Here is a 57671-nt window from a genome sequence, read left to right as displayed (position 1 = left end):
AACGGACATGGCCGGCTCGAGCACCTCCCCCAGGGTGATGGCGATCGAGTTCGTTACCGTCATCGCACAGCTGGCGCGCTCGGGCAGGTCCAGGCCGGATGCCTCGATCAGTACGGCGCGTGCCGTGGCCGGGCGAGCGGCCACGGCGTTCACGTACGTGTTCACCACGGTCGTCATCCGGGAGGCGCGGTCGGGTGCCCGCAGGGCGCCCACCTCCTCGACGACCAGCTGCCGCAGATTCTCCAACGCCAGTTGTCGTGCGGCGGCAAACGCATCGTAGGTGCGTGAGAATTTCTCGTGGAAGTCGTCTGGAGTAACTCCCGCACGCCGCGACACCTCATCGACAGTCGCTGCGGCGAATCCCCGCTCGGACACCGTGGCCACCATCGCACCCAGAATGCGGCCACGCGAATCATCTTGATCCACATCAGTTCTTGTCGAAGGTACGAACAACCACTCGTCGGGATCTGCCGCGGCGAGACGGATGGGTAGTGCCCCTGGGGAGGGCGCAAACTCGATGCCTGCGCGACCGATGATGGCACTGCGCACGGCAGGATCGGTTTCCATCGCGTCGACCACCGCAAGTATCCGCAGGTAATCTTCTTCCTCGCCACGCGCCACAACCTGCCTCGCCACGCGTGATACCAGAGTGCGTGACGGCCGGGTCTCCGGACGGGAGCGCGGCTCGGTGTTCACAGTGGCATGCACGAGCATCCTGGCGCTGTTTTCGCGGGTGAGCGGCCGCAGGAGTTCTTGCAGCCGGCGGGCCGCCGCCCACGCGCCGGGTACGTCGTCGAGGACGTCGCCCAGTCCGGCCAGCCATTCGTCGATGGGCACAGGTGCGCCCTGAGCCTGGGTGACCAGGTTGAATTGTTTCGCAGTGTCGAGGTATCCGGCCAAGGCAGCGAGGAATTGGCCCACCCCGCTGGTCGACGGGACCAGCACCGGAACGCCTTGTTCGATTGCCTCGGTAGCGACTCCACCGAATCCCTCTGCGCGGGAGGGCATTACGACCACTGTCGCGGCCCGTATGTCGGCTCGGATCTCCCCTCGATCGGATGTGTGCGGTTTGACCTCGATCGCATCCGGGTCACCTACGATCTGCGCCAGCCGGGCCTTGGTGCCAGCGAGGTCCTGGTCGTAACCTCTGACCACCAACCGCACGTCACGGCCCTGCGCGCGCAACTGCCGCACAACCTGGGCCATTTCCGCATCACCCTTCAACCGGTCCGACAGACGGCCGAACATCAGAATCCGCACCGGACTCCCGGGCGAGGGCTGCGATGGTTGCTCAGCCATGTCCAGGACCGGCCGCAGTTCGTGCACCGAACCATGCTCCGCCATGGCGGCTTGCGACATTGCGTCCGCAGCCAATGCCGGGCCCAAGCCCGTCACAAGATGCGCACGCCGTGCCAAGTAGATGCCGGCCGCGAGTCGGCCGCGACCGCGCGCCTGCTCGCCTTGCACAGTTGCCCACAGCATCGGCAACAGATGATAAATAGCCACGAGTTTAGCGGTGGGATAGAGCTTCTCGGCATTCAGCGCGGCCTCTATGCCGTTGGCTTCGGAATGCACGACAACCATGTCGACCGATTTGGGCAAGCTTTCGAGATACTCGGCATTCCGATACCGCGTCCGCTCGGAAGGAGCGTAAACCTGCACACCTGGGACACGGAAACCGGGAGCGACCTTGTCCGGCAGAACAGTTACGTCGTGCCCGGCCGCCGCCAGCCCTTCACACAGCGCCAGGTTCACCGTGCTCATACCCGTCCGCCCCTGCCCCCAAAGGCCACAGCACACCAGAATTCGCTGCCTGGTGAGGTCGAGCCGGATCGAATGCCGGACATGTCCCTCCGGCGTGGGCTCGGCGGTATCGAGATCGATGCGGCCGTCCACATCGGAAAGTCCGCGACGCAACTCGTCGGCAGTCACACCCGGATCGGGATTGGTGGAGTCGGGTCGGTCGTAATCCAATCGGGCCAGCAAACGATGTCGGCCATCGGTGTCTCCGGACGAAGTGACAACGAAGACGGCATCTTCTCCGGCAACGGGCCGAGCGAGTTCAGCAAGACGCGCTGCCGCGTCGACGATGTCCTTGTGCGCCGGTTTCGAGTCCTCTTCGGGCAGCCGAGCCGCGACGGCAGCCGCCAGCGCGGCGGGATTCGAGACGTCAACGTTCGAAACAGCCAACTGCCAGCGGAATCCGCCGTACTCCTCGCGCATCTCGGACGCGTGCAACCGAGCATCGTGATGAGCATCGGCAGGCCCATAGGCGGGGTCGGTCGCCAATCGATCGGCGATCTCCCGCGCCTTCGCCGCGTGATCGCGCCGCATGTCCCGGTTGTCGCTCAGACCCCCGTCCGGTGAACGGTATCCGGTGTCGGGGTGCGCGAAGACCGCGCGCTCGCGCAGGTGATCGATGAGAGCCTGGCGATCGGAATTCCCGTTGTCCCCGGCACGCACCCCGGACCGGACCCACCCGAGAACGGACTCGGGCGTAGTCAGCGACTGCAGAACATCGCCCGATGCGCCCGGCTCGGTCGGTGGCCTGCTCCCGATGCGATCATCGGATTGTGTCCGCCGTTGGTGATCAGCTGCGGCGGCCGGCCCGACCAGGAAGACTCGTCGGCTGACGTCATAGCCGTTGAATGTCGTATTCGCCATGTCGACCTCTATCGGAGTCAGGTACCTGCTCACGTCGGCCAGGTACCCGAACAGGGCGGGGCGATTGGTCGCTGCTCTGCCGGCAATCTCATCGATGACGATCGCGAGGTGACGTCCCCGGGCCGCGGCCAGGCCCCGCGCCCAGTCGGTGAATGTGCGGTAGAAGTCTCCGACCGAGACATGGTTGATGAAGCTCTCCTGCGGATTGAGACCGCGTATGAGGAGCACCGGAATCCCGGATCTACTGGTGGTTTCGATGAGGAGGCCGGCTCCTGCCAATCTGGCATGATCCGGATCATCCGGGTTCTGGACCATGATTGCGGCTGTCATATTCGGCATCGCCTCGGCAACCGAATGATAATTTCCAGCCCAGCAGGCACTGGCGATATGTCCGGACAGCTCGAGCAACGGTCCCCGCGTGGGAATGAACTGTAACCTGGTGGAATCATTCGCCACACCCACGCCCTGAGTACGAAATATCGCCTCCTCCAGCGCGATAGCACTCGTCATCCGCCGGAAAGCGCGCGCCCCCTTCCGATCTGAGAAATAATGCGAGAATACTTCTTGATTCGTGATGTGGTCCACAAATTCACGGACCAGGACAACCTCTTCGAGAGAAGGGTTTTCCACACCGATGTCCCGCAATCGGTTTATCCATTCCGGATGCTTTTGCATTGCCCAGGCGAAACAGACGGTCCGCAGGTGATCGTGCAACTCTTTCACCCCGGACAGCAATTCGAAATTGTTCTCGAAATCCTTGAGCGAACGCAGTGCCGGAAACTGGTTCACCGGCGCCGAATCCGACGCCACGAGGGTCCTCAGCTCCCGCGCGAGAGCTGCCACCTTCCGGCGTGCTACCGCATTCACCGGAGACCCATCGGAGAGCCTGCCCGAAGCAAGGGAGCGCTCCAAGGAAGCGACGTGTTCGACGATGCCGCGCCCCAACTCGCCAAGCAGCTGGGTGATCGGACGCCGCACTCTCGTCATCGCCGAATGCGCGTCGCGCAAATTGCTCGCCAGCCGCGCGAATCGGTTCAACAGGTCTTCGGTCCACTGCGGATCGGACCTCGTCCGCAGTTTGGCGACCTCGACCACACCGCTCGGCCGGTAGACATCCGGCATCGCCGCGATATGACCATCGGCGTTCGCACGCTGGTTGTAATCGAGCAATTGGCGCAACGAGGCGATGTCACCGGCTCCCCACTCGGATTCCGAATAGCGGGTGACACCCATCAGGATACTGGCGACAAAGTTCGACGATTGCACTTTCGTCAGGCTTTGGTGCGACAAATCGCCACTGTTCACCTCGGACAACAGGGCACGCACGACGACCTTCAGCTCGGGAAGGACCGCAGCACCGGCCCCCCGAAGACCGAGCAGGTCACGCTCTCCATCTTGCCGACCGTCAGCCATGATGGCGCGGAGACTCCGAGCCAATTCCGGTGTCACTTCACGGACCAATTCCAGCGCGGCTCCAATTATCGGGGGCCGCCGTTTCGGAGCTAGCGCGGCCACCGCTCTGAAATAAACCCCGAAGGCAGAACGGCTCGCACGTTCGATATAGACATCCTCTACTTCCTGCAACTGTCGTTCGGTGAAGACAACTGCCCCGAAAACATCTTTCGTTATCTCGTCGATTCGCCCCGATCGCAGATACTCAGAGGCCAATTTGTTTCGAATCGATTCGGGAGAGTAGTCTTCGAGCGCAGCCAGAAAATTCCATGCTCTATAGTCGGTCAGCGCCACGGATGATTGACGAGCGACATCGTTCAGCGCGCTGTTGAAATCGAGGTGGACGGCCGAAGTATCGGATTCTGAAATCGGCATTGCATATTGGCGGATCTTCGCCGCCAGAGAGTGTTCCAAAACGCCCGCCGGAATCTCCGCAACGCGGGACAATTCTCGGCCGACCCTGTTGAAATCTTCTACTATCGGGCACTTCAGGATTCCGCGAGCAAACGAGTAGAGGTGGCGATCGGTACGAGAAATTTTCCGCACAGCATCACGAATCTCGCTCCGCGCCAGAAATTCCACCAGGGCACCGGCCCCAGCCGGAGTCCACCCAGGGATGTGCATGATGCCGATCAGGACCTCGTAGGCCATCGAACTCGAGATCACGCCCATGAGGTCGGGATGGGTGGCGAGAGCAATGCATATCTGTTGCCTGCGCGCACGGTCGTCGAGCCGATCAGAGGCCCCGATCGCGGCGAACGCCTCGACGGACATCTCGAACTCTTCTGACCACTTGGCGAGTTGATCCAAGAACGTGGCGATCTTGGCGTGTTCGCGTGCCGGGCGTGCGGAGAACCGTTGGACCAGGGTCTCGACTGCGTCCGTACTCGACATCAGACGGGATGTGGACTGCGCGATCTCCTCGGCGGTGCCGATCGGCGAGAACATTCCGCCATACACGTCCGACACGTAGTCGACGGTGTCCGCGGACGATGGATGAAGCCGGCCTTCGACCTTCTCGACCGAGAGCTCATTGGCCGTCAGCCACCTGGCATCCATGATTCGCCCCGCGCCGATCGCGGCAGCGAAACGCACCGGAGTATCGACCACCACGAGGCCTGAGTCGTCCAATCTCGCCGCACTCGCGCCGCGTACATTCAGCGCGACCGTCTCCGCCACATCGGGCGGCCGCCACCGATTCGACGGATTATCGGCACCGGTGGAATCGGCGACCACCAGGAACCGCGCCACACCCGTCACATCGACATGCCGCACCAGCACCCTGACATCCGGCGCGAGGTCGCGCGGCACATTCCAGCCCCCGAGCCCGTCGATATCCGTGATGGCCGCGCCATCCGGAAAGCCCGCCTCCAGGGAACCTGGCGGTGAGCCGAGGAGGCCCGCCAGTTCGTTGTCCAATTGTCCAGCGAGTCTGGCGATTTCGGCCTGGTGATACCGAGCTCGGTCATCGCCGGCAACAGTCGTGGCCAGCGCGTCCTCCTGGGCAGCCAGCTCTGTGGTCAGCGACTCGAGCCGCCGGCTGGGCATCGGCCGATCGGCGTACGCACCCTCGAACTCCTGGTCCTCCTCGGCGTCGACGATGCCCAAGTTCCACGTTTCAGCCGATACCCGACCTGCCAACTCGTCGAAACATGCGAGACGCCAGGCAAGCCGCAGGAGCCTGTCGGCGTCGTCGCGCACGTCCCGATCACCACCGACATCGACCGCACCGTTCAGCACCGCCGGTCGGATTGCCCTCGACCACCGTTCTCCGGCAACCACACCCAGCCGGGTCGCCAGATCGCGATAATGCTTTCCGATCCGATCCCGGTAGCGCCGGTATACCGTCCCCGCCTCGACGGGCCTGGCGCCGATCATGTCGCGCCGCGACCCGGGTGCCGGGTTCTCCGGCGGCCTGCTGCCGATGCGGTCATCGAGACCTGCTTGTTGCTCCTGCTCGGCCGCGTCAGCGGGCCCGACAAGATAAGCCGTTTGGCTGACGTTGTACCCGTTGAATGTCGTATCCGCCGCCCTGACCTGGATCGGTGTCAGGCTGGGGCGCGCCTGTTCCAGGTACTGGAACAGGGCGGGGCGATTGGTTGCCGCACCGCCGACGTAGTCATCGATGACGATCGCGAGTCGACGTCCGCGGGCCGCGGCCACGCCGTGCGCCCAGTCGGTGAATTTCTGGTAGAAGTCATCGGCAGAGACATGGTTGATATACGTTTCCACCGGGTTGAGGCCGCGTACGAGAAGCAGGGGCGCACCGGATGGGCTGGTCGTTTCGATGAGGAGGGCAGCGCCCACCAATCTGGCACGGTCCGAGTCGTCGGGATTTCGTACCATGATGACGGCGGTCATGTTCGGCATCGTCTCGGCAAGCGATGGATAGCTACCGGCCCAACAGACACTGGCAATATGCCCGGAGAGTTCGAGCAGAGGCCCCCGTGTCGGAATGAACCGCAGCGGAGTCGTTTCGCGTGCGACACCCACACCCTGAGCACGCGAGATCGCCTCCTCCAGCGCGATGGCACTGGTCATGCGCCGGAAGGTCCGGGCGCCCTTCCGGTCCGAGAAGTAGTGTGAGAACACCTCCTGATTGGTGATGTGATCCACGAACTCCCTGACGAGGGAGATCTCCTCGAGAGTGGGGGCGCCCGTACCGATGTTCTGCAATCGCTCCTTCCATTCCGGATGTTGCTGCATCGCCCAGGCGAAACAGATCGTCCGCAGGTGGTCGTGTAGCTCTCCGATCGCGGCCAATCGCTGGAAGTTCTTCTCGAAATCTTTGAGTGAACGCAGTGCGGGAAACGGATTCGCACTGCCGGGTTCCGATGCGACGAGCTTGCGCAGTTCCTGCACGCGCTCCCCCATCTTCCGGCGCGCCACCTCGTTCATCGGATCGCCATTGGCGAGCGTGCCCGAAGCGAGAGAGCGCTCCAAGGTGGCCATGTGCTCGACGATGCCTTGTCCGAGCTCACCGAGCAGGTGAGTGATCGGCCTGCGCACACCCGCGATCGCCGAGTGCGCGGCACGCAAATTCCCTGCCAGCCGTGCGAAGCGGGTCAGCAGGTCCTCGGTCCACTTCGATCCGGACCTCGACCGCAGCCTGCGGATCTCGATCACACCGCTCGGTCGATATGCCTCGGGCATCGCCGGAATTCGGCCGTCGGTTTCCGCCTGATCGTAATAACGCAGCAGCCTACGCAGAGAGCCGATGCCGCGCGGACCCCACGTGGACAACGAGTAGTGAGTGACGCCCATCAGCACACTGGCGAGGACATCCGACTTTCGTATTTTCACCAGCGTGTCGTGGGACAGATGTCCACTGTGTACCTCATCCACCATGGCGCGCACGACAGCCTTCAACTCGGGGAGTGCTGCCGCGCCGGTGTTCTGCAGGCCCAGCACAGCTCGCTCTTGTCCCCGGCCGTGCTCACCATCACCCATGAGGGCGCGTACATTCTGGGCGAACTCCGCGGTCACATCTGTCATCAGTTCCAAGGCTGCGCGGATCGTCGGCGGCCGATGGCTGGGAGACAATCCAGCCACCAGTTGAACATATCTGACAAAGGCGAAACCGCTCGTGCGGTCGATGTAGAGGTCTTCCACGTCCCGCAACTCTTGCCCGGTGAACGCCACACCGAACACATCCGTCGCGAACTCTCCAATGCGTCCCGACCGCAGGTACGCCTGAGCCAAGAACTTCCGTATCGCATCGGGAGAGTGGTCGTCGAGCGCGGCCAAGTATTTCCAGACCCGATATTTTGCGGCCATCGTCATACTGCGCATGTCCCCGGCAGGCGGAACACCGAATTCTGAACTCTTGCCTACATACTGGCTGATTATTTCCAGAAGAATTCGATCCAGAACACGAGCCGGTATTTCGGAAATGCGACGCAGCTCCCGGCCGAACCGATCGAGATCAACTACTGCCGGTTGCCCCAAACTTTCGCTGATGTACGGAGCGAAATCTCTGTTGTTCGCGTAGACCTTCTGCAGAGCTTCACGGATCTCGGCCCTCGCCAAGAATCCCACCCTCGCACCGATACCAGCGATGCTCCAACCATCAGTGTGCACGGTATCGAGCAGGGTGTCATACCCCGTCGGCGTCGAAATTGCTTGCAGGAGATCAGGATGGGTGGAAAGAGCCATGCACAGCTTGTGTCTGTGCTGGAGGTCGAACAGCTCTCCGTCTCCTACGGTGCCGGATGCTTCGACCATCTTCATCGCCTCGACCCACTCGACGAGCTGATCGAAGAACGCGACAATATCGTCATGCTCGGTCGCCGGCCGTCCGGCCACCTGGCGGAGCAGGCGTTCGCTGACATCCGTGCTCAGTGACAGGCGCGACGCTGATCGCGCAATCACCCCGGCGACGTCGGTCGGCGGCGGCACCTCCTCGTATGGGCCCCACTCGGATTCGAAGACATTCGCGAACGCCAGGTGCACCCGACCCTCGTCGGCTTCGAAATCGAGTTCATCGGTGGTCAGCCACCGCGCGTCGATGATCCGGCCCGCACCGATGCCCGCGGCGAAACGCGTGGACGCCTCCATCACCGCAACACCGGCGTCGGTGAAGGTCACCGCCCCCTTCGCCCGCACATTCAACGCCACAGCCTCAGCTGCGTCCGGCGACCGCCATTCACTCGGCCGACCATTCTCACCGGGAGGTTCCTTGACGACCAGGAATCGCGGCACACCCGTCGCGTCGACATGCCTGACCAACACCGCGGTGTCCGAAGGTTGGGCGCGCAGCGTGCTCGCCGCATCGAGTCCTTCGATATCGGCCACGGAAACTCCGTGTGGAAACTCCGCTCCCAGCAACCCCGGTGGCGGGCCGAAGAGCTGGGCCAGTTCGTTGTCCAGTTGTCTTGTGAGCGTCGCGATTTCGGCTTCGTGGGGCCGAACTCGGCCGGCGAGGCCCGCGGCGCCGATCGCGGTCGGCGCCGCGAGGTACCCGGTCAGCTCCGCGGTCAGCGATTCCAGGCGATGCGCCGCTGTTCCGGGGGTCGGGGCGACGTTACCGGTTGCGGACAGACGCCGCGCATCGGCCCACCTGCGACCCGACAACTCGTCGAGACAGTTCAGACGCCAAGCGAGCCGCACGAGCCGGTCGGTATCGGCCGCCACTTCCCGATCGCCGCCCAGATCGATCGCGTGGTCCAGCACCGTCGGCAACTCCGGCCGCAGCGTCGTCGAAAGCGGTTCCCCCGCAACCGCGCTCAGCTGCTCTGCCAGGTCGCGGTACTCCTGCCCGAGCTGGCGGCGGTAACGCCGGTACACCAAGTCCGCGCGCGCGGGCCTCGCGCCGATCGGGTCGAACCGAGGCCCAGCTGCCGCATTGTCCGGCGGCCTGCTGCCGATGACGCCGTCCCGCCCGCTGCCGGGCTGATCTGCCGGAGTGCTGGACCCTGAATCTGATTGAACAGCAGGAAGATCAACCACAAGCTCCGGGGTGATCTCGGGCGGACTCCCAGTCGTGACGAAGTGATGGATCACCCATTGCGGACTGCCGATGACGGGACCATTGATCTCCACATCGGCGAAGCCGACGGCGATCGCCTCCACCGGGTCGAGCGTGGACTTCGTCTCGTCAGTGAAGGCAGCCCGCAGAAGGCGCTGAAACCATTCCACGTCCGATTCGTCGATCAGGCCATGACTTCGCAAGTCCGCCCATGCGTCTTGAAGTACGATCTTGATCTCTCGACTGAAACGCATGTCGTCGGCGTGGTCGATCGCATGTGCAAATTCGTGGATGACGTCGTCGCGGTAGGGCCTCCCACTGCTCGGGTGAATACCGACCGCGCGGTTTCTCGCATCCGTCTCGACAGCCTGCCCCCGATCGGACACCCGGGACATACCCAGTGTCATCCACTCAGTTCGGCGGAAGCCGGGGGTATACACGGTGACGGCATCGTCCGACGGTAGGAATTCGATGCCCAGTTCACGAATATTGGTCAGGTGCGCGACCAGATTGGGCGCGTACCGATGTCGGGTGAGCAGGTCGTCGAGCGTCTCGAGAATCTCCCGCACCGCGTCGACGGGCACATCGGGATGATCGAAACCGGTGATGACAATGTACGGATGAGCGAGAGCGAATTCCTCCGCCAACCGGGCCTTGGCCTGTGCGTCGGCACTCACTCCGGTGAAGTGCGCCGCTTCCTCCGGCGTGTGCACCGCATGCCGCTCTGCTCGGACCAGCTCGTTCAATACCTGCCGGTGCACAGCGATCAGCATGTCCTCCTGCATCGGGGCGAAGCCCGCCAACCGGTCCGAGAGCGCGGCCACCCGTTCCCGCATCGAGGTGATGACCGACCGGCGGATCGGGTGGTCCTGCCACACCGTGCGACCCTCGATGAGCCGAATGAACTTCGCGGCGAAGGGACTCGGCCCGTAGTCCTTCTTCTCGGATTCGATCGCTCCCCGCCCGCCTGCCACCTCCCCGTCCTCGCCGATGCTCCAATTCCGGGTGCTGCGCCTGGTCCCGGTGACGGCGTCCAGCAGTCCGAGCAGCTCGCCCGATTCCGAATCCAGATGACTACGATCCAGCGGGCCGAGCACCGCGCGCGCTGCCACGCTCGCCGGGTCATCGACCAAACCCTGGTCGTATAGCCGTGACATGCCTTGTGGCAGAACAGTATTCGCTCTCCGACCAGGCATGATCTCCCGATACAGCACTGTTCGGTCGTCGGCATCCGGATGCGTGCCGGCGACTGTCGCGCCCATGGCACCGCCGATCACCGATATCGCCCATTGCCGCGCCGCATCGTCGGCGTTGTCGTAGGTCTCCCGGTGGCTCCGGTAGCCGTTGCCGAAGGTGACCCGTTCGACCGTGACCCCCGGTGCTCCCGGCAACCGTTCCCGTTGGACCACACCGGTGTTCATCGCCTCGCGCACAACCGTCGGGAACTGAGTCTCGCGCGGGTCGTGCGGGGCGCTCCCGATCAGACCTTCCGGGCCGGACGACGGGGGCGGCGAATCCTCGCCGATATCCGCGAATGCCGCCTCGGCCGCCTTCAGCGCGGCATCGAAATCACTGCCTGTGGCGACCTCGTCGGCCGAGCCCGGGCCCTGATCGGGCGGGGCTTTCTGTTCACCAGCGGGTTCAGTACCGGGAGGCTCACCGCGGATCTCGAACCACACGGTCTTGCCGTCGGGGTGCTGAACGACGCCGTAGTCGGTGGCGAGCGCTTTCAACAGGAAGCCGCCCCGCCCCGACTCGGCATCATCATCGGCGTTGCGCCACTTGGGGAGTGTGCGACTGTAGTCACGAATTCCCACCCGGAGGACCGGTGCGCCAGGGCTGTCGGTCACTGTCGCAATGATGAACCCGGACGTGTGGGCATGCCGCGGAATATTGCCCGCCAACTCCGACACCAGCAGCACAGCGTCTTCGATCCGACTGGGATCGGGCCATCCCACCTCGCCCGGGCCTGCCCAGTTCTCCATGATCCTGCGCACCAACCGCCTGGTCCGCCAGCTGTCCGAACCGTCCGGGGCACTGACGGGGACCAGGTAGCCACTGACGTCGGGCCGCGTTTCCGGAGCCGCCCGTGTGATCGCGCCGTGGATCTGCAACTGGACGAACCGCGACAGCACACCGATCATGGCCGAGCGCGTCGCGCCGAGATCGACGAGCATGGCCTCGAGATCCGCCGGGTCCAGCCCCCGAACCGCCTCGACCACGGTCGCGTCCAGCCCCTGCCGCAGTGCGGAAGCGACGAAACCCGATGCCACTCCGGCAACATGGTCGAGCACCGCCAGCATGTCGCGCTCCCGGCGAGAGTGGTTCCGCACCGAATCGTCGGCGGGGATGGACGATGCCTGCCCCCACAACTGCGTCGTCAACGCGGCACGGAACCCTTCGGGCGCCGCCCGGTGCGCAGTGCCCGGGCCGGACCCGTCCGCGTCCTCCGGATCATGTGGTCTGCGACCGATCAGCCCATCCGGATCGGAATCGGACGCACGCAGTTCGTTCGACGATGCGGTCGGTTGCGCGGAAGGGGCGTCGGTGACAGGCTCGACCGGACCGCCCGGCGGCAGGCTCCGATGTAGTTCGAACCAGGTGGATTTACCCGAGCCGTCATCGAACGAGGTCGTGCCGAATTCGTCGGCGACTATCGCCATCATCGACAGGCCACGACCACGCTCAGCGAATTCATCCGGCATATCACCGATTTCAGGAACGAAGGCACTGTCGTCCCGGACCTCGAAACGAAGCCTGCGCTCCGCCTCGACGTCGGTCTGCGTGATGACGACCTCGACCCTGCCATCCGTGTCGGCGAGCGCGTTCGCCATGAGCTCCGACATGAGGAGAATCGCGACAGAGACATCATCGGGGTCCAGCCAGCCGAAGGATACGTTCAGCAACTCCTCGAGACGATGACGCTCCGCGGCGAGTTCCTCGGTGCGGTCCTGCTCCCCCGCCCTGCCCGACACCCCCACCGCCGCACCAGCACCCCGCACTTCGTACTGCTCACGCACTCCCGGTGACGGCGCATCCCCCACACCCTCCGACGGTCTGCTCCCGATGCTGCCATCCTCGAGCAGATCTCCCGTCAGGTCGATGCCTCGCGTTTCCGCCGCGTCCACTGCCTCCGCTCGGCCGCTGGTGCGCAATTTGAGTCCGATACGAATCAGGTACGCGCTCACAGTTGCGGGTGCGATCCCCAGCGCAGCCGCGATCTGCTTGTTCGTCCGCCCCTGCTTGACAAGGCTGAGAACCTGGGCCTCGGTCTCGGACAACGAATCGTCGCGCCGGAGCACACCGGATCCGGAATTCGCGGTGGCGGGCGGAAGCGAGAAGCCGCTGGTCCCCAGCGCCTTACCGACCATGCCCGCCCGATCGCGAATGCCGAGCTTGGCGCCGATCCGGTTCAGATGGCCCTTCACCTGTTCCAGAGACAGCCCGAGAGCAACTCCAATTTCTTTGTTGCTCATGCCTTCCGCGACCGACCCGAGCACTTCGCGTTCCGCATCCAACCACTCGACGCCCGGGGTGACCTCGGCTGCGGGAATGAGGCCGGCGTGGATTGCCCGTGCCACCATCCCGGCGCGATCACTGATGCCGAGTTTGCCGCCGATGCGGGCGAGATGGGCCTTCACCGTGAGCGGCGACAAGCCGAGTTCCGCCGCGGCGGTCTTGTTCGACTTGCCCGCGGCGACCTTTGCCAGGACCGACACTTCTCGTGCAGTCAGTACGAGGTTCCACCGCGTTACGAGCGACACCGAAATCTCGTCGTCCGACAGCAAGCCCAGTTCTCTTGCCGCCGTCAGGATTCCGATCCGGCCCTGGGCTCCGAGTTTGTCGCGGATCTGCGCCAGATGGAATTTGACTCGGGTCGGCGGCTGCTCCAGATGACTTGCGATGGTGTCGTTCGACAATCCGGCGGCAACCATCCGGATCAGTCGGAGCTCGCGATTGCTCAGGCCGTGGTCCAGCGCTCGAGAGACCGCCTCGTCGGCTTCGCCGGTTGCCGGTCCGAGGTCGTCCTGGACTAGTGCCTGGACGGACCGGACAAACGCCGTGAAGGCACCGCGCTGTAGTTCCGTGTGGTCTTGTAGCGGTGCCGTGACCGCGTCGCGGATGGTCCGGCGCTGTGCGGCGGTCAGGCCGGACCACGCCTTGATGGCGAGCTGCGCAACGCCGAGGATCCATGTTCCGGCCTTCTCTGCGGCGACCGGCCATCGCTGGTTCTCCGCGATGCGAAAGACCACCGTGTTGATGTGCTGAGCCACGATCTGCATCCGAGCGGCTTCCCGACCGGCTGGGTGTGCTGTGCCCGGCGCCAGCAAATCGAGCACGCGTCGGAATGTCTGCTCGCCGTACCGTTCACGCAGTTCTCGGAATGCTTCCGCATCACCGAGCCGCGCTCGATCCACCATTGTCGATATCTGTGGGGGGTCGGTGATTCCAAGGCCGGAATTTCCGCTCTCGGACGAGGCATCGATAACAGGCGGGCCCGGTGACGGCGGATTGACCGCGGCCACCAAGGCTGGGTCGTACTTCGCGAAGTTGCCGTCGCGGTCGAACTCGATGGTTTCGAACCGTCGCTTGTCCTCGGGCACCTTGTCGATGAACTTCTTCTGCTTGTCACGCCAATCGCCGAATCCGACGGCCTTGTTCAGCAATGTGCGGCGGTCGCGGAGATCCTTGGGGCGGTACTCGCCGGTGGTGTCTCCGTTTCCGGACGCGGCCAGGTCGACCACCACCAGGTTCGGGTTCTCGATGGACGCACTGTCGTTGACCAGCAACACCATATGGTCGTCGGCATCGCCGCTCGCCTCGGCCGAGCCGTCTTTCCATTTGTAGACCAGGACGGTGATCCCGCCCGGCCGGGACTTCAACGATTCGGCCACCTGATCCAGCGATCCGGCATCCTCGAGCCCGGAGCCGAACGCCCGGCGAACCACATCGCGGTCGTGGCCCTGCAATGTGGTGGCGGGCATCTGGAAGCTGCGTGCGTTGTCGGGGCACAACACTCGCATGCCGGTCACGGCATTGTTGACGCAACTGTTGGGGCTGCGGCGATGCATCTGCACGACCAGGTCGAGCAGGGATGCGGTGGCCAGATACTGTGCGGCGGCGGCCAGGACATCCTCGGCGGGATTCCGGGCATCGACATCCACCGGCGCGGAATCGGCTGCAGCCGAGCCGAAATCGTCCCCAGTGGCGAGTTGTTGGGGCGTCGTGGTGGCCAGGTGGTCATCGACTGCCTCGCCGAGGATGTCGCGGGCCATGGCGGGGGTGATCGCGGAGGGCGGGTAGCCCAGCATTCTCGCCAGGTTGTCTCTCGCATCGGTCAGTGCGGGGTCGAGGGATCGCATACCTTCGGCGCCATCGAGACCGGCGAGCGGCACACCCAGTCCGGCGGCGAGCCGGTTCCGCAGGGGCGTCAGGTAGTCCAGCGCGTCCTTGTGGGCGAACAGTGCTTGTTGCACTGCCCTCGCGGGCGCTGTCGTCTCGACATGCTGCAAGACCGCCTCCGCCGCGACGGCCGGGACCCCGCTCTGCTTCAGCAGCTCTCGTAACGGGTCGATGGCACCGTCGTGTTCGATCGCCGCGAGGTGGCTCGCGAGCGCCGGGACCGGGATGCCCAGCAGTCCGGCCAGGCGTGTGGTCCGGTCCGCCGGCCCGTCCGGGCGGTTGAGGTCGCTGCGATAGTGGCCGGTATCGGCCTCGGCGAGGTTCAATGCGGTCTGGGCGGGATTCCCGTCGACAAGGGCGTGGTGGCGAATGAAGTCCGCGACGGAGTGCCGCAACACACGCTGTTGCAGTCCGGGAGTCAGCTCACGGATACCGCGTTCTGCCGCGACCAGTGCCTCGTGGTTCGCGGGAGTGGGATCGGCGGTGTGGGTGGCGGCTGCCTGTTCGTACTGCACCACCGCCTCGCGCACTCCGCGCAGGTGCATGGCACTGCGAATCAGCGCGTCCTGCGTGGACATCACCACTTGCGCGCTGCCGCGATCGCCGTTGCGGGCGGTGCGGTTCTTGGCCTGCTCGTGGATGTAGGACTGTTCCGAGGCCTCGGTCATCCAGACGTGCATGCCCCCCTTGGCCAGCACCGCCTCCGACACCGAGATATCGACGCCGCGCTGGCCCTGCCGGTTGATCACGAGGATCTTGCCCTGCTCACCGGCCTCGTCGAATACCTTCTGCAACTGGGCTTCCCAGTCGGCACCCCACCCGATGATCCGCTTGGCGTCGACCGCTTCGATGGCCTCCCTCGGCACGCCCGCGCGCACCAGCGCCTCCACCTGCCGGGCGACCAGATCGTTGCGGTGACACTGGATCTGCTGGAATCGGCCCTCACCATCGGCCCGCATCTCGTACGCGTATTCGGCGACCGTGGTCAGTTTGGCGTGGGTGCTGCCGACCACATCGGGTTCGCCTTCCACCAGCCGATGAACCGACGACCGCCCGACCTCGTGCGTCTCCCCGAGCCCGTAGACCTTGCTCAGCACGGGATTCAGGTCCACGAGGGTGCCCGAAGCAATCGCCACCTCGTCGAAGAAGTCTCCTCCGGCGCGATAGATCTTGGCGGCGTCGATGCGTTTGGCCGACTCGGCATCCGCGCGGACCACGATCCGATGCTGATCGGTGCTCTCCCCGCGAGCCTCGGACGCGCGGATCTCCTTCGCCTCGATGGCTTGAGCCAGACTTGCCTTGCCCGGCTCCGCGCTCCATCGTGATTCGCTGGAGGTCTTCTTGTTGCGCTGGAGACCGTGTTCGGCCTGATCGACGATCACGATCTTGCCCGTATCCATCTCGTAGTGGACGCTCTCACGGACCAGGAATTCGGCCTGGGCGGCCATCTCGAGCCGTGATGCCCCCATCCCTTCCAGCCATTTCCTGCCACCGGGCAGCGCCTCGACCTTCGCCCGCCCCTCGGGTGTCAGCTCGGGTTGCCCGTCATACCAGAACATGAACTCCGGGGCGCCGTCGCGATGGACACCGATTTCCTCGGCAATCCGCGCGAGACCGAAATCCTCGTGGGACAGCTTGCCGTTCACCAGCGCATCGGCCAGGAAGTCGTGCGCGCCGAACACCTCGTCCGCGGTCGCTCGCGGCGCAGCGTGTTCCACCCCTTCCGAACGGAGGAATTGCCGCTCCCCACGGTCGATGATGCCGTCGCCCTCGTCGACCAGCACTGTTCGCGGCGGCTTCACACCGGCATTGCACAAATGCCCGACCGTCTCGCCGGTCGCCACCACGATCGCCGCACGCCCCTCGGCGATCGGCCCGAACCCCGTCTGCTGACCGGCCCGGAACACATCGATTCCGAAGTTGGCCAGAAGCTTTCGATATTTGACAGCTTCGCGGTTGGCGAGCCCGTCGGTGGTGGTGACCAGCAGAACCGATTCGTTGTGCACTGCCCGCTGGATGGCCGCGGCCATGAACACCAGCGACTTGCCCTCGCCCGGCTTCATTTCCACCGGGCGCTCGGCCAGCGCGTACACCGCCTCCGCCTGCTCGACCCGCAGCATCATCCCATCCGGCACGGCAGCACTGATAGTGCCGCGCCGGATGACCTCCATACCGGCGATCATCGACAGCTGCTGATCCGGGTCGTGCAGACCGGCCATCACCACCTCGTCCGAAAGGTTGTGCAGGCGCAGGCTTTCCGGAATGTGCGCACCGGAACTCGCGTGGAAATCGATCAGCAGATCGACCGCTTTGTCGCGGTTGCTGGGTGGCGGGGCAGGCGGATCGCCGGTTCCGTCGGCCGGACCGTCGTGGTCGGCGGCCGGAGCCCCGTCCCCCTGGTTCTCCTGCGCGGACGGCGAATGTTCGCCCGGGGCAACCGTTTCGGGTCCATCACCGGAGACCTCGGCACCGCGATGGCCTACGAGCCCCTCTTGACCGGATTCACCGACCTTCGTCCCGGCGCCCGAATCGGCGGGAGGATGGGCATCGGACGGCGGCACCTGACCGGCCTTCTCGGGCACCTCCACGACAGCGCGTGGCGGACTGCTCGCCGAAATCTTCGGCGGCCGCGAGGTTTCGCCGACGGCCTCGACCGATCGCGGCGCGGCCGGTTTGCCCGCAGCGACCGTTTTTCCGTGTTGCGAGTGCTCGACCCGGGCCGCCGCCTCCCGCGTTGCCGGCCGGACCGCATCCCCGGATGTCGCCTGCCGGGCCGCGACCTCGGATACGGGTGGGCGACGGCCGGCCTTCTCGCTCACCGAGATCATGGACTCGGCCGGCCGCGGCGCCTGCACCGCCCCGGCAGCGGTGGTCTTCCCGTTCGCCGCGTCACCGGTGGACATCGCGCTGCGTTCGCCGCCGGTGTCCGCGGCCTTCGTCTTCCCGGCCCACGCGTCCTTCGCGGCCTCCCATGCGCGCCTGGCTTCCGGCGATATCTCGAGCGGCGGACGAACCCGCAGATCGGGCGCAGCGAAGGCCCCGCCGCCATCGACCGCCGAGTGGGCACCGCCGCGGGAATGCACGCCCCCGGCGAAAGCGCCGTTGATCAGCGGCGCCAGCACCTGGTCGTAATGCTGCGGCCAACCGGCCACCATCGACGCCGCACCCAGACCCGAGATCGCACCGGCGGTGCCGTGCACCAAACCCATGGCCAAGCGACTGCTCGCGATCCGGGGGAACACCATCGGCGCGAAGCGGCCGGCGAGCATGCCGCCCGCCGCACCACCTACGCCCGCCAGGGCCGCGACTTCGATCGACTTCAGATCGACACCAGTCGGATTCGAGCCGTCCGATCCGATGATGTCGGCGGTGCGATCACCAGTGGCGACCTGCAGCGCCTGCACACCCGCGTCCACCCCCACGGGCAGCGCGGCCGCCTTGCCCACCATGGTGAGGAGTTGCAGGGGCCCCGCCGCACTCAGCCGGGCCGCGGCCTTCGCCGCGCCCGCCTGCACCGCTCTTTCCAGGCCCGCCCGCATCGCCGTCACTTCGGCCCGCCCCTCGACGAGCATGCCGTCCACGGTCGGCGCCGCCGCGGCCGTGCCGGCCGGGCCCGCCGCCGAGGAGCTGCTCACCACACCGAAGATCCGCCACGCCAGGTGGATACCGAACGTGAACATCACGCACAGCCATTTCTCCGCGTCGTTGGCGGCCGCCTGGGCCTGATCGGCCAGCGTGCCCACGTCGCCACTGAGCCTGGCCGCGCCCTTTCCGTAGGAACGCAACGCCTCGCGCAGCTGGTCGGCCAGCTCACCGACCGAATCTTCTTGTGCCAGTAAGGTTTCGATCTCGTTCGAATGACCGTCCAGCTCACTGCCACGTGCCCGGAGCTCAGCGGCCATCCGGCGCATCGCGGAGATGTCCGCGCGCGGGAGTTCTCCGCCGAACACCACCATCTCGATCGGGCGCCGCAGCATTTCGGGCAGATTCTCGAAGGTGTTGCGCAACTCCACCACGGGGCTGAACATCGAACCGTCCACCGGCGCCCCCTACACCGGTCGAGAGGCAGCGGCGACCAGCACGGCATGTAGCAGTCTCGCCTGGATGCCCGCGTCGGCGCCGTGCTCCACGACCTCGGCGAACGCGATACCGAGCGCCTCGCTCACATCGAATTCACCAGGGGCGGAGGTAGTTCCGGTCAGTGCGGCACGCCAGTCCCGGTAGCCGCTCACCACCTCGCCGAGAGTGCGGGCCGGGTGTGGCTGCGGGCGCAGGTATTCGGCGATCAGGACGCGCTGCGCCTGTTTGCTCGCGACGCCACCACCGGCGGCATCGAGTGCCCGGCCGAATTCCCGGAGCGTCGCCGGATGGATGCCGGGCTGCGCCGGTTCGCCGTCGGATTCGGCGGTGGGTGTGGTTGCCTCCGGTTCCTGGGCGGCGCGCCGGTCGAGCGTCATCGAGCGAGTGGGGCCCTGGACTCCGCGCGGTGCACAACTCCACCGCACCGTGCCCGGTGCACCGTCGAACTCCGCCACCTCGACCACATCCAGAGCGACCATCGGATAGTCGGTGAGCACCCGGTCCACCGCGGCGACGAAGTCCCGCACGGCCGGTAGCCGCAGGCCGGGGGTGTCGAACCCCGCCACCTGCACACCGTGGCGTTCGGCCAATCTTCTTGCCAGCCAGTCGATCATGGGATCGGAAGCGGCCCGTTCGCGGGAGCCGCGGCGATCACCTGCACGCGCCTTGTCACCGCGCGACTGGTTCGGTCGTGGCGGGGAACCGTTGCGAGGGTTCGCCGCCGGCTTTCCGGGTGAGCCGGGCCTGCCGGGTGAGCCGGGTGTTCGGGGCGACGGGTCGGTCCACGGAGTGCCGCGCCGTCCCGCCGGTGCCGCTGTCCGACTGCCGGATGACGTGTCCGTAGCTCTGGGCGCGTCGCGTCGGTCGGCCGGAGGTGTCACCGAGGGCGACGGGGGCGCTGCGGCGGTGCGGCGACCGGAGTCACCGGGAATGCGTCCGTCCCGGTCGGATCGATCGGACTCCGGACGGGACCGATTCCACGGCGACCGCGACTGGGTGCCGTCCGCGGGCGCGGCGCGCCCGGTAAAACCATCCGGCGACTGCGCTCCCCCCGCTGCGGGCTGTTCGGTGCGCTGCGGGCCGGCGGTGGGCTGACCCGGACTTTCTGGGACCGGAGATTCCCGCGCCGGGGAGATCGACGCGGGATCGGATCGGGCCGCCGGGCCGGCGTCGGCGGGTGACACCGGACCGGTCGCGCCGTCCCGCTGCTGGCCGGCCGGGTCCGCGTTTCCCGAATCCCGGTCCTCGGGCGCGGTCAGCCGATTGGCATTGGCGGCGTCGCGCGCGTCGAATTCATCTGCGACACCGACGATTCCGTCAGCCGTACTGCGCAGTCCTTTCTGCATCGCCCGCACGTTGGCCAGCATGTGATCGGCATGCGGTGTGAACTGCTCGGCGAACTCACGGCCCATATGGTCGTCGCCCCAGCTGCCTTCGGCCTGCCGCAGGCAATACTCCAGTCCCGCGTAGGTCTGCCCCACCCGGTCGGCGAGATCCGCCAGCCGTGCGCCCCGCTCGCGCAGACCGTCCAGGTCCAATCGAATTTCGTCGCTCATATCCCGCGTCAGCCCCGGCCGCCGACCCGCAGGCGGAACCGTAGCTCGAAATCGGTGACGAAAACCGACAACGGCACCGACGAGCTCGAGCGCTCCACGACACCGTCGTCGGCGACATAGAAAACCGCACGGTCCAGGGCTATTTCGCTGTCCGGCACCGGCGACCGAACCATCCAGCCCACGCTGACCCGCTCGGCCCGCAAGGTCGACAACGGGTACTCCGCGGTGTCGTACCCTCGTCCCCGGATGTGCTCGCGGACCAGGTTCAGTGCCTCCGCCTCGCCGATCCCCGGCACGTCACCGGCGATCAGATCCGCGAGCACGAATTGGAACCATGCGCCGTCGACGTCCACTTCGGCGTCGTCACCGACGACCTGCACGATCGCCTCGCGCGTGACCGCGGCGGCCTGCGCGGCCGACACCAGCAGTTCGGCGACATCCGGCGATGGCCCGTCCAAGACCCGTGCGACCACTTGCGACGCGGTTTCGGCCGTCCACACCGCCGGTAGCGCCGCCGCACACTCCGACATCGGAGCGGATTCGCCCCGATACCACTGCCCCGCCTCCCACCAGTAGCAGAACGACAGCATGCCGGTCATCACCCGCGGGTTGAGCACCGGGTCGACCACCCAGTCCGGCGCTCCCGCAAACAGTTTCGGCATCATGGCGTCTCCGTTGTACGCGGCGTCGAGCACCGGCGCATCCCAGACCCCACCCGACAGCACCGCCCGATCCCCGGGCAGCAGCGTCAACGTCGAACCGCTGTGTCGCGCACTCTCGAAGATGCCCACCGACGGACCGATCCGCGGCCCCCGCTCCGATCCGGCCGCCACGAAAGCCGACGCCAGCACCGCCCACCGAGCCCACACCATCTTCAGATCCGGCAACTCGCCGGTCACGGGCTCCGCGAGCACACCCGCAGCGCGGTCCGCGCGCATGCCTTCCGCGGCCGCGCGCGGTGATCTCGACTGGGATCCACCGCGCCCGATGTAGGCCGCCAACCACACCGGCAGGCGGCCGCGCGGATAATACTCGAGGTCGGCCTGGTATGCCTGCGGCGCGAACAACTGCTCACCGGGAAACGGCTCGGCACCGTGATCGGCGACGACCTCGGCCACCTCCGCGTCGGCGCGCACCACCATCCGCCACCACGGCTCGCTTCCGAGTTCGGCCGACAGCTCCCGGTGCCGTCGCACCAACGCCGACACCGCATCCGACACCTGACACCGAATCGGACCGCTGCCACCATCGACCACGAACAACGCCGATTCGGTCACGACGGTCAGCGCGAACGATGCCTCCAGCCGTTGCCATCCGGGCGGCGCGAGCGCGCGCAACCCCTCGGCGATCCGGTCCTCCAGCCCCGCGAGATCCGCACCCCCGGGACCGCTCACGACACACGTCCGAGTCGATGGACCGCGGGTCCGCGGCCACACACCTCGACCTTCAGGGGGTCGGAAGCAATTCCCACAATCGCCTCGATCTGTCGGTCGTCAGGACGGCACTCCGATCGAGGATTTCGTAATCGATACCCCTGGTGCAACAGGCTCGATTTACCGCCAGTGGGAAGTCTGGCTCGTGCAAGTCGCCTCGTCGTCGTAATGTCGATGGGCTTCTCGTCCCGAACCCCGTCCACCCGCCGGTCGTCGCCCCTCATCGACCGGGTTAATCGCGGTCTCCGACCTGGGAAACAGTACCGGTTCGCTGGGACATGCCCGCCACCGAAGCGGTCGTGCCGCCATCGCGGGTGCGAACTCGGAACCACCAGCACGATTTCCGGCAGCGCGTCGAGCAACTGAGCGATGGCGGCCCGCACGATCAGGATCGCCGGTGACCGGGCGGGGCAGGCGCGCGGGCCACGCCGAGCATTGGAATCGCTCAGATCCCAAAGCCGGAGCAGCGATCGGATCACACCTCGATAAATCGGTCCTGAACTGGTCTGATCCGCCTATCGATCACCGCTTTCGCCGGGCGCCGGAGTCGGCATCCGCCCGCCACGGGAACCGGGCAGTTACTTGATAGTTGTTAACCTTTTGCCGTCGGTTCCACTCGAGATCCGGCCACCTGCGAGCGAAGGGAACCTGCACGATGACGACAATGTGTCAGGTCACCGCACCCGGGACGCAGCTACCCGAAGGATCCGCCCATGCCCTCGTCCGACTTGCCGGCCACCGACGCGGAACTCGTGGCGGCGGTGGAGCGGGTGCAGGTCGCACTCATCCAGGCGGCACGGCAGTTCCGCATGATGGATCGCGCGGGAATCAACCAGTCCGCGCGCAGTGCACTCGCCGCGATCGTCAAGTTCGGACCACTGTCGATGTCGGAACTCGCCGCACACGAGGGTGTGGATCCGGCGAGCGTGTCGCGGACCGTACGCAAGCTCGAGGAGTGCGGGGATGTTGTACGACGTGCCTCGGACACCGACGCGCGGGTCAACATGATCGAAGTGACCGAATCCGGCCGCGAACTGTTCCTGCGCAGCCGCCGGCAACTGACCCAGATCATCCTGGACCGGATCTCGACACTGTCCCCCGAGCAACTGGCCTCGATCGTCGCACTCGGCGACGGGCTGGAGCTGCTGGCGTCGGCCACGGGACCGAACCGGACGTAGATCGTCGACGCGCGAGCCGAATCATCTCCTCGCCCGCGCATTCGGCCGATCCGGCTTCCTGATCCGCACCGGGCATCGTCCCGGACACAACTCACCTCCTGCTTCGCCGACGACGCATCCGCGTCGCCGGCCGATCGAACGGATTCTCATGACCGTGCTGAGCGCAGAGCCCACAACCGAACCGACGGGTCGAACGCCCCCGATCCGCCGCCCCACCACTCGCTCGCGTGCCACTGCCCTTCTCGGGGTGGTCGCGCCTCCGCTGGCGCTGATCGTCCTGCTGGCGGTGGGGTGGAATGTGATGGCCGCGCGATGGGACACCCCGCTGATGCCCTCGCTGGGCTCGATCGGCGACGAGTTGGTGACGCTGTGGCGAGGAGGTTCGCTGTGGGCCAATCTCGAGGTGACACTCACGCGCGTCCTCCTGGGATTCGCGGTGGCGTTCGTGATCGCGGTGATCCTCGGAATCGCCATGGGGCGCAACACCTCTGTGCGGCGATTTCTCGAACCAGCGGTGCTGCTGGGGCTGGCGACGCCGGGCCTGGTGAAGGCACTGCTGTGCGTGATCTGGTTCGGCATCAGCGTGATCAACCCGATCCTGGCCGTGGCGCTCGCGGCCGCGCCCGCGCTCATCGTCAACATCACCCAGGGCGTGCGTGAGGTCGATCCGCAATTGCACGAGATGGCCCACATCTACCACTTCGACGCATGGACCCGCCTGCGGCGAATCTGGTTGCCGGCCTTGGCGCCGTCACTGTTCACCGGCGCGCGGCTGGGAATAGCCCTGGCCTGGAAGGTGATCGTCCTGGTGGAGATATTCGGTATGGCCGATGGAGTCGGATACCAGCTCAACCTGGAGTTCTCCAACCACAATGTGGCGGCCGTGCTCGCCTGGACCATTGCCTTCGCGCTGGTCATGACCGCGATCGAGTACGGCGTCCTGCAGACGCTGGAGCGACGAACATCCCGCTGGCGCAAGGAGTCCGCGGTATGAGCGCCGGAATCGAACTGAGCAATATCTCCAAATCCTTCGTGAGCAAGAAGAACCACGTCCAGACGGTCTTCGAGGATTTCTCACTGGAGGTGGCGCCGGGTGAACTCGTGTCGCTGGTCGGCGCATCGGGCACCGGCAAGACCACGCTGTTGCATCTGGTGGCCGGACTGGAGACGGCCGACAGCGGCGTCGTCCGGGTAGGCGCGAACACGGCACCCGTCCGGACGGGAATGGTCTTCCAGCAGCCGCGACTGCTGGACTGGCTCAGCGTCACCGCGAACATCGAAATCGCCGCGAAATCGGCCGGCCGCGGCGTGGCCGCCGTCGCGGACATCATCGACGCGGTCGGCCTGAGCGACTACGCCGGCGCCTACCCCTCGGTCCTGTCCGGTGGGCAGCGCCAGCGAGCGGCGGTGGCACGAGCGTTCGCCGTCGACCCGGACATCATCCTGTTCGACGAACCGTTCAGCGCACTGGACGAGCTCACCGGTCGCAAATTGCGACTCCTGTTGCAGGACTTGCTCATCGAACGTTCCGTCACCGGACTGCTGGTCACCCACAACGCGCTCGAGGCGGCGTTCCTGTCCGACCGGGTCGTCGTACTCGCCGATCGGCCGGCGCGGATCGTGCAGGACATCCGCGTGACCGTCCCACGCCCGCGATCCGCCGAGGACGCCGCACTGTTCGACCTGCACCGCGACATCATCACCCACATCTCCTGATCCAGGACCGCTCCAGAAACGGGAATTCCGTGTCCGCACCACGTGGCAACATCTTCACTCACGAATCGGCCGCCGGGCCCGCCGTCACCCGCCGCCAGGCCATCCGGGCCGGCGCCGCTCTGATCGGCGGCCTCGGCCTGAGTTCACTGCTCGTGGCATGCGGCAACAGCACGACCGCCGCGGTCGACGCGAACGGCCGGCCGCTGCAACAGATCAAGGTCGGCGCCGTCCAACCCGGCACGGCGGGGTCGGTGACAGATCCGATCATCGATCAGGCCGGGCTCGCGGCCCGGCACGGGCTCGCTCTGGTCCGCAACGGTGGCGGCGGTGTCGGCACCGGGCAGGAGAATCTGCTGACCGGCCTGCTCGACACCTTCGCCTTCGGACCGCTCGGCGCCACCGAGGCCAATATCGCCGGCCACGACGTGGTGATCGTGGGGCCTCAGCTCTGGAACCACGGACGATGGCTCGTTCCCGCCGACAGCAGATTCGGCTCGGTCGAGGAGTTGCGGGGAAAGCGCATCGGTGTGCAACCGGCGGGCTCGGACACCTACAAGGCTGCCGCATTGGCTCTGGCGGTCAACGGAATCGACTTCGAGCGTGAGTTCCGGATCTTCCCCGGCCAGCCGATCGCCAATCTGGCCCTCTACGAACGTGGCGACCTGGACGCAATCATCGCGATCGAACCCAACGCCACTCGCCTTGTCGCACAGGGCAACCGGCAGATCGCGACCGTTTCCCAGCTGTGGCAGAAGGGCACCGGTGAGTCGAGCCCACTGTTTCTCAACGGCGCCGGATTCAACCGGCCCTGGCTCGAACGCAACCGCGATACGGCGGCGAAGTTCGTCGCGCTGCGCTCGGAGGTCAATGCGATGATCACCGCCGATCCCTCCTTGCTGGCGAAACACCATGAGGCATTCGGCATTCCGGCCAAGGAAGAGGCCGCCATCGAGTTGTTGCCCGAGCGGCTCCGCGACATCTATCCGTCCACCTGGGATCAGAGCTTGTTCACGAATATGGACAAGCAGATCGAGGTCGCCCTGCAGATCGGACTACTGCCGCGCACCGCGGAACGCCCGGTCCACGAAAGCCTGAGTTGATCACCCAGGAGGCCACGCAGACCGTGCGATACCCGCGCACGGCTCTGCTGGCCTGCTGTTCGAGTCTGTTCCTGTCCTCTCTCGACACCTCCGCGCTCGTTGTCGCACTGCCCTCGCTGCAGGCCGATCTCGGTCTGGACGTGGCCGGACTGCAGTGGGTCGTCGTGGCCAATGCGCTGGCGCGCGGCAGCACGCTGTTCCTGGGGGGCGCATTGGCCGACCGCTATGGTCCGCGGCGTATCTTCCGGATCGGCGTGGTCCTGTTCGGTGCCGCCTCGCTGCTGTGCTTCGTCTCGTCGGGGTTCGCCGAACTCATCGTGTGGCGGGTATTGCAGGGCGTCGGCGGATCGTTGATGACTCCCGCGTCGATCTCGTTGCTCACCGGGGTGTTCCAGGATTCGGTCGCGCGGAGCAGAGCGCTGGGCTCATGGAGCGCGACCGCGGGTGTGTCCACCGCGGTCGGACCGGTCATCGGCGGGATGCTCGTCGCGGCTGTCGGGTGGCGCAGCGTCTTCCTCATCTGCCTGCCGTTCGCGGCGCTCGTCACGGCCGGCCTGCGGTGGGTTCCGGAGTCTCCGGTGCCCCGGGTGCGGCGGCGCATCGACCCGGCGGGGCACGTGTCGATTGCGGTCACACTGTTCTGCCTGACCTTCGCCCTGTCCGGTGGCGCACGTACCGGCTGGCTGTCGGCGACGACGATCACCGCGCTGATCATGGCCGCGGTGGCGATGGCGATCGTGGTCCGGGTGGAGAGGCGAGCCGTCGATCCGGTGCTCGACCTCAGCGTTTTCGGTCGACCGCAGTTGCGCGGCGCGGTACTGACCGCGGGATTCGCCTATTTCTGCCTCACCGGAATGAATTTCGTCAACACCCTCTACCTGCAGCGGGTTCGCGGGTTCTCCCCGTGGGAAGCGGGGCTCATGGGGTTGCCGCTCACGGCCGGCACGCTCGTCGCCGCCACGGTGTGCGGGCGGCTGCTCGGCCGGTACGGCGCCCGAAAACCCGTTCTCCTCGCCTACTTCTTCCTGATCACCGCCATGGTGTCGCTGGCAATCACCGCGTCGACGACAGCGCCGATCGGCTGGGTACTGGCTGCGTTCGCGCTCCTGGGAATCGGGATGGGCATGGCGAACCCACCCTCGACCTCCTCGGCCGTCGCCGCGCTGCCGCGCGAACGATCCGGCTCGGCCAGCGCGATCACCAGCACCGCACGGCAGGTCGGGATGAACCTGGGCACGGCCACACTCGGCGCCGTGACCGTGTCCGTGGCCGGATTGCTCGCCGGGCCGGGTCCCGTCTCCGCCCGGGACTTCACCTCCGGAATGCGAATTGCCTACGCCGCCACCGCGGTACTGGGCGTACTCGCCCTCCTCGCCGCGAACCGATGGTTCGCCACGCCCCCGAACACGACCGCACCCGAGGTCGGCAACACCCCACGAAAGGAACGATCCGATGACAATCGACGACAACACCAAGGCGCCCCTGCCGAAGATCACGAGCGTGCGCACCGGGGCGATCTTCACGCTCCCCTATCTGGTCGGGCTCGAGAAGGGCTACTTCCTCGACGAGGGCGTTGACCTCGAGCTCGTCGCACCCGGCGCCTACAACGTCAGTGTCAAGCCGATCGAAGACCATCACCTGGTGAGCTCCTTCGGCGGAATCTCGCGCGGTTTCGAAGCCGGTGAGGTCGCGCTCTACCGGGCCTGCGAATGGGGGCAGGTGCGGCGCGCGCAGGATTCGGGTCGCGGCGGTCAGATCGTGACCCAGCGCGCCGCGATCGCCAGCCAGGCGATCTTCGTACGCCCGGATTCCGACGTCCTGCACCCACAGGGCCTGCGCAACAAGCAGGTCGCGGTGAACTTCCACCACGGCTCCCACTATCTGGCGATCCAGACACTCGAGGGGTTCATCGACGCCGATGAGCTGAAGGTCGTGCACGTGGGGGGTCCCGCCGATCGATTCGAGGCGCTGCGCGACGGCACCGTCGACGCCGTGGCCCTGATGGAGCCCTACATCAGCCTCGCGCTGAAGCAGGGCTATCGACTGATCGCGGAGGCGTTCTACACCGGGGCCGAAATCGCCGACGAGACAGTCGATCCCGAGGTGTACGCGGCGATCGATCGCGCGGTCCGCCGCGCCGTCGCCGACATCAACGACGATGTCACGCCGTACCTGCACTACTTCACCGACGAGATTCCCGAGACCCTGGGCACTTTGGACGAGTCCGACATCAGCACGTGGCGACTGCGCTTCGCGGACCCCCAGCCGTATGCGCCCGAACAGTTCGACCAGACCTACCGCTGGCTGCTCAAGTGGGGCCTGATCGAATCGGGTTCGGATTTCAAGAAACTGGTCGACAACCGAGCGCTCACCGTGTGAGTCGGCGCACGGGCGGTCGTGCGGTGAACGAACCGCACGACCGTCGCGCCCGGCGGTCAGGCGGGGTTCCGCTCCGGTGAAGTGGCTCGCACCGGCGTCAATTCGATTGCGCCACCGCTGTTCCCGCGATCGGCAGCCCTCGTCCGACACCACCCCCGGCCCGGGCACGTCTCGATCCCGAGCCGAGTAGGCCCCACTGCGGCAGACGATCAGGGCGCCGGTGGTCGGCCGCCCCGGTCGGGCGCGGGTTTCCACCCCAGTCCGGGAGCGATCAATTCCACCGCGTCGTACAGAATCTGCTCGTAGTCCGCCCGGTGGAACTCATACGGCAATTCCAGGCGAAGTTCGCCGGTCTGCGCGAGGACCGGATCGGCCCGCAACTGTTCGAGGATCTGCTCCGCGGTTCCGACGACGTCCGGGGCGAACAGCACTCGCCGCTCGCCCTGCGGGCCGCGAGTGCGTTCGTGGCGGCTCGCGGCGTAGGCCCGATACCGTTCGCGGGTCGCGCGATCGGCGCTGTCGAACGGCACGATCACCCGGCCGATCGCGACGCGTCCCGGTCGCGCCGGATCGATCCGCTCGCGGTATTCGCCGATCAGTCCCAGCTGAGCGGTCGTGAAATCGGCACTGCTGTCGGCGAATACGATGTTGCCGCTGAGCAGATTCAGTCCACTGCCGGCGGCCCAGCGCACCGATCGGGTACTCCCGCCGCCGTACCAGACACGGTCGGCCAGGCCGGGGCTGTGCGGCTGCAACCGCGGACGCTGGGTGTTGCCCGGCGATTGGATGACGGTGCCGGGCCCGCCGAGGTAGTCGCCGCGCAGGTTCTCGAGCAGCCGGGCCACCCGGCCGTAGGACAGGTCGAAGGTACGCCAGTCACCGTCGAAGACCAGATCGCCGATCAGCTCCGCGTGCGGTGGCGTTCCCGCGCTGAACCCCGGCTGCAGGCGCCCTCTCGACAGCACATCGGCCAGCGACAAGTCCTCGGCGAGCCGGAACGGGCTCTCGTAGCCGATCGGGATGACCGCCGCGCCCAGCTCCACCCGGCTCGTGCGCTGAGCGGCGGCGGCCAGGAACACCGCCGCCGAACCGACACCGTGCTCGAGATGCCGCTGCCGGACCCACGCGCCGTCGAACCCCAGGCGCTCGCCGTATTCGAACAGTCGCAGCGTGTCCTCGAGACCGGTGTACGGATCGTCGTCGAGGTAGTTCCCGGGGGTCAGAAACGCCAGGGTGCTGATCCGCGGAGCGCTCATCCCCGGCGCTCGGAGGAGATCTTCTCCCCCGCCTCGGCAGCCATCGGGCCCCGGCTCCGCGCCGGTGGCAGCGGGCGGTTCACCGGATCGGGGTAGCCGCACCATTCCTGCCGTGCCGGATCCGCCGCGGTCGCCGACCTCACCTGTGCTGCCATACACCGATGTAACCCGATGACCTTGCCGGCGAACAGAATTGCGCTCAGGCCGAACGCAACCCGACTCCGCGGCGTCTTCTCCTGTCGCCTGCACCCGACGAAGAAGCCGATCGTCGGCCGGAAGGAGTCCGGCGCGACGGTCGAATTCCGCTCGCCGACGTCCATCGTCAGCGAGAGCGATCTGATACCGCCCATCCGAGTTTCGGTGCGCCCGCCCGGCGGCGGCACGGCGGCCCGGCCACGATCAACCACACAGCGCGAGCCGCGTGAAGGCTTGCAGCGCACCGTCGATGGGGTGCGGCTGCGGCCGCCCCGAGGAATCGAGCACATTCCATCGCTGCAGGTTCGCCGCGACCGACATCTGGCGCCGACCGTCGGCGCTGGTCATCGAGATCGCGCCGCCGCCCCAGACGGAGCCGTCGTGGCCCCAGAAGACTCCGTGCCCGGGCAGCTCCATCCGGTGCAGGCCCAGTCCGTAGTCGATCGTCTTTCCCTCGAAGGAGATGACCGCGGTGGTGCGTTGCATCTGTGCCAGCGCGGCGGGGCTGATGATTTCGCCGTCCAGCAACAGGTCGAAGAAGCGGTTCAGGTCCGCGACGGTGGATATCAGCGAGGCTGCCGGGCCCACCCACGACATGTCGTAGACGCTGTAGTCGCGGGGCGGGTCGATCATGCCGAACCATGCCTCGTAGTGCAGCGAGTGGGGACCGTCGATCTGTGTTCCGGCCGGGAGTTCGGTATCGCGCAGCCCGGCGCGTTCGATGACGTTGCGGGTGATGTATTTCTCCGCCGCGGTACCGGTGATCGTTTCCAGAAGTTCGCACAGGAGTAGGTAATTGGTGTTCGAGTACACCCCCGGTGCGCTCCCGGGCGCTCCGGTCGCGGGAGCGCTCACCCCCATCTCGATCAGGTCGGCCGGCCGGAATCGGGTGAATCGGTTGTCCTCCAGGCTTTGCGGTGTCGTCTTCGCCAGCACCGGGAAGGCCGCCAGCGACGGATAGGCCTGCGGCAGATACTCGGCGAGGCCGCTGGTGTGGTTGATCAGCATCCGCACCGTGATCGCCGCACCGCGGTCACCGGGAACCAGCCGCGGCAGGTAGTGGCCGATCGGTGTGTCGAGCCCGATCTCACTGTCGTCCACCAGCTGCAGCACCGCGGCCGCGGTGAACGTTTTGGTGATGCTGCCGACGCGGTGGCGCATATCGGCCGCGACGGGTCTGCCGGTCGCGATATCGGCGACTCCGGCGGCGCCGCACCAGATCTCGTCGTGGTCGCGGACCTCGGCGAAGACGCCGGGCATGCCCGCGCGATGGATGTCCGCCAGCGCGGTCTGTAGTTTCGCGGGATCGAAGGCGTCGGTCACGGCGTGTCCTCTCGTTGTCGATGCCCTCGGGTCACGATCAGCCGAACCCGAGGTGGACACCACTATCGGCCGGACGGTCACGCGCGGTATTGGAAAAATTTTCCCCAGGCCCGGTGCCGGTGCCCGGCAATGGCGGGCAGGTGGTGCGACGCCAGCGCGCCCGGCGTCCCGTGCGCGAAGATCGACACATCGCGGCACAGATGGGCCTGATCGGTGTATCCACACTCCGCCGCGACCGCCGCGGCCGGCCGGCCGGCCAGCAACCCGTCGACGGCGGACCGGAATCGGACCAGCATCGCCGCTCGCTTGGGGGTCAGGCCGATCTGGGATTCGAACCGTGCCCACAACCGTTTTCGGCTCCAGCCGAGGGATTCGGCGAGCGCGCCGACCTGCACGCGGCCTCGGGCCGCGAGTATCTGCTCCCAGCCGGCGACCACTTCCGGATCGGGAGCCCGATCGGTCCTGTCGCACTGTGCCAGAAACGATGTCGTCAGCACGAAACGCTCGTCCCAGGTCCGGGCGTCCGCCAGTTGCTCCCTCAGCTGCCGGGCCCGCCGCCCCCACAGATCGTCCACGGCGACGACGTTGCGGCCCAGATCGGTGGGGGCGACACCCAGCAGTGAATACGCCCCCCCGACGGGTGACAGCCGAAGTTCGATGCACGCGGCCCGCTCGCTGCGTACGCGCAGGGGCTCGAGGGCAAGCCCCGCGACGAATCCGTCGAGCCGGCGCCGGCCCGCGGCATCGTCGACGATCACCTCGCGGTCACCGAACTCGATCATCACGGTGACCGACGGTGCGCCCGCGACACGCAGATCCAGCCCGGCTCCGCCGACATCGCGGTAACCGATGATCGCGGCGCCCAGCGGCGCGACATCGGCCGGGCCCGCGAAATCCCACGCCTTCCCGGGTTCGCGGCCGGCGTCCACAACTGCCATCGCTCCAGGTTACGGAACCGGAGGATCCGAGCCACGTCAGCTGTCGCCGGCGGCACCCGGCGGGGCGAGCAAGCCGTCGATGAGCGCACGCAGGCCATCGGGGTAGATGTCGCGCGCCGCGAGCCCGGGCCAGTGTTCGGCGATGGCGGCGAGGGTCGGCAGGCTGCCGGGATCGAAGCCGGTGAGGTCGAGGTAACGATCGACGGCGGCCCGTTGCCGATCGGTGTGGGCTCGGACCAGAACCTCGCCGACCGTGAAGCACCAGATGCCGCGAAACACGTCGACCGCTTGTTCGGGAGTGGCGCCGGAGTCGATGGCCCCGGACACGATGGCCTCCACCATCCACAACGACGGCTCGTCGAGCAGGCCGACGAAGCCGTCGGAGGTGAGCACCTCGGCGGCCCACGGCCAGGCGGCCAGCACATCGTGCATGGTGGTGGCCGCCACCATGATCCGCGCACCCGGATCGGCCGGTAGCGGCGGACGCTCGATCCGGCTGGTGTGCTCGTTGAGCAGCTGCAGGAGCAGGTCGTCCTTGTCCCGGACGTGGTGGTAGAGGGTGGGAGCTCCGACACCCAGTTCCGCGGCCAGCCGGCGGATGGTCAGTTTCTCCCACCCGTCGGCGTCGATGAGTCGGCGGGCCGCGGTCAGGATCTGCTCGCGTGAGGTCCGGCGGGGGCGGCCGGTCCGGCCGCTCGGCGTAGTGGGTCGGGCCATCGTTTCATCATCCGCTGTCGGCGGCGTCCACCCCGGGATCGGTCCGGTTTTCGGCTCGCGCACTCGACATGGACCGGGCTCCACTGCTATTTTTCGAACATGTTCGAAAAGTCAATCGACACCGGATTGCTGCGGCCGTACGCGGGGAGCTTCGCCATCGTCGTGACCCTCCAGGTGATCGGCGCGGTGGCCGGTCTGGCGCCGCTGCTGGCCGTGGTCGAACTCGGCCGGACGCTGTTGGCTCCGGGCCCGATCGACCACGACCAGGTCCGGTTCATCGTGATCGCGGGCGCTGCCGGGCTGTTCGTCCGGTTGGCGTGCACGGGCGCGTCGTCCGGAGTCGGCCATCTGCTGGACAGCCGGGTGCAGCTGGCGTTGCGCCGGCGGCTGGGCGAGCGACTGGCGCGTGTGCCGATCGGCTGGTTCGCGCAGCGCCGCACCGGCGAGCTGGCGAAGGTGGTGGGCGAGGACGTGAGTGCGCTACACCCGGTCATCGCCCACGCTCCCGGCGAGCTGGTGTCGGCATTCGTGGTGCCGCTGGTGTCGCTGGTCTACCTGTTCACCGTCGACTGGCGGCTCACCCTGATCACGCTGATCCCGGTGCTGCTCGCGGTGGCGCTGGTTCCGCTGATGATGCTCCCCGCCCGGCTGCGTGAACAGGAGGAATTCGATGCCGCGATGGGCCGGATCGCCAGTGCCGTCGTCGAATTCGTGCAAGGCATCGCGGTTGTCAAGGCATTCAGCGGATCCGAGCGTGCGCACCGCCGATTCCGCACGGCCACAGAAGATTTCGTCGGCACCTTCCAGCGCTGGGTGTACGGGATCTCCGGCATCGCGGCCGCGATGCAGCTGGCGCTGTCTCCGCCTTTCGTTCTGCTGGTGGTGCTGATCGGCGGCACGGCGTCGATCACGAGTGGCGGTATGGCTGCCGCCGATCTGCTGCCGTTCCTGTTGCTCGGACTCGGACTCACCGCGCCGGTGGCGGCACTCGGTCACGGCTTCGACGATCTGCAGGCCGCCCGGCGCGCGGTCGGGCGGATCCGGGACGTGCTCGCGGTACCGCCGCTGCCCGAGCCCGCGCATCCGCTCGCGCCGCGCGGACACCGGCTGGAGTTGTGCGATGTGCGATTCGGCTACCCGGACACCGGCCACGAGGTGTTGCGCGGCATCGACCTGACTGTCGAGCCCGGCACGACCACCGCGATCGTCGGTCCCTCGGGAAGTGGGAAATCGACACTGGTGCACCTGTTGCCGCGGTTGTCGGACCCCACGCACGGCGTGATCCGGCTGGGCGGGGTCGACCTGCGCGATATGAGCAGCCGTGAGCTGCACCGGATGGTGGCGTTCGTCTTCCAGGACACCTGCCTGCTGCGTGCCTCGGTCGCCGACAACATCGCGCTGGCAGTCCCGGACACCGACCTCGAGGCCGTCACGCGCGCGGCGCGCCGAGCCGGCATCCACGACCGGATCCTGCAGCTGCCGCGCGGGTACGACTCGGTGATCGGCGAGGACGCCGACTTCTCCGGCGGTGAGGCACAACGGATCTCGCTGGCCCGGGCACTACTCGCCGATACGCCCGTGCTGGTGCTGGACGAGGCGACCTCTTTCGCCGACCCCCACACCGAGCAGGCGGTGCGCCGAGCTCTGACGGAGACCGCGTCCGACCGCACCGTCGTGATCATCGCCCATCGCCTGGAGACGATCGCCGGGGCCGACACGGTCGTGGTGCTCGCCGACGGCGTGGTCGCCGAATGCGGCCGCCCGGATGAACTGCTGGCACGCGACGGAATATTCGCCGAGTTCCGGCGATCTCAGCAAGCCACGATCGGCACCGATGCCACCCCACCGCAAGGAGACCAACCCCGATGATCCGACTACTGCTGCGGGTACTGGGACCGTCCTACGCCCGGCCGATCCGTCGCACCATCGTCCTGATGACCATCACCGCGATCGTCGAGGGGCTGTCCTGCGCACTGCTGATTCCGTTGCTGCGCGCACTGTTCGGCGACACCCCCTCCGATGCCCGGATCTGGCTGATCGCCTTCGGGGCGGCGGTGGCGGCCTATGCGGGACTGCGCTATGTCAGCGACCTGTGCGGCTTCCGGGTGGGGACGGCGATGTTGCGCGGTATGTATCAGCGACTCGGCGATCACCTGACCCGGTTGCCGCTCGGCTGGTACGGCGCGGGCCGGGTCGGAGAGGTCTCGGCGCTGGCCAGTCGAGGCGTACTGGATGCGATGAGCGTGATCGCGCATCTGCTGGCGCCGTTCGTCGCCGCGGTCGTGACCCCGTTGACGATCGTCGTCGTGATGGTGCTGGTCCAGTGGCAACTGGGTCTGGCCGCGGCGCTCGCCGCACCGGTCGTGGCAGCGATCCAGCTGTGGTCCGGGCGGGCGAGCGCGGCGACCGATACCGAACGTCACGAACGCGACCAGGAGGCCACCGCTCGGGTCATCGAATATCTCCAGGCCCAGCCGGTGCTGCGCGCGGGCGGCCGGTCGGCCGAGCGTTTCCGGCTGCTCGACGACGCACTGGTGGGCTTGCGGCAGGCTGCTCGCCGCTCCACGCTGTCGGCATTGCCCGGCATCGTGGGTGCAACGCTCGCCGTGCAGGCGGCCTTCACGGTCGTGCTGATCCTGGGCGCCTATCTCGCACTCGGCGGGCAGATCGGCGTGCCGACGGTACTCGCGGTTCTGGTGCTCGCGGCCCGCTGCGCCGATCCGCTGCTGGCACTGTCGGAGATCGGCGGCACGCTGCGCGCCACGCGCTCGGTGCTGACGCGACTCGACGACGTATTGCGCACGGCACCACTGCCGCAACCCCGGGAACCGGTCCACCCACTCGGCCACGACATCGCCTTCGAGTCCGTCACGTTCGGTCACGGCGAGCGCACGGTTCTCGATGGCGTGTCGCTGGCGGTGCCCGCGGGGCAACGGCTCGCCGTGGTCGGGCCGTCCGGTGCCGGCAAGAGCACGATGCTGCAACTGCTGGCCCGGTTCCATGACGTGGATGCCGGGGCGATACGCCTGGGCGGTGCGGATGTGCGCTGCCTGGATACCGACGAACTGATGGAGCAGATCGCCATCGTGTTCCAGGATGTCCATCTGCTGGACGGCACGATCGAGGAGAACATCCGCCTCGGCCGCCCCGACGCCGATGCGGCGCACGTGCGGGCGGCAGCGACGGCGGCCCAACTCGACGACGTGATCGAGCGTCTGCCCGACGGCTGGGCCACGAATGTCGGAGAAGGCGGCGCACGGCTGTCCGGCGGTGAGCGCCAACGCGTTTCGATCGCACGGGCCCTGCTGAAGAACGCACCCGTCGTACTGCTGGACGAAGTGAGCTCCGCCTTGGACCCGATCAACGAGGCCGCCGTCCACGCCGGGATCGAGCGCCTGATGGCGGGCCGCACGGTCGTGACGGTGGCGCATCGCCTGCGGACCGTGCGGAACGCCGACCGCATCGTCTTCCTCGACGACGGCCGGATCATCGAGGAAGGCAACCATGACGAACTGCTGAGCCGGGGTGGACGGTACGCACAGTTCTGGAATCTTTCACTGATGCCGGCCTGAACCGGACGGCGCCGCCCCGACGGTCGCATCCGGATGCCGGTGCACCACCGGCATCCGGTTCACCGCCCGGGCGACGCGGAGGGATTTCCCGTTCGGGGAACACCGCTCGGCGCACTGTTCGAATCGCTGTGCCGCGGTGCGGCATCCGGCCGCGGCGCCACCTCACAGGCATTGCGCACCGGGGCACCGGACAACCGCTCGCCCAGCCATTGCGTGGATCCGAGAAAGCCGTCGAAGTAGCCGAGAATATGTTCACCGCCCACGATGCTCTTCGTGGCCGGGACTCCCAGGGCGCACTGTTCGGCATAGAATTTCTCGGCGTTCGCGACCGGCATCCAGGGATCGTGCAGGCCGTTGTAGACATAGATCGGCATGCCCGCCTTCTTGCCCTTCAGGCTCAATTTCCGGAACAGTGTGTCGGCGAACTCGGTGTGCAGTGGATCGGACATGTTCGCCAGGGCCGCATAGGGGACGAATATTCCGACGTCGGCCATGGTCGAGCTGCACACGTCCTTGAGCGGGGAGGTGGCCGCCCATTGCGCCAGATGGTTCATCCGGGTGAGGATTTCGGGATGTTCGCGGGCCAGCGCGAGAGTCACGGTCAGCATGAGTCCCGAGGCGTAGGTGCCGTCGAAGGTTTTCGCGAAGGATTCGTAGTCGCTGGGCAGGCCGCCCATCGCGGCGCCGACCAGGTTGGGAGCCAGTTCCGGGGCGTATTCGGGGGCCAGCATCGCGCCGGCGTAGCTGGCGATGGCACCGCCGGAATAGCCGGTCATCGCGAAGCGGCTCTCGCCGAACTGGTCCGGCATCAAGTGACGTATCGCCCGGACGGTGTCGAGCATGATGTGGCCGGCCACGGTCGGCTCGGCATAGGCCATCAACGGCCCCTCGTGGTCCGGTATCACCACCGCGTAGTTCTGGCTGGCCGCCCACATGGTCGGTGACGGGACGAAATCGTTGCCGTTGCCGGAGGTCAGGTCGTATCCATGGGAAAACACGTAGCCGGGTGTACAGCGCCGGTTGAGCGCGTTGATCGGCGGCGCGTTCAGCAGCACCGGGCGGCTGCCCGGCCCCTTCCACGGGGTGAAGGGCAACAGCAGCGTCGCGGTTCCGAAGGACGGCGCCCCGGCGGAGTCCGTGGTCCGGAATTTCACCTGTATCGCCTTCTGCACCGGCGTGAGCACCGTCAGGAAGACCATCGGAACCCCCGGCCAGCTGACATCACGCGATTCGATGACGTCACCGGGTGCGTACTTCGCGATATCGGCCGGGCTGTCATCGAAGAACGGATCACCGGTCGGACTGGATTGAATCTTGTTCCACATCCCCGCCGGGTCCGCGGGGTTCTCGGGCTCGGTGGCGGCCGAACCGGTCCCGGGCAGGACGGCGGAGGGTGCGGGAATGCGGTCGTCGAGCCATCGCTGGAAGGCCGACGGTCCCGGATCCGGATGGTCGGCCGGCGGAGTCGGATCGGGTGTGGTCGCATTGCCCGGATCTGCCACCGAGGGCACGGCCGGACCGGATGCGGGCGGAACAGCCGGATCGGTGGTGGACGCCGACGCCGGGCCGGACGTGGGTGGCGCCCCCTGACCGGCGGTGGACGGCGCGGCCCGACCCGCAGTGGTCGGCGCCGCGGATTCGGATGCCGGCGCGGGCGCCGGTCCGGCAGTTGCCGGCGCAGGCGTCCGGGGCGGATCGGCCAGCGCAAACCCTGGCCCCACCGCCAGTGAACAACCCATCGCCATCGTGACCGCGATGCTCCGCAGACATTTCACGACAACACACCCGTCCTGTCAGAGTTGAACTCGAACCGAAGGTCGTGCGGCAGTGGGACAGTCCCAGTGATCCGGCAACCGGTGACGCGTCGGCGGTGGCGTCCGCACCGATTCCGAAAGATACCCCCGGACCAGGAAAAATTTGCGGATCTGCGACGACACACCGACTCATGTCTCTGTGAATGTCACCGCGGGACCGGGATGAACCGGAAAGGAGTCGCGATGTCGGCCACAGGTGCCGTGCCCGTGCCTCCACAGCACGCGGGCCCGACCGCGAAGCCCCGATATTCGTCGGAAAGCGCCACAAATTTGCCGGATCGAATACAGCTGTGGCTCGCGTGCGGATTTCGCACGCGAGCCACAGTCGGCGGGTAGGTCAGGACTGCGGTTGCGCAGTACGCGACATTCCGCCTCCACGCCGGGTGAACGGGTTACGGAAACGCGACGTCGACGCGACCGCCGCACGCTTGGAAGCGGCCCCGGCAACCACGGGCCGCTGCGGCGATGTCTTCGCGAGATCCTTACGGGTGGCGTCGATTTCGCGCCGCGAGTACCGGAGCTCGCGGCGAATCTCCGCGTGCCGGCGCGCTGAGGAGAATGCCCCGCTCAGCACAAGAGCCAAGCCGAGCATCGCGACGGCACCGACAGCGGCACCCGCGCCGAACAGCTCGTTCTGGGTGGGGGTGAAATGGATACCGAAAACGGTGAATTCGCTCGCCAGCACGTGTGTGTCGCCGGAATTTGCCAACGCTGCGCCAACTCCGACGACCAACGCGGCGAGCAGAACGATCAACCCGATGAATACGATCATGGCTGTTACCAATTCTCACATCGATGGACTGTTGTTCTCCCGATATAGCCGCCCTACCGCCCCTCAAACGACGGATCTTCGCAGCCCTCGTCGGCATGCGACGAGTGCCACCGACAAGACGAAGAACACGTTCGATGAATTCGCCGATGAGACGAAGGAGAAACTCGGCGCGGACCAGGCGGCCGCCAAACACAGTATGCGGGAAAGGCCGATCAGATCAGATCGGACCTCGAGGATACGAGCGCGCAGATGTATACACCGAACCAGCAAACGAACCGGTTCTTCTGGAATCAGGAATCGTCGTCCTTGCGGAGGTGATCCGGCGGCTTGTTCTCGGTGACCCGCTCATCGACCATGTCGGCGAAGGCGGTACCGGCGATCGTGCCGTCCGTCCCGGGTACGACGACGGTGGGCCGCGCACCGGGTTCGTAGATCTCCTCCCAGTCCGCGGCATCCTTCCGAGCCTGGTCGAGGGTCTTCTGGTCCGGCTCGACAGGCCTCACGGTCCGATCCGAGGCCGCCGATGTGTTCTTCGTCATACTGCAGAGGTTCCCGCCCGAGCGGGTCTCACACGATTCTGCGGTGAATGTTGTCGCCCGCATAGTGAAAAATCGGGCATATGACACAGTCTCTGCCAGAGGGCGACTCGCTTCTGATTCGTACCGACTTCACCGACGACGCGGTATGGGCCCGGACCCTCGAAGCGGTCTTCGATTCCTACGATGACGACACCGAGACGGGGCTCACCCCTGTCGACGACGCGACCTTCGACGGGCTGGCGCCCGGCGACCTGGGTGATCTGATCGGCGGCCAGACCTACCTGTTTCTCGCCGACACCACCACGATGACCGACCCCGAGCATCCGCTGCTGGTGGTCGACACCTCCGACGGCGGCGGCCCGGCATTCCGGATCGCCCCGAGCGCGATGGCCGAGGTCGAAGTCAACTTGTTCCTCGCCAACATGGACTTCGAGGACTACGCCGACTGCCTCGGAGACGACGGCGTCTTCCACGGCTTCGATCACTGAACGCGGGCCGTCGCACCGGATCCCGTGGTCCCGCTGTGTGGAACGGCACACACAAACGATGCGGAAGGCAACTTGACTCGGGGCGTCCTCGTTGACGTTTTCCGATCGGAGAGCATTCGTGATCACACGTCGAGCCCATCGTTCTCGCGGCCCGGTCCTTGCCATCGTGCTCGCTGTCGCGGCCGCGGTGGCCAGCGGCTGCTCGAGCGACGGCAGTCCGAACACCATGTCCCACAACGACTCCGCACCCGGTCGACTACTCACCACCATGCCGCTGACCTCCGCGGCGGCCTTGCCCGGTGCCGCGAGCAACCGGTTGATCACCTATGTCTCCGAGGACTCCCACGGAAATCCGATCGTGGTCTCGGGGTCGGTGTCGGTTCCGAAGACGGCGCCGCCGACAGGCGGGTGGCCGGTGATCAGCTGGGCACACGGCACCACCGGATGGGCCGACACCTGCGCGCCGTCGGCCGACACCGCCGACGGTCCCGACCACGACTATCTGGGTCCGATCGACAGCGTCCTCGACTCGTGGGTCGCCAAGGGGTACGCGGTCGTCCAGACCGATTATCAGGGAATGGGAACGCCGGGCGGGCACCCGTACCTGGACGGCATCAGCGAGGCGAACACCGCCACCGACATCGTGCGTGCCGCGCGGGCACTCGACGATTCGATCGGCAAGGACTGGATCGTCATGGGGCACAGTCAGGGTGGGCAGGCGGCCCTGTTCACCGCGCAGGACGCGCGGCAGCGGGCGCCGGAACTCGATCTCAAAGGGGCGGTGGCGATCGCGCCCGGCGGGGTCGGTCTGAGCCGGACCGTCGATTACGTCAAGACGAATCAACCGGGTGCCGAGGCCGCCGAGGCCTTCCTGCCGGTCATGATTCTCGGTGCGGCGGCGGTCGACCCGTCGATCGATCCGGATCGGGTACTCGCCCCCGGTGCGAAACCGCTGCTGACGGCGGCACGCACCGGCTGCCTCGCCCAGATCCGGGCGGTTCCGCCGATCCCGGCCGCACAATTCTTCGCCCCGCAGGCCGATCTCACGCCGGTCACCGCGTATCTCGAGCAGCAGGACCCGACCCGGGTGACGCCGAAGGTTCCGACCATGATCGCCCAGGGCACCGAGGACGTACTCGCCGCCAAGCCCGGCACCGACGCCTTGGTGAAGGCGTACTGCGCCAAGGGGATCGGCATCGATTACCAGGTGTATCCGGGCAAGGATCACCGGGCTGCCGTTCCCGCGTCGCTGACCGACGCCCAGGCGTTCGTCGCGCGGGCCGTGGCCGGTGAGTCGACCACGAACACCTGTCACTGACCGGCAACACGACCGCCCCTCCTCTCCCGCCGCCGCGCCCTCGCTGAGGGCCGCACAGAAAGCCGTGACGATGGCCCTGAATCTCGCCGACCTCTTCGAAGCCGCCGCCGACGCGGTACCCGACCGGATCGCGCTCGCCTGCGGCGGCGAGCGCATCACCTACCGGCAGTTGGATCGGCGCGCGAATCAGCTTGCGCATCAGCTACTTTCGCGTGGCGTCGGAGCGGGCGACCACGTCGGTGTGCACATGCGCAACAGTCTGGAATTCGTCGAGTCGCTGCTGGGATGCCTGAAAATCGGCGCCGTCCCGATCAACATCAACTATCGGTACACGGAGAAGGAACTCGAATACCTCTACGACAACGCGCAACTCGTCGCATTGATCATCGACGGAGATCTGTGCCCCGCGGCGGCCGCGGTCCTACCGCGGTGCCCGCGACTGCGACATGTGCTCGTCCTCGCGCCCGATCCGGCCGTGCGATTCACCGGGGTCGTCGTCGACGACTACGACGTCTCGGTGCGTACCCGCTCCACGGCACGTGAGTTCGCGGTGCGCAGCGCCGACGATCGTTTCATCGTCTACACCGGCGGAACCACCGGGATGCCCAAGGGGGTCGTGTGGCGGCAAGAGGACTTCTACATGGCCGCGCTGCACGGTGGTAATCACTACGGTGACCCGTACCTGGACACCGACGCGCTCGCCGCGGCGGTGCGGGCCAACGAGTTTCCCGTCAGCTTCCTGCTCACCGCCCCGCTGATGCACGGCGCCGCGATGTACTCACTGTTCGCCGGGTTCTTCATGGGGTCCAAACAGGTGCTGATGCGCAACTACGATCCCGTCGAAGCCCTCGAGCTGATCGACGCGGAGAAGATCATGTGCGTGATGGTGGTCGGTGACGCGATCTGCCGCCCGCTGGCCGACGCGATCGAGGCCCACCGCGACACCTACGACCTGAGCTCCGTGGTGATGATCGGATCCGGCGGGGCGCTGTGGTCGAAGAGCGTGCGCGAGAAACTCACCGAACTGTTGCCGAACACCTACATGCGCGACGGCTTCGGTTCCTCGGAATCCGGCGTCGACGGAACGGTCGACGTCGGCGAGGACGGGACCCTGCGGATTCCGGCCGGCCCGAACATCACGGTCGTCGACGAGCGGTTGCGACCTATCGCGGCGGGGACACGGGAAACCGGCTACATCGCGCGCCGCGGGAATGTGCCGCTCGGATACTTCAACGATCCGGTGAAGAGCGCGGCGACCTTCCCTGTCGTCGACGGTGTGCGGATGTCGGTCCTCGGTGACATGGGGCGCGTCGAGGCGGACGGCACCATCGTCCTGTTGGGCCGCGGGTCGACGTGCATCAACAGCGGTGGGGAGAAGGTCTTTCCGGAGGAGGTCGAGCAGGCGCTCAAGTCCCATCCCGCGGTGATGGACGCACTGGTGGCCGGCGCACCCGACGAGAAGTTCGGTGAGCGGGTGGCCGCGGTGGTGGAGCTGCGCGAGGGTTGCCAGGACACCTCGATGGCCGACCTGGTCGCCCACTGCCGCAACGAGATAGCCGGCTACAAGGTCCCCCGCGCACTGGTCGTGGTGCCCAGCGTTGTGCGCTCGCCCAGCGGAAAGGCCGACTACCGCTGGGCTCGAACCATCGTGGCGCAGAACATGATCCGGTAGCGGCCGTCACCGTCGCGCCGGCCGCCTCTCCCACCATGAGCCGCGACGGCTCCGCCGTGGCCGCATCGCACGCGCACCGGATGCCCACGCGGTGCCGACGCGGAGCTTTCCCGATCGGGGACAGGCTGCCAGGTTCCGCTTCTCGGACATGACTAGCATGGCAACTCCGACCGTGCCGGGCCTCACCGTTACGGGAAATCGAAAGTCTCTGCGCCCATTGAGGTTTGTATGACTCGCACCACTCCGCCGCGGCCGCTCGACATCGCGGCCCTGTTCCCCGCGCTGGCGCCGTTGGCCCGCACCGCCACCCGGTTGCATCCGCGCCCGGGAACCCCCTCGCCACACGACAGTTCGGTCGGCGGGCCGCTGCTGTGGCCGGCGTCCGAGCCGTGGCCGCACTGCGACGGCCCACACGAGCTGGATGGCGTGAACCCGGTCGTGTCCCCCGCGAACGTCAGGCTGACCCGTCAGCTCTCGGCTGCCGGTCGAGTCAGACGATTGACGACGCAGGAACGCGAGACCCTCGCGCGGATCCATGCTCGGCCCGAGACTCCGATCACGACGCTGCCGGGCTCCCAGCCGTACGACGGTTCGATAGCGATGCTGCCGGTCGCGCAACTGTACGCGCGTGACGTGCCCGGTATGACCGCACCGGCGGGCACCGACCTGCTGCAGGTGTTGTGGTGCCCGTTCGATCATCCCGACGATGTCGAATACATGCCCAAGACCGCACTGTATTGGCGGTCCACGGATATGGTCACCGACATCCTCACCGACCCTCCGGAACCGACGGCGGTGCAGTTCACGGGCTATCTGCCGGAGCCGTGCACGATCTCCCCGGAGCGGGTGACCGAGTATCCCGCACTTCTGGAACTCGACGCCGGCCTTCGGCAACAGCTCGAGCAGTGGGCTGCCGACCGCCTCGGCGTCGAACAGGACGATATCGCCGACGGCGAGGTCGACCATCCCTACGTCTTCGACCTGTCCGTGGCACCCGGATGGAAGATCGGCGGCTGGATCGGCTGGGGCCTCAACGACCCAGACACCGCGCCGTGTTCTTCCTGTGGCACCCCGACCGAACCACTGCTGACGATCGCCGGGGGCGAGTGGCAGAGCGGCGGGGACAGCTGGATCACCGATGAGGACCGGGCCGCCGACATCTCCAGCTCCAGCCCCGCGTACCTGGCGAAACCGAGCGGGATCGAGATCGGCCGCGGCTACAGCCTGATCATCCGGGCCTGCCCGACATCGCCCGACCACCCACACGTCCAGCTGATGCAGTAGCCGGGCGAGCTGCCGCGAAGACGGCGGGTACAGCAGCTCGGGCCGACTCACCGGGACCGCAGGTCCAGGCAGGGGCGCCCGGCACCGAACAGGCTCGCGAGACCGGGCGTAGCGAAGCTGAGCGCACGCGAGGACACTGAAGGCATGTCTCCGAAGTCGTCGTCAGGAGAAATGTGATGACATCCGACAGGCCTTTCGGAATCGATCCCGAAGAGTTCGAACGCGCACTACAGGAAGCGGGGACCGAACTTCGCGACCTCCTCGGCAGGGCCGGTGAGTACATCGATCGCACGAGCGGAACCACGCTGGCATCGCTGCTCGGCCAGTTCGTCCGCCCCGAACGTACGGGGCCGCCGGAGCCGGAGGGCGAGACCACAGGACAGACCGGTGACGGAGTGTGGGTGATCTACAGCCTCGACGACACCGACGAAGCCAGGGTCGAGCAGGTCTTCCCGAACGAACTCGAAGCCTTGCGCGCGCATCGCGACAACACCGACGAACGCCGCCGCGTGCGATTCCTGCCCTACGGCGTCCCGGTGACGGCGCTGGGCACCGCCTGACGCCGTCACCGAGGTCGAGACCGCACACGCGGAGTGGAACCGGACGCCGCGCTCGCCGGTAGCTCAGGACAGCGACTAGAGCGAACCCTTGACCGGGTCGCCCACCGGAAGCGCTTCGAGAACCTGGACATCCAGCGGGCCGGTCACCAGACCCTCGAGTCCTTCATTCAATGCCTGGAGGCTCGGCGCCGCGCTGTGCGCACCCAGGGCCGCCATGTCCCGCCACACCTCGACGAAAACGAATCGATCATTTCCCTTGTGCAGGGCGTACACCTCACACCCGTCCTCATCGTGAACTTCCGGGACGACGCGGGTCAGGACCTCCGCTACCTCGTCGACTTTATCGGGCTTCGGAGTAATGGTGGCAACGATCACAGGCACACCGCGAGGGTACCAGCCGAGCACAGCGGCCCGGCTCCGAGCCTCCGGGCGGAAATCGGCCACCGCACACCGGATAACGATGCCCGCCAACCTGTTTGGCCATCCCGCCGAAGCGCCACGTGCACAGCCGCCGGAGCCGGAGCGCGAGACCATCGGCCGGAGCGGAAGCGGGGGTGGGTGATCCACAGCATCGACGACACCGATGAACGCCGTCGTGTGCGGTCGCTGCCGGATGGCGTTCCGGTGACAGCGCTGGGCACGGCGAAACGGCGGCGTACGGTTCCTCCGCGGGCCGACGAGCGCGCGGCGGGAAGAGCCGCCCTAGATCGTGCTGTAGCCGATCGCCAGTACCAGCGACAGCAATGGCATCCAGAAGGTGTACCGAACCGGCGGCACGGGCGGCGACGCCAGCCGCATTTCCTGTCCCGGGGGGAGCCACAGACGCATCATCGCCGGGGCGGAACCGAACAGGTGCAGCGGGACGAAGACGAGCAGGAAGATGCGGTTGACCGCCGGGATGTGCGGGTAATTCGGCGTCACCACCAGCCAGCCGACGAACAGCAGCAATACCAGCACCGTCCTGATCGACCACCCGCTCACGGCGATTGTGCGGTCCGCAGTCCTGCGCATCAGGTTGAGCACCGCGGCGACGAGCGGCACGGTCACCAGCATCACAGGAATGTCCTTCACGATGTTGCCGGCGAGGAGCAGCCCGAGCGCCGGTACGACCGCAACGCCGACCAATATCCGGCCGAACGTCAAGTAGGCGGTGACGTAGCGGGGCGCGCGGAAAATGCGGACGCCCATCGGCACGGTGACCACACCGCGCTCGCCTGGCAACCCGGTGATGACCGTGTGCAGGAACTCGTACAGCCCCTGGGGTTGCTGCTCGCGGAAGTCGAGCCATTGGTGGCGGCGCAACTCGGGGTAATCGTCGAGCAGTTGAAGGCTCGTCGCCAGCACGAACACGACGCGATAGCCGAAGACCTCATGCGCGGTCCGGAGCAGCTCGACCGGAGTTCGCGTACTCACCACGATGAAGGCCCACCGCGGATCGTCCTCGTCCTCGGTGAATCCGGCGCTCTCACAGGTGCCGGCGATCATGTTCGCGAAAGGCTTGTCCTCGGGATGGCACCAAATCCAGTAGGTCGCAGCGGATCCGACAGCGCTGACCTGTTTCAGCGCGTCGATCTTGGGCCGGTGGGCGGCCCACGCGTGAGCGAACCGCCGCCCGCGGAGCCTGCTGATCGGACGGTCTCGGCCGGTGCTGCGGCCGCGCATGAAATCGTCGCCCCACCCGGTCGGCATTTCCATGTGGATGGTGCGTGAGCGTGACATCAGTATGAAGGCCACCAGGACCGCGCCTCCCGCGACGAGGTAGAGCCATGCGGAGTCCGTCCGCGCCTCGGGTCCGGCTGCTTCGCGATAGGACGTGCTGCCCACGATCACCGTCCCGATCAGAGAAACCACGACACCGAGACACGTCGGGATGAGCCCCTCTCGCACCGACATCGGCGTCGCGGTCCGCCGGAGCAGGCGAGCCATCACCACGACCAGGCTCGTCCCGGCCAAGACGTTCACCAGCATGATGCCCAGCCCCATCCGGGAGAACCCGGTGTGCACCGGCCGGTAGATCTCGCTGATGTTCCAGCCCAGGCCGGCCCCCATCGCCATGATCGCCACACAGGACGACAGCGCCGCCCACAGCAGTGCCATCGGCGGTGAGAGCGGGAATCTACGGCGAGGACCGGGCGTAGCGTGCCCCAGCAGGACATCGACCATCGTGCGCGACTCGGTGAAGAACCGCCCGCGCAGATCGTGAACCGTCGCGAGCTCTGCGGGCAGCTCGGTGCCGCGGATCAGCGCCACGTGCACCGGTGTGCCGTTGCTGATCGCGCGTCGCCACTCCTGGGTCACCCACCGGGATGCCATCGCCGCGGGTGACGCCACGACCACGACGACATCGGCGTGGTCGACGGCAGCGTCGATCGCGACCTCCCACTCCGTGCCGGGCCGCAGCTGCTCGGCATCCAACCAGGTGCTGACCTCATCGGACGTAGCGAGAATCGAAGACAGCGCCTCGGCGGCATAGAAGTCCCGCCGGGAGTAACTGATGAAGACATTCAGCACGCGCTCAATCGTGCCCCGACGGCGACGATGCCGCACCGTGACCGATCCCCGGCGGGCGTGCGGCTGGGCCGGCGGGACCTGCCGTCCGCCGCCGATCGCATATTCTCACCAACCCAATCCCAGTGCACGCGTTATCTTTTCGAGCACCACCGAGACCGGATATCGGGGTGATCTCGCTGCTCACGCCGCCTGCGATGGGGCCATCTCCGGTCGCGGCATGGTCGAGGTCAACGCGCCCAGGCCGAAGGACACCACGGCCAATGCCAGCATCATGGTGATCGCCCCGTCGAGGGTGTGAGACCGGAAGAACACGGTCGTCAGGACCGCCAAACCCAGTGCGTTGCCGATCTGTTCGATCGTCGGGACCACTCCCGAGGTCTCGGACATGTGGTCGGCGTCGAGGCCGGCGAGCATGATGGGCTGGATCTGGACCGCGAAGATTCCGACGCCGAAGCCCGCGGCGAAGCACGGTGGGGCGGCGAGGAAAGCGTTGACGTCACCGGTGGTCAGGTAGAGGTAGACGGCGCCCGCGGCCATGCAGCCGCCATAGAGGGTGACGCCCGCTGCCAGGACAAGAATCCCCCATCGCCGCACCAGGAAGAGCGATCCGATCGCGCCCGCACCAGCGCCCAGGGCGAACAATGTCATGACTACAGCCGTGTGCCAGGGGGTGTAGCCCAGGACGTCCTGCATGGTGATGGAGGCGGCGAAGACGAACGCGGTGAACAGGCCGAAGAAGACGCAGATCAGGACCGATCCGATTCGAAACCCCCTGTTGGCGAACAGGTCCAGGCGCATCAGGGGGCTGGCGCCGCGGGCCGAGCGCTTGATCTGGTGCGCCACGAACAGCGCACTCACCACCACTCCGGCCAGGCCCAGGGCGATCGGCTGGGCTTGCCAGCCGTGTTGCTGGACCAAGGCGAGGGCGTACACGACCAGGAGCAGGCCGACACCGGACAGTGCCGCACCGCCGAGGTCCAGGCGGTCCGGCGATGCCGGTCGGCCGATGCGCAGGAAGCGCCAGGCGAGAGCGAAGGCGACCATTCCGATGGGGAGATTGATCAGGAACACCGAGCGCCAGCCCCAGCCGCCGATGTCGATGGTGAGCAGGGCGCCGCCGAGGATCGGGCCGAGCATGCCCGCGAAACCGGCCACGCCGCCGTACATGGCGAAGACCAGGGAGTGGCGTTCGCGAGGAAAACTGGCGATGAGGATGGCGATGGTCTGAGCCGCCATGCCCGCGCCCGCGGCGCCCTGCACGATGCGCGCGGCCACCAATTCGGTGGCGCCCGTACACAATCCGCACCATGCCGAGGCGGCGGTGAACAGGACCACCGAGGTGAGGAACATGACGCGGCGGCCGACGATGGCACCGAGGCGGGCGGCGCTGAGCAGGGTGCAGGCGAAGGCGAGCGAGTAGCCGGAGATGACGAGCAGTTCCGCGGAGCGGGAAGCGCTCAGGTCGGTGGTGAGCCGTGGCAGGGCGGTGTTCACGATCGTCACGTCGATCATCTGCATGAACACGGCGATCAGGCAGCCCGCGAACGCCAGCCACGCCCCGAGTTCCGCAGGGGGCGAACCAGTTACCGGCGCGACAGTCTCCGGTTCGCCGGCCGCACTCCGTTCACGAACCTGCGCGGAGTCACCGGCCGCGATCGGTTCGCGCCCCTCGGCCGTGGCCCGCTCACCGGCCACGGCCGGGTCATCGATCGTCGCCCACGAGCCGAGCGCGGTTCGTTCGCTCCCCGATCCCCCTGTCATCCGGCGAGCTCGATCACACCGCGCGGTGCCGACAACGCCAGCTCGGTCGGGAAACTCAAGCGCACCAGCCGATGTGGCGGCTCCAGTTCGATGTGCACCACGAACGGCGGCAGCAGGCCGCCGATCATTCTGTCCAGCAGCATGTTCACCTGCCCGAAGCTCGGCCGGAGGCGGACCTGGCGGCATTCGACTTGCCCGGCGCCGATCTCCACGGTGGTCTGTTTCTCCACTCGCGCGGTCAGCGGCCAGTGCACCGAGAAAGCCAGCCAGGTATCGATGGTCCGCGTCGCCGGATCCGTGAGGTCCAGGCCGCGTAGCAGGGTCATACCGCCGACGATCGGCATGATGTCGGTGGGAAACGGTGCCGGAGCACCGCCTATCGGAAGGTGCACGGTGTCGAGGAAGTGGGCTTCCTCGCGGGAGACCACCGTGCCGCGGGAACGGGTTTCGGCGCGGTAGTCCTCGGCGCGCAGGAAGCCGTCGACACGGCCGAAGCGCTGGTCGACGGTCAGTTCCAGGTCACCGTCGCGGCTGGACGCGTCCAGTAGTGTGCGGTAGCCGCCGCCCTCGTGGGTGACGACACTCGTCATCTCGAAGCCCGAGCTGTGCCCGTCGGTGCCGACCGTGTACCGGCATTTCTCGCCATCGGGTATTCCGGGATCCCGGAACAGGGCGTGCGCCGGATCTGCTGAAACCACGTAACCTCCCGGTACTCAGTTCGATTCCACGGCCGGATCGACGATCGCCGCGAATACCGATGTCATCGCCGCGATGTAGCGCTCCACGGAGTCGTGGGCCACCGCGGTGTCGGGGTAGATGACGCTCAGGGTCGTCCCCGACGGCAGGCGATTGACCCAGATCAGTGCTTCCTCGGAGGCCGCGCGGTTGGCATACACCCCGGCGGTGACCTCGTCGAAGAATTCGTGGCCGAGGAAGTCGCGGGCGTCGATGAACGAGATCATCGGTGTCACCCAGCCGGGCTCGGCCTTGATCTCCGAATCGGGGGGCAGGAGTTCGAGCACCCGATGGAACGAGGTGGGTGCGAGCCGGAGCCCGTTCTCGTAGGCGCGCTGGGCCAATTTCAGCGTGCGCGTGACCGGGGTGCCGGGGCCCAGCGGGAACGCGACCGGCACCAGCGTCACGTACCAGCCGACCGAATTGCCCTCCGCCGCCGATGTTCTCGTGCTCACCGGCGTCATTCCGAAGTAGTAGTCGGAATCGGTGAGTGCGCGTTCGGCCAGGGCCGCGGCCGCGAACACTCCGCCGACGAATTCGGCGTCGTTGGCGCGACACACCTGCTCGAAGGCCAGCGCCTGCTCCTCGTCGAGCAGGCTCACCGTCCGGTGGGCGCTGCGGTTGTAACCATCGGAGCGCCTGCCGAGATCCAGTGGAAACGACGGCAGTCGATTGTCGTTGCCGCGCAGCAACTGCAACCATTTGAGCACACCGGGCGAGGACAGCGACTGCCCATCGCTGTAGGCGCGTTCGGTGACGCAGTAGTCCAGATAGCTCGCCGCCGGCGGCAAAGGTTCGGCCTCGCCGCCGATTTCGGCCAGATACAGCTGCGCGAAATCGGAGGCGGACAGGTACTGGCCCAGGCCGTCGGTGTGCAGGTGGTCGACCGCGAGGTAGACCGTGGTCGCGTCACCGTGCTCGATCGCTCCGAAAGTGAAGCAATCCCATTGGAACGGATCGGGAGTCGTCTTCTCGACATGCTGCCGGATGGCGGCCGGGTCGTCGATCCAGCCGTAGTCGACCGGTACGAAGTCCACCACGTCCTCGGATACCAGGTGCCGTCGCACGACACTTTCGGCGTCGATGTCGAACCAGGTCCGGAAGGTGTCGTGGCGCAACAGGAACGCGTTGATGATCCGTGTCATCGCCTCCCGGTCGAGGTCGCCGGTCGGGATCTGCGCGGTGGCCAGGCAGAGTCCGGAGAACCGGAAGTCGGCGGCCGCGTGCCGATCGGCCTGGCGCAGATACTGTTCCTGTTGCAGCGACGGTGGCGAGGAGTGCACGGGGGCGGTCCGGGCCCGCGCCACCGCATCCGGTGACGCGACCCAGGTGATCATCCGGCCCGGCGGGGGTGTCCATTCGTCGATGAGTCCGAAATCGACCACGGTGACCTCACTTCCGCCCGCGAGCGCCGAGACGACGGTCCATCAGCTGACCCCCGCCATCTCCACGACCGCACCGGCCGGCGCGCCGTCGGCCGCCGGCTCGGATCCGTTCGGCCCGGCACCGTCCACCGCCGCGGCGATGGCCGCCGGATCCGGTTGTGCCCCACCGGGTTCGTGGGCCAGGATCAGCTCGGCCACCTTCGGGCCGGCCTGCTCCAGGCTGAACGAGCGCCCCATCTGCAGCGACATCAGGTCGATACCGAGCGTCTTGGTGACACGGGCGCCGAGTTCGACCGCCATCAGTGAATCCAGGCCCAGCTCCGGCACCGGGATCGTCATATCGATGGTGTCGACGTCCACGCCCATGACGACGGCCAGTTCACCGGCCATCAGGCGGGCGATGTGCGGTCCGCGCTTGGTTTCCTCCATCGCGGCCAGTTCCGCACGGAGCCGGGCCAATTCCGACGTGTCCTTGGCCGAGGCCCGGGCGAGCGCGGCGGTGCGGCCGGTGCGCGCCAGCTGCGGGAAGGTACCGGTGAGCTTGGCCCAGTCGGTGGGGATGACCGCCACCCGCGAAGCACCCAGACGCAGGGCCTGTTCCAGGTAGGCGGTGGCGTCGCCCATATCGATCGGCCCGAACCCGACCAGGTCGAGATACTTCTCGGAGGTCTCGTTGGCGGCCATGCCGCCCGCGCCGGACAGGTGACCCCAGCCCACGCACAGCGCCCGCTCCCCCGCCCGCGACCAGCGCACAGCCAGGGACTCGACCGCGATATTGGCCGCACAGTAGCTGTATTGACCGTAGATGCCGTACATCGAGCCACCGGACGAGCACAGCACGAACATGTCGAGGGTGATGCCCGCGTCGGCGACCGCTCGATGCACGATCTGCGCGCCGAGCACCTTCGGCAGATAGACCTGTTCGAGCTGTCCGAGTTCCATCTTGGCGAGATTGTTGTCGGCTACCGCGCCCGCGGCGTGGAAGACGCCGCGCAGCGGATGGTCGGCGCTGTGGATCCGCGCGATCGCACCGGCCACCGCCTCGGGGTCGGTCACGTCGAGCAGTTCCTCGACGATCTCGATGCCGATGGCTCGCCACGCTTCGAGCTGACGGCGCGCCTCCTCCGTGGTCGCACCCCGCCGCCCGGCCAGCACCAGCCGCCGCGCACCGCGCAGGGTGAGCCACCGCCCGATCGCCAGGCCGAAGCCACCGTAGCCGCCGGTGATCAGATACGTCGCGGTGTCACTGATCTCGACATCGGGCAGATACGGCCGCACCGGCGGTTCCGGCGCGTCGATCCGCAGCGCGATGCGAGCCGCCCGCGACGAGCGCAGTGTCTCCTCGAATGCCTTGCTCACCTCCGCGGTCTCGATCATGTGATACGGCAACGGGCGATACGTCCCCTCGGTGACCTTCTCGAACACCCGCTGCAGCAGGGCCGCCAGCCGCAGTGGCTTGACCTTGACGAGCCGGTCCAGATCCATCGAGAAGTACGACAGGTTCTTGTCGAAGTTCGCCAGTTCCAGCAGCCCGCCGGTGTAGATGTCGGCCTTGCCGACCTCGACGATGCGGCCGAATTCGGCTGCGGCGTTGAAGTTCTGGCGCAGGATCTCACCGGGTGCGCTGCTGATGATCACATCGGCGCCGGCGCCGCCGGTGATCGCGGCGACCTCGTCCACGAAGTTCAGCGACCGCGAGTTCACCGCGTGGTCCGCGCCCATCGCGAGGACGTGCGCGCGCCGCTCCGGAGTGCTCGCGGTGCCGATGATGGTGGCCCCGCGCGCCTTCGCGACCTGGATCGCCGCGGTGCCCACACCGCCGGCCGCGCCGTGCACGAGCACCGTCTCCCCCGGCTCCAGCCGCGCCAGATCCAGCAGTGCGTATTCTGCGGTGCCGAAGGCGATGATGCTGGTGCAGTGCCCGGGATCGGTGCCCTCGGGCAGGACGACCGCGAGTTGGCGATCCACGACCGCGAAGCGGCGCATCATGCCCTTGGCGGCGACGCCGACCAGATCACCAACCTTGACGTCCTGCACACCGGGACCGACCCGCACGACGGTGCCGACGCCTTCCATACCGGGCACGGTGCCGAAATAGGTGGGCGCGAGTTCACGTTCACCGAGCAACCCGATGACCTTCAGCGGATCCTTGTAGTTCAATCCGACGACCTGCATCCGGATCTCGAGCTCGCCGGTCCCGGGTTCCACCCGTGGACATTCACGCCAGCCCAGCCCGGACAGCACCCGGGTGCGGGGCATGTCGAGTTCGAAGTTCGCCTGCGAATCGGTCAGCGGCGCCGCGGTTTCCAGTTCCTCGAGCCGTTCGGGCAGTGGTTTGGTGATCACCGTGGCCCAGCGCTTGCCGTTGCGCAGCAGCACCTCGTCGGAGTTGTCGAGGGAGAACGCGCCGGGCACGGCCAGTTCGGCGACGAGATCGGCGACCGGGGTGCCGGGCTCGGTGTCGATCAGACGCCAGCGCAGCGCGGTCTGCTCGTTGAGCAGCACCCGTCGCGCACCGGCGAGAGCCGCCTGTCCGGTGTCGGGAGCCGCGGGACTGCCGGGCAGGGTGAAAGCGGATTCGGTGACCAGGGTGCAGTGCACCACGCCATCGCCGAAAATTGTTTGCGGCGTGCCGTTCTCGCTCGGCGGCTCGACGAATTCGGCGATCGCCACCGCGATGCGCTTGAGCGTCCACAGCTCGGCAACATCGTCGGCGACCGCACCGGCCACCACACAGACGTGCAGGCGCTGGGCGTGTTCGTCACGTGCGGCACGCAACCGCTCGGTCAGCGTGGTCTCCAGCTCCGGGCCGGTGGAATCCACTACGTGCGGAATCGAATTCGGTATCGCCGCGACCAGCTCGGCCGCCCGGCCGGTCTCGCCGAGACCGACGACCAGGGTGCTCACCGAACCGGTGTCGGCCAGGGCTGCCGGGTCGATCGGGTCGCGCTCCTCGAGAGTTTCGGTGTAGTAGAACTCGGCCATGCGGTGCAGCGGATCGTCCCCGGGCCGCAGGGCGCCGATCTGGAGTCCGGACAGGCGGGCGACGAGTTGGTGGTCGGCATCGAGCAGTTCGACATCGGCGCGCAACCGCGCGTTCGGATCGCGCCGGGCCACCACCGTGACCGTTTCCGGCAATGCCGCGAGCAGGCGCACCGCGGCCACACCGACGGGCACCATCACGCCCTCGTCGATGCGTTCGTCCGCGAACAGCATGGCGGCGCACTGCATCGCGGCGTCCACGACCGCCGGATGAGCCAGATGGCCGGATCCGGCGGCGATGGTGCCGTCGACACTGGCCACCACCACGTCACGGCCGACGCGCACCGAGGTCACCCGGCGGAACGACGGGCCGTACTGCAGTCCGGCCGCGGCGAGACCGGTGTAGAACATCGCCGGGTCGACATCGATACCGACCTCGATCTCCGGCACCTCGACCGTGGTCTGCTCATGGCTACCGGTGAGCGTGCGGCCGGAGGCGTGCACGGTCCAGGCGGTACCGGTGGCGCTTCGGGATCTGATCAGGAAACGGCCGCTGGCCTCTTCGATGCTCAATGCCACCAGCGGAACGTCGGGGGCGCCCATGATCAGCGGTGCGACGAAGCGAACCCCCTCCAGCGCAACCTGTTCCGAGCCGATCCGGGCCTGGGTGGCGCTGAGCGCCGCGTCCAGGTACGCCGCCCCCGGCATGATCTTGATCCCGTTCACCACGTGATCCGACAACCACGGCAACAGTTCGGTGCCGACCTGCAGGAGCCATTCGGGACGGCCCTCGACATCGGGATCACCGAGCATGGCGTAACCACCGGGTGTGCCGAGGCGGGCCTGTTCGAACAGCGGCAGCGCGGAGTGCAGGCGGGTGCGCTGCCACGGGTAGCGGGGCAACGGCAGATGCGGGGTCGCGGGACGATCGGCCGGGAACAGCGCCTCGCGATCGAGCACACCGGCGGCGTGCAGGCCGATCAGGGTGCGGCGCAGGCTGTCCGCGTCCGGCTGTTCGCGATCGAGCGTGGGCACCGTGGTGCCCTGGGCGTCCGCGCCGAGCAGCGCTTCGCGAATATTGCCCGACAGCACCGGGTGCGGGCCGACCTCGAGGAAGATCCGGCTGCCGGCGCCGATCAGGGCGGTGATCGCGTCGAGGAACCGCACCGGACGCCGGACATTGGACCACCAGTACCCGGCGTTCCAGTCGCCCTCGGTGACGCGTTCGCCGGTGACCGTCGAATACAGCGGCACCGTGGGCGGCTGTGGTTTCAGATCGGCGAGTGCCGTGCGCAGTTCGGCTTCGATCGGCTCCATCAAACGACTGTGATACGGGACCTCTACGCGCAGGCGGCGCGCGAAGACGCCTTCCTCGGTGAGCTTCTCGGCGATCAGATCCAGCCGCTCCACCTCACCGGACAGCGTCACGGCACTGGGACTGTTCACCGCGGCGATGTCGACACCGGGTTCCCCGGCGATCAGCTCGGCGGCCTTGTCCCTGGGCAGACCGACCGCGAGCATGCCGCCGGTGCCGGCCGTGGTCGCCTGCAGGCGGGCCCGATGGTAGGCCACGCACACCGCGTCACGCAGTGACAGCACGCCACTGACATAAGCCGCCGACACCTCGCCCACACTGTGGCCGACGATGGCGGCGGGTTCGATCCCGTACTGTGCCAGCTCCCGTACCAGTCCGACCTGGACCAGGAAGTTGGCCGGTTGCGCGACTTCGGTGCGGGTGACGCGGGATTCGCTCTCGGGGCGCTGCAGCTCCTCGATGATCGACCAGCCCGACAGCGCCCGGAACTCGACGTCGATCTCGGCGGCGGTGTCGGCGAAAACCCCACCTGCGGACAGTAGTTCGCGGCCCATCTTCCAGTGCTGCGGTCCCATACCGGAGAACACGAAGACCGGTTCGGCCGTCCGCGACACGATGGTGCGCGAGGCGTCGCGACCTTCACCGGCGGCATAGGCGCGCAGGTCCCGGACCAGGTCTTCGGTGGACTCGCCGATCAGCACGCCGGTGCGGAATGGATGCTGGGCCATGCGGGTCCAGGCCGCCTCGGCCAGATGTTCGGGATCGGCGCCGGAGTCGATCAGATCGGCGAACCGGCCGCCGAGCGCGCGCGCCGCCGCGGTGCCGCGCGCCGAGATCGGCAGGATACCCAGATGCCGGCGCGGCGCGGCGACCGGCGACGGCGCACCGGTGTATTCCTGCAGGATCGCGTGCGCGTTGGTGCCGCCGTAGCCGAAACCGTTGACCGCCACCGACATCGGGCCCGCATCCGCGGACAGCGGTTGTGCCTCGGTCTGTACGCGCAGACCCAGTTCCTCGAAGGGAATGTCGGGGTTCTGCTTGTCCAGCCAGCCCTGCGGCGGCAGGGTGCGATGTTTGATGGCCAGCGCGGCCTTGATCACGCTGGCGACCCCCGCCGCAGCCTCGGTGTGACCGATGGTGGCCTTGACCGAACCCACGCCGACGGTGTCCGTGCGCCCGGCCGGTGCACCGAAAACCCTTCCCAGGGCCCGCAATTCGACCGGATCGCCGACGAGTGTGCCGGTGCCGTGCGCCTCCAGATAGGTGACCGAGTCCGGGGCCAGGCCCGACCGCTCGCACACCGTGCGCGCAAGCGCCTCCTGGGAATCGACATTGGGCACGGTGATGGCGGTGGTGCGCCCGTCCTGATTGGATCCGGTGGCCTTGACCACCGCGTAGATCCGGTCGCCGTCGCGCACCGCATCGTCGAGCTTCTTCAGCACCACCATGCCCGCGCCCTCACCGCGGCCGTAACCGTCGGCCGCGGCGTCGAAGGATTTACAGCGGCCGTCGGTGGCCAGGAAGCCGCCCTTGCACATCAGCACGAACGTCTCCGGCTGCAGCATGACGTTCACCCCACCGGCGAGCGCCACCCGGCAGTCGTCGTTCTCGAGCGCCTGACAGGCCAGGTGGAACGACACCAGCGACGAGGAGCAGGCGGTGTCGACCGTGATCGCGGGCCCGACGAGGTTGAGCGCGTAGGCGATTCGGTTCGACAGCATGGTGTAGGACGCGCTCGCCGGCGTATGCATGTCGGTGTGGAACAGGGCCGGGCCCACCACGCCGATCACCGACTGGTCGACCACGAAACCACCGACGTACACCCCCACCGAGGCGCCCGCCGCGCGCCCGGCCATACCGGCGTCGTCGAGGGCCTCCCAGGTCACCTCGAGCATGAGGCGCTGCTGCGGGTCCAGGACGGTTGCCTCCCGCGGCGAGATCCCGAAGAAGTCGGGATCGAACTGCCAGGGATCGACCGTCATGAAGGCGCCGCGCTTGGTGTAGCTGCGCCCCGGGGTGCGGGGTTCGGGGTCGTAGTAGCGGCGCAGATCCCAGCGGTCCGCCGGCATGTCGACCACACCGTCACGTTTGTCGACGACGAAGTCC

29 protein-coding genes and 3 pseudogenes (2 of these 32 running past the window's edge) are annotated in these 57671 nt (G+C 67.1%); 12 read left to right on the top strand and 20 right to left on the bottom strand.

Annotated elements, in window-relative coordinates; translation table 11 throughout:
• The 6 genes and pseudogenes from AB0L57_RS22830 to AB0L57_RS22805 all read right to left on the bottom strand — a co-directional run.
• Nucleotides 1–12954 carry the 5' portion of a LuxR C-terminal-related transcriptional regulator gene (locus AB0L57_RS22830; protein WP_364965825.1) on the bottom strand. The gene continues 897 nt to the left of window position 1, outside the view, so only the first 12954 of its 13851 coding nucleotides appear in the window; it begins with the start codon at nucleotides 12952–12954; the stop codon falls past the left edge of the window.
• A pseudogene (locus AB0L57_RS22825) lies at nucleotides 12931–13092 on the bottom strand (helix-turn-helix transcriptional regulator); the annotation flags it as partial. The pseudogene AB0L57_RS22825 and the gene AB0L57_RS22830, both read right to left, overlap by 24 nt.
• Before the next feature lie 42 nt (nucleotides 13093–13134).
• Nucleotides 13135–13317, bottom strand: a pseudogene (locus AB0L57_RS22820) (helix-turn-helix transcriptional regulator); the annotation flags it as partial.
• A gap of 96 nt (nucleotides 13318–13413) precedes the next feature.
• Nucleotides 13414–17049, bottom strand: a pseudogene (locus AB0L57_RS22815) (LuxR C-terminal-related transcriptional regulator); the annotation flags it as partial.
• 1986 nt (nucleotides 17050–19035) lie between these two features.
• Entirely contained in the window at nucleotides 19036–20622 is a 1587-nt protein-coding gene (locus AB0L57_RS22810; RefSeq protein WP_364965524.1) for a hypothetical protein, read from the bottom strand.
• A gap of 8 nt (nucleotides 20623–20630) precedes the next feature.
• Nucleotides 20631–22016, bottom strand: a complete 1386-nt coding sequence (locus AB0L57_RS22805) for a hypothetical protein (protein WP_364965521.1) — start codon at nucleotides 22014–22016, stop codon at nucleotides 20631–20633.
• Nucleotides 22017–22768: 752 nt separating this feature from the next.
• Here AB0L57_RS22805 and AB0L57_RS22800 point away from each other — a divergent pair.
• The 5 genes from AB0L57_RS22800 to AB0L57_RS22780 all read left to right on the top strand — a co-directional run bounded on the left by AB0L57_RS22800 (nucleotide 22769) and on the right by AB0L57_RS22780 (nucleotide 27626).
• Nucleotides 22769–23233, top strand: coding sequence for a MarR family transcriptional regulator (locus AB0L57_RS22800; RefSeq protein WP_364965519.1), 465 nt, complete (start codon nucleotides 22769–22771; stop codon nucleotides 23231–23233).
• Between the two features lie 247 nt (nucleotides 23234–23480).
• On the top strand, nucleotides 23481–24227 hold the full coding sequence (locus AB0L57_RS22795) for an ABC transporter permease subunit (protein ID WP_364965517.1): 747 nt from the start codon (nucleotides 23481–23483) through the stop codon (nucleotides 24225–24227).
• Nucleotides 24224–24949, top strand: a complete 726-nt coding sequence (locus AB0L57_RS22790) for an ABC transporter ATP-binding protein (RefSeq protein WP_364965515.1) — start codon at nucleotides 24224–24226, stop codon at nucleotides 24947–24949. The genes AB0L57_RS22795 and AB0L57_RS22790 overlap by 4 nt, the downstream gene beginning before the upstream one ends.
• 29 nt (nucleotides 24950–24978) lie before the next feature.
• Nucleotides 24979–26049, top strand: coding sequence for an ABC transporter substrate-binding protein (locus tag AB0L57_RS22785; RefSeq protein ID WP_364965512.1), 1071 nt, complete (start codon nucleotides 24979–24981; stop codon nucleotides 26047–26049).
• The gene (locus AB0L57_RS22780) at nucleotides 26046–27626 is read left to right on the top strand and encodes an MFS transporter (protein ID WP_364965509.1); all 1581 of its coding nucleotides are present in this window, start codon (nucleotides 26046–26048) and stop codon (nucleotides 27624–27626) included. The genes AB0L57_RS22785 and AB0L57_RS22780 overlap by 4 nt, the downstream gene beginning before the upstream one ends.
• A gap of 1011 nt (nucleotides 27627–28637) precedes the next feature.
• Here AB0L57_RS22780 and AB0L57_RS22775 read toward each other — a convergent pair.
• The 5 genes from AB0L57_RS22775 to AB0L57_RS22755 form a co-directional block, all read right to left on the bottom strand.
• Entirely contained in the window at nucleotides 28638–29684 is a 1047-nt protein-coding gene (locus AB0L57_RS22775) for an LLM class flavin-dependent oxidoreductase (RefSeq protein ID WP_364965506.1), read from the bottom strand.
• A complete protein-coding gene (locus tag AB0L57_RS22770) occupies nucleotides 29681–29839 on the bottom strand; it encodes a hypothetical protein (protein WP_364965503.1) in 159 nt (52 codons plus the stop codon). The genes AB0L57_RS22775 and AB0L57_RS22770 overlap by 4 nt, the downstream gene beginning before the upstream one ends.
• A 244-nt stretch (nucleotides 29840–30083) precedes the next feature.
• Entirely contained in the window at nucleotides 30084–31202 is a 1119-nt protein-coding gene (locus AB0L57_RS22765; protein ID WP_364965500.1) for a serine hydrolase domain-containing protein, read from the bottom strand.
• 77 nt (nucleotides 31203–31279) lie between these two features.
• A complete protein-coding gene (locus AB0L57_RS22760; RefSeq protein ID WP_364965498.1) occupies nucleotides 31280–32140 on the bottom strand; it encodes a helix-turn-helix domain-containing protein in 861 nt (286 codons plus the stop codon).
• A 36-nt stretch (nucleotides 32141–32176) separates the two neighbouring features.
• Nucleotides 32177–32857, bottom strand: a complete 681-nt coding sequence (locus tag AB0L57_RS22755; protein ID WP_364965496.1) for a helix-turn-helix domain-containing protein — start codon at nucleotides 32855–32857, stop codon at nucleotides 32177–32179.
• Between the two features lie 99 nt (nucleotides 32858–32956).
• Between AB0L57_RS22755 and AB0L57_RS22750 the strand changes: the two genes are divergently transcribed.
• Nucleotides 32957–34726, top strand: a complete 1770-nt coding sequence (locus AB0L57_RS22750; RefSeq protein WP_364965494.1) for an ABC transporter ATP-binding protein — start codon at nucleotides 32957–32959, stop codon at nucleotides 34724–34726.
• Nucleotides 34723–36429, top strand: coding sequence for an ABC transporter ATP-binding protein (locus AB0L57_RS22745; protein ID WP_364965492.1), 1707 nt, complete (start codon nucleotides 34723–34725; stop codon nucleotides 36427–36429). Before AB0L57_RS22750 ends, AB0L57_RS22745 begins: the two co-directional genes overlap by 4 nt.
• 59 nt (nucleotides 36430–36488) lie before the next feature.
• Here AB0L57_RS22745 and AB0L57_RS22740 read toward each other — a convergent pair whose 3' ends face one another.
• The 3 genes from AB0L57_RS22740 to AB0L57_RS22730 form a co-directional block, all read right to left on the bottom strand.
• On the bottom strand, nucleotides 36489–37940 hold the full coding sequence (locus AB0L57_RS22740) for a lipase family protein (RefSeq protein ID WP_364965489.1): 1452 nt from the start codon (nucleotides 37938–37940) through the stop codon (nucleotides 36489–36491).
• Nucleotides 37941–38580: 640 nt separating this feature from the next.
• Entirely contained in the window at nucleotides 38581–39015 is a 435-nt protein-coding gene (locus AB0L57_RS22735; protein WP_364965487.1) for a hypothetical protein, read from the bottom strand.
• Between the two features lie 290 nt (nucleotides 39016–39305).
• On the bottom strand, nucleotides 39306–39554 hold the full coding sequence (locus AB0L57_RS22730; protein ID WP_364965485.1) for a hypothetical protein: 249 nt from the start codon (nucleotides 39552–39554) through the stop codon (nucleotides 39306–39308).
• Between the two features lie 80 nt (nucleotides 39555–39634).
• On the opposite strand from AB0L57_RS22730, the gene AB0L57_RS22725 reads away from it, so the two are divergent.
• From AB0L57_RS22725 to AB0L57_RS22705, 5 genes are all read left to right on the top strand, one after another.
• Nucleotides 39635–40042, top strand: a complete 408-nt coding sequence (locus tag AB0L57_RS22725) for a hypothetical protein (RefSeq protein WP_364965483.1) — start codon at nucleotides 39635–39637, stop codon at nucleotides 40040–40042.
• A gap of 118 nt (nucleotides 40043–40160) precedes the next feature.
• A complete protein-coding gene (locus AB0L57_RS22720) occupies nucleotides 40161–41360 on the top strand; it encodes a lipase family protein (RefSeq protein ID WP_364965480.1) in 1200 nt (399 codons plus the stop codon).
• Nucleotides 41361–41430: 70 nt separating this feature from the next.
• A complete protein-coding gene (locus AB0L57_RS22715) occupies nucleotides 41431–43032 on the top strand; it encodes an acyl-CoA synthetase (RefSeq protein ID WP_364965478.1) in 1602 nt (533 codons plus the stop codon).
• Nucleotides 43033–43260: 228 nt separating this feature from the next.
• Nucleotides 43261–44316, top strand: a complete 1056-nt coding sequence (locus tag AB0L57_RS22710; RefSeq protein WP_364965476.1) for a hypothetical protein — start codon at nucleotides 43261–43263, stop codon at nucleotides 44314–44316.
• Nucleotides 44317–44492: 176 nt separating this feature from the next.
• On the top strand, nucleotides 44493–44876 hold the full coding sequence (locus tag AB0L57_RS22705; RefSeq protein ID WP_364965474.1) for a hypothetical protein: 384 nt from the start codon (nucleotides 44493–44495) through the stop codon (nucleotides 44874–44876).
• A gap of 75 nt (nucleotides 44877–44951) precedes the next feature.
• Here AB0L57_RS22705 and AB0L57_RS22700 read toward each other — a convergent pair whose 3' ends face one another.
• From AB0L57_RS22700 to AB0L57_RS22675, 6 genes are all read right to left on the bottom strand, one after another.
• Nucleotides 44952–45257 (bottom strand): putative quinol monooxygenase, encoded by a 306-nt coding sequence (locus AB0L57_RS22700; RefSeq protein WP_364965472.1) that lies wholly within the window; start codon nucleotides 45255–45257, stop codon nucleotides 44952–44954.
• 321 nt (nucleotides 45258–45578) lie between these two features.
• A complete protein-coding gene (locus AB0L57_RS22695; protein ID WP_364965469.1) occupies nucleotides 45579–47387 on the bottom strand; it encodes a TIR domain-containing protein in 1809 nt (602 codons plus the stop codon).
• Nucleotides 47388–47567: 180 nt separating this feature from the next.
• Entirely contained in the window at nucleotides 47568–49148 is a 1581-nt protein-coding gene (locus AB0L57_RS22690; protein ID WP_364965466.1) for an MFS transporter, read from the bottom strand.
• A complete protein-coding gene (locus tag AB0L57_RS22685) occupies nucleotides 49145–49846 on the bottom strand; it encodes a hypothetical protein (RefSeq protein WP_364965464.1) in 702 nt (233 codons plus the stop codon). The genes AB0L57_RS22690 and AB0L57_RS22685 overlap by 4 nt, the downstream gene beginning before the upstream one ends.
• Before the next feature lie 15 nt (nucleotides 49847–49861).
• Nucleotides 49862–51268: a condensation domain-containing protein gene (locus AB0L57_RS22680; protein WP_364965461.1), complete on the bottom strand. Its 1407-nt coding sequence runs from the start codon at nucleotides 51266–51268 to the stop codon at nucleotides 49862–49864.
• A gap of 42 nt (nucleotides 51269–51310) precedes the next feature.
• Nucleotides 51311–57671, bottom strand: partial view of a type I polyketide synthase gene (locus AB0L57_RS22675; RefSeq protein WP_364965459.1) — the 3' portion only. 71 nt of this gene lie beyond the right edge of the window; only the last 6361 of its 6432 coding nucleotides appear in the window; its start codon lies off the right edge, out of view; its stop codon occupies nucleotides 51311–51313.

This window comes from Nocardia sp. NPDC052254 (assembly GCF_040679495.1).
Classification (GTDB): Bacteria; Actinomycetota; Actinomycetes; order Mycobacteriales; family Mycobacteriaceae; genus Nocardia.
The sequence above is the reverse complement of the archived record's forward strand: the minus strand, read 5'-3'. Positions and strand labels throughout refer to the sequence as shown.

Coding starts and splice junctions, on each gene's coding strand:
- AB0L57_RS22735 (WP_364965487.1), bottom strand. CDS start 39,015: ATGATCGTATTCATCGGGTTGATCGTTCTGCTCGCCGCGTTGGTCGTC.
- AB0L57_RS22810 (WP_364965524.1), bottom strand. CDS start 20,622: ATGAGCGACGAAATTCGATTGGACCTGGACGGTCTGCGCGAGCGGGGC.
- AB0L57_RS22715 (WP_364965478.1), top strand. CDS start 41,431: ATGGCCCTGAATCTCGCCGACCTCTTCGAAGCCGCCGCCGACGCGGTA.
- AB0L57_RS22745 (WP_364965492.1), top strand. CDS start 34,723: ATGATCCGACTACTGCTGCGGGTACTGGGACCGTCCTACGCCCGGCCG.
- AB0L57_RS22710 (WP_364965476.1), top strand. CDS start 43,261: ATGACTCGCACCACTCCGCCGCGGCCGCTCGACATCGCGGCCCTGTTC.
- AB0L57_RS22760 (WP_364965498.1), bottom strand. CDS start 32,140: ATGGCAGTTGTGGACGCCGGCCGCGAACCCGGGAAGGCGTGGGATTTC.
- AB0L57_RS22725 (WP_364965483.1), top strand. CDS start 39,635: ATGACACAGTCTCTGCCAGAGGGCGACTCGCTTCTGATTCGTACCGAC.
- AB0L57_RS22790 (WP_364965515.1), top strand. CDS start 24,224: ATGAGCGCCGGAATCGAACTGAGCAATATCTCCAAATCCTTCGTGAGC.
- AB0L57_RS22705 (WP_364965474.1), top strand. CDS start 44,493: ATGACATCCGACAGGCCTTTCGGAATCGATCCCGAAGAGTTCGAACGC.
- AB0L57_RS22755 (WP_364965496.1), bottom strand. CDS start 32,857: ATGGCCCGACCCACTACGCCGAGCGGCCGGACCGGCCGCCCCCGCCGG.
- AB0L57_RS22770 (WP_364965503.1), bottom strand. CDS start 29,839: ATGGCAGCACAGGTGAGGTCGGCGACCGCGGCGGATCCGGCACGGCAG.
- AB0L57_RS22800 (WP_364965519.1), top strand. CDS start 22,769: ATGCCCTCGTCCGACTTGCCGGCCACCGACGCGGAACTCGTGGCGGCG.
- AB0L57_RS22730 (WP_364965485.1), bottom strand. CDS start 39,554: ATGACGAAGAACACATCGGCGGCCTCGGATCGGACCGTGAGGCCTGTC.
- AB0L57_RS22750 (WP_364965494.1), top strand. CDS start 32,957: ATGTTCGAAAAGTCAATCGACACCGGATTGCTGCGGCCGTACGCGGGG.
- AB0L57_RS22690 (WP_364965466.1), bottom strand. CDS start 49,148: ATGACAGGGGGATCGGGGAGCGAACGAACCGCGCTCGGCTCGTGGGCG.
- AB0L57_RS22775 (WP_364965506.1), bottom strand. CDS start 29,684: ATGAGCGCTCCGCGGATCAGCACCCTGGCGTTTCTGACCCCCGGGAAC.